General features: G+C 67.1%; 48 protein-coding genes, 1 tRNA gene and 1 pseudogene (1 of these 50 running past the window's edge). 12 read left to right on the top strand and 38 right to left on the bottom strand.

Going from position 1 to position 57,671, the window contains the following annotated elements; translation table 11 throughout:
* From G3545_RS07660 to G3545_RS07635, 6 genes are all read right to left on the bottom strand, one after another.
* A protein-coding gene (locus G3545_RS07660) for a zinc-binding dehydrogenase (RefSeq protein WP_170011364.1) crosses the window boundary here: on the bottom strand, positions 1-753 show its 5' portion. Its footprint begins 270 nt before the window's first position; only the first 753 of its 1,023 coding nucleotides appear in the window; the start codon lies at positions 751-753; its stop codon lies off the left edge, out of view.
* 87 nt (positions 754-840) lie between these two features.
* Positions 841-1,593, bottom strand: coding sequence for an SDR family NAD(P)-dependent oxidoreductase (locus G3545_RS07655; protein WP_170011362.1), 753 nt, complete (start codon positions 1,591-1,593; stop codon positions 841-843).
* A gap of 154 nt (positions 1,594-1,747) precedes the next feature.
* The gene (locus G3545_RS07650) at positions 1,748-3,025 is read right to left on the bottom strand and encodes a beta-ketoacyl-ACP synthase (RefSeq protein ID WP_170011360.1); all 1,278 of its coding nucleotides are present in this window, start codon (positions 3,023-3,025) and stop codon (positions 1,748-1,750) included.
* Between the two features lie 74 nt (positions 3,026-3,099).
* A complete protein-coding gene (locus tag G3545_RS07645; RefSeq protein WP_170011358.1) occupies positions 3,100-4,290 on the bottom strand; it encodes a beta-ketoacyl-ACP synthase in 1,191 nt (396 codons plus the stop codon).
* On the bottom strand, positions 4,283-4,801 hold the full coding sequence (locus G3545_RS07640; RefSeq protein ID WP_170011356.1) for a 3-hydroxyacyl-ACP dehydratase FabZ family protein: 519 nt from the start codon (positions 4,799-4,801) through the stop codon (positions 4,283-4,285). The genes G3545_RS07645 and G3545_RS07640 overlap by 8 nt, the downstream gene beginning before the upstream one ends.
* 38 nt (positions 4,802-4,839) lie before the next feature.
* Positions 4,840-5,121, bottom strand: a complete 282-nt coding sequence (locus G3545_RS07635) for an acyl carrier protein (protein WP_170011354.1) — start codon at positions 5,119-5,121, stop codon at positions 4,840-4,842.
* A 411-nt stretch (positions 5,122-5,532) separates the two neighbouring features.
* Between G3545_RS07635 and G3545_RS07630 the strand changes: the two genes are divergently transcribed.
* Together G3545_RS07630 and pbpC are read left to right on the top strand one after the other, a co-directional pair.
* A complete protein-coding gene (locus tag G3545_RS07630) occupies positions 5,533-10,821 on the top strand; it encodes an alpha-2-macroglobulin (RefSeq protein WP_170011352.1) in 5,289 nt (1,762 codons plus the stop codon).
* Entirely contained in the window at positions 10,818-12,872 is a 2,055-nt protein-coding gene (gene pbpC, locus G3545_RS07625) for a penicillin-binding protein 1C (protein ID WP_170011350.1), read from the top strand. The genes G3545_RS07630 and pbpC overlap by 4 nt, the downstream gene beginning before the upstream one ends.
* A 198-nt stretch (positions 12,873-13,070) precedes the next feature.
* On the opposite strand, the gene G3545_RS07620 is transcribed toward pbpC, so the two are convergent.
* Complete coding sequence (locus G3545_RS07620; RefSeq protein WP_170011348.1) at positions 13,071-13,277, bottom strand: DUF1127 domain-containing protein; 207 nt, start codon at positions 13,275-13,277, stop codon at positions 13,071-13,073.
* Between the two features lie 430 nt (positions 13,278-13,707).
* Between G3545_RS07620 and G3545_RS07615 the strand changes: the two genes are divergently transcribed.
* Positions 13,708-14,814: a choloylglycine hydrolase family protein gene (locus tag G3545_RS07615; RefSeq protein WP_246702735.1), complete on the top strand. Its 1,107-nt coding sequence runs from the start codon at positions 13,708-13,710 to the stop codon at positions 14,812-14,814.
* A gap of 1,592 nt (positions 14,815-16,406) precedes the next feature.
* A tRNA-Gln gene (locus tag G3545_RS07605) sits at positions 16,407-16,480 on the top strand.
* Positions 16,481-16,563: 83 nt separating this feature from the next.
* Here G3545_RS07605 and G3545_RS07600 read toward each other — a convergent pair.
* On the bottom strand, positions 16,564-18,006 hold the full coding sequence (locus G3545_RS07600) for an arylsulfatase (protein WP_246702734.1): 1,443 nt from the start codon (positions 18,004-18,006) through the stop codon (positions 16,564-16,566).
* A gap of 58 nt (positions 18,007-18,064) precedes the next feature.
* On the bottom strand, positions 18,065-19,255 hold the full coding sequence (locus tag G3545_RS07595; RefSeq protein ID WP_170011339.1) for an AraC family transcriptional regulator: 1,191 nt from the start codon (positions 19,253-19,255) through the stop codon (positions 18,065-18,067).
* A 480-nt stretch (positions 19,256-19,735) separates the two neighbouring features.
* Between G3545_RS07595 and G3545_RS07590 the strand changes: the two genes are divergently transcribed.
* Together G3545_RS07590 and G3545_RS07585 are read left to right on the top strand one after the other, a co-directional pair.
* Positions 19,736-20,653 (top strand): tripartite tricarboxylate transporter substrate binding protein, encoded by a 918-nt coding sequence (locus tag G3545_RS07590; RefSeq protein WP_170011337.1) that lies wholly within the window; start codon positions 19,736-19,738, stop codon positions 20,651-20,653.
* Between the two features lie 102 nt (positions 20,654-20,755).
* Positions 20,756-22,132 carry an MmgE/PrpD family protein gene (locus G3545_RS07585; protein WP_170011335.1) on the top strand — a complete coding sequence of 459 codons (1,377 nt, stop codon included), beginning with the start codon at positions 20,756-20,758 and terminating at the stop codon, positions 22,130-22,132.
* A 58-nt stretch (positions 22,133-22,190) separates the two neighbouring features.
* Here G3545_RS07585 and G3545_RS07580 read toward each other — a convergent pair whose 3' ends face one another.
* From G3545_RS07580 to G3545_RS07530, 12 genes and pseudogenes are all read right to left on the bottom strand, one after another.
* Entirely contained in the window at positions 22,191-23,030 is an 840-nt protein-coding gene (locus G3545_RS07580; RefSeq protein WP_170011333.1) for an amidohydrolase family protein, read from the bottom strand.
* A gap of 45 nt (positions 23,031-23,075) precedes the next feature.
* Positions 23,076-23,906, bottom strand: a complete 831-nt coding sequence (locus G3545_RS07575; RefSeq protein WP_170011331.1) for an amino acid ABC transporter permease — start codon at positions 23,904-23,906, stop codon at positions 23,076-23,078.
* Positions 23,903-24,550 carry an amino acid ABC transporter permease gene (locus G3545_RS07570; RefSeq protein WP_170011329.1) on the bottom strand — a complete coding sequence of 216 codons (648 nt, stop codon included), beginning with the start codon at positions 24,548-24,550 and terminating at the stop codon, positions 23,903-23,905. The genes G3545_RS07575 and G3545_RS07570 overlap by 4 nt, the downstream gene beginning before the upstream one ends.
* Before the next feature lie 58 nt (positions 24,551-24,608).
* On the bottom strand, positions 24,609-25,487 hold the full coding sequence (locus tag G3545_RS07565) for a glutamate ABC transporter substrate-binding protein (RefSeq protein WP_170011327.1): 879 nt from the start codon (positions 25,485-25,487) through the stop codon (positions 24,609-24,611).
* Positions 25,488-25,525: 38 nt separating this feature from the next.
* The gene (locus G3545_RS29640; RefSeq protein ID WP_246702872.1) at positions 25,526-26,275 is read right to left on the bottom strand and encodes an amino acid ABC transporter ATP-binding protein; all 750 of its coding nucleotides are present in this window, start codon (positions 26,273-26,275) and stop codon (positions 25,526-25,528) included.
* Positions 26,276-26,389: 114 nt separating this feature from the next.
* Positions 26,390-27,706, bottom strand: a pseudogene (locus tag G3545_RS29635) (MmgE/PrpD family protein); the annotation flags it as partial.
* Positions 27,703-30,366, bottom strand: a complete 2,664-nt coding sequence (acnA, locus tag G3545_RS07555; RefSeq protein ID WP_170011323.1) for an aconitate hydratase AcnA — start codon at positions 30,364-30,366, stop codon at positions 27,703-27,705. The gene acnA and the pseudogene G3545_RS29635, both read right to left, overlap by 4 nt.
* Before the next feature lie 355 nt (positions 30,367-30,721).
* Positions 30,722-31,648, bottom strand: coding sequence for a GntR family transcriptional regulator (locus G3545_RS07550; protein WP_170011321.1), 927 nt, complete (start codon positions 31,646-31,648; stop codon positions 30,722-30,724).
* A gap of 305 nt (positions 31,649-31,953) precedes the next feature.
* A complete protein-coding gene (locus G3545_RS07545) occupies positions 31,954-32,427 on the bottom strand; it encodes a nuclear transport factor 2 family protein (RefSeq protein WP_170011319.1) in 474 nt (157 codons plus the stop codon).
* A gap of 16 nt (positions 32,428-32,443) precedes the next feature.
* Entirely contained in the window at positions 32,444-32,683 is a 240-nt protein-coding gene (locus G3545_RS07540) for a DUF2188 domain-containing protein (RefSeq protein ID WP_170011317.1), read from the bottom strand.
* Positions 32,684-32,759: 76 nt separating this feature from the next.
* Positions 32,760-33,866 carry an NADH:flavin oxidoreductase/NADH oxidase gene (locus G3545_RS07535; RefSeq protein ID WP_206151397.1) on the bottom strand — a complete coding sequence of 369 codons (1,107 nt, stop codon included), beginning with the start codon at positions 33,864-33,866 and terminating at the stop codon, positions 32,760-32,762.
* 184 nt (positions 33,867-34,050) lie between these two features.
* Positions 34,051-34,509 (bottom strand): DMT family transporter, encoded by a 459-nt coding sequence (locus G3545_RS07530; RefSeq protein ID WP_170011313.1) that lies wholly within the window; start codon positions 34,507-34,509, stop codon positions 34,051-34,053.
* 195 nt (positions 34,510-34,704) lie between these two features.
* Between G3545_RS07530 and hutC the strand changes: the two genes are divergently transcribed.
* Positions 34,705-35,436 carry a histidine utilization repressor gene (gene hutC / locus G3545_RS07525; RefSeq protein WP_170011311.1) on the top strand — a complete coding sequence of 244 codons (732 nt, stop codon included), beginning with the start codon at positions 34,705-34,707 and terminating at the stop codon, positions 35,434-35,436.
* Between the two features lie 135 nt (positions 35,437-35,571).
* Here the strand turns inward: hutC and G3545_RS07520 are convergent, their stop codons facing one another.
* On the bottom strand, positions 35,572-36,414 hold the full coding sequence (locus G3545_RS07520; RefSeq protein WP_170011309.1) for a transporter substrate-binding domain-containing protein: 843 nt from the start codon (positions 36,412-36,414) through the stop codon (positions 35,572-35,574).
* A 249-nt stretch (positions 36,415-36,663) separates the two neighbouring features.
* Complete coding sequence (locus tag G3545_RS07515) at positions 36,664-37,599, bottom strand: NAD(P)-dependent oxidoreductase (RefSeq protein WP_246702733.1); 936 nt, start codon at positions 37,597-37,599, stop codon at positions 36,664-36,666.
* A 174-nt stretch (positions 37,600-37,773) separates the two neighbouring features.
* On the opposite strand from G3545_RS07515, the gene G3545_RS07510 reads away from it, so the two are divergent.
* The gene (locus G3545_RS07510) at positions 37,774-38,238 is read left to right on the top strand and encodes an Lrp/AsnC family transcriptional regulator (protein WP_170011307.1); all 465 of its coding nucleotides are present in this window, start codon (positions 37,774-37,776) and stop codon (positions 38,236-38,238) included.
* Here the strand turns inward: G3545_RS07510 and G3545_RS07505 are convergent.
* The 13 genes from G3545_RS07505 to hutI form a co-directional block, all read right to left on the bottom strand.
* On the bottom strand, positions 38,235-39,029 hold the full coding sequence (locus tag G3545_RS07505; protein ID WP_281411710.1) for an amino acid ABC transporter ATP-binding protein: 795 nt from the start codon (positions 39,027-39,029) through the stop codon (positions 38,235-38,237). The genes G3545_RS07510 and G3545_RS07505 overlap by 4 nt on opposite strands.
* A gap of 12 nt (positions 39,030-39,041) precedes the next feature.
* Positions 39,042-39,713 carry an amino acid ABC transporter permease gene (locus G3545_RS07500; RefSeq protein WP_170011305.1) on the bottom strand — a complete coding sequence of 224 codons (672 nt, stop codon included), beginning with the start codon at positions 39,711-39,713 and terminating at the stop codon, positions 39,042-39,044.
* Entirely contained in the window at positions 39,710-40,369 is a 660-nt protein-coding gene (locus G3545_RS07495) for an amino acid ABC transporter permease (protein ID WP_170011303.1), read from the bottom strand. The genes G3545_RS07500 and G3545_RS07495 overlap by 4 nt, the downstream gene beginning before the upstream one ends.
* 276 nt (positions 40,370-40,645) lie before the next feature.
* Entirely contained in the window at positions 40,646-41,842 is a 1,197-nt protein-coding gene (locus G3545_RS07490) for a hypothetical protein (protein ID WP_170011301.1), read from the bottom strand.
* A 93-nt stretch (positions 41,843-41,935) separates the two neighbouring features.
* Positions 41,936-43,312 (bottom strand): LLM class flavin-dependent oxidoreductase, encoded by a 1,377-nt coding sequence (locus G3545_RS07485; RefSeq protein WP_170011299.1) that lies wholly within the window; start codon positions 43,310-43,312, stop codon positions 41,936-41,938.
* Between the two features lie 131 nt (positions 43,313-43,443).
* On the bottom strand, positions 43,444-44,088 hold the full coding sequence (locus tag G3545_RS07480) for a DUF2076 domain-containing protein (RefSeq protein ID WP_170011297.1): 645 nt from the start codon (positions 44,086-44,088) through the stop codon (positions 43,444-43,446).
* Positions 44,089-44,122: 34 nt separating this feature from the next.
* Positions 44,123-44,845: a Bax inhibitor-1/YccA family protein gene (locus G3545_RS07475; protein ID WP_170011295.1), complete on the bottom strand. Its 723-nt coding sequence runs from the start codon at positions 44,843-44,845 to the stop codon at positions 44,123-44,125.
* A gap of 36 nt (positions 44,846-44,881) precedes the next feature.
* Positions 44,882-45,655 (bottom strand): anti-sigma factor, encoded by a 774-nt coding sequence (locus tag G3545_RS07470; protein ID WP_170011293.1) that lies wholly within the window; start codon positions 45,653-45,655, stop codon positions 44,882-44,884.
* Entirely contained in the window at positions 45,639-46,202 is a 564-nt protein-coding gene (locus G3545_RS07465; RefSeq protein ID WP_170011292.1) for a sigma-70 family RNA polymerase sigma factor, read from the bottom strand. The genes G3545_RS07470 and G3545_RS07465 overlap by 17 nt, the downstream gene beginning before the upstream one ends.
* Before the next feature lie 88 nt (positions 46,203-46,290).
* A complete protein-coding gene (gene hutU / locus G3545_RS07460) occupies positions 46,291-47,958 on the bottom strand; it encodes a urocanate hydratase (RefSeq protein ID WP_170011291.1) in 1,668 nt (555 codons plus the stop codon).
* Complete coding sequence (hutG, locus tag G3545_RS07455) at positions 47,955-48,782, bottom strand: N-formylglutamate deformylase (protein ID WP_170011290.1); 828 nt, start codon at positions 48,780-48,782, stop codon at positions 47,955-47,957. The genes hutU and hutG overlap by 4 nt, the downstream gene beginning before the upstream one ends.
* A 154-nt stretch (positions 48,783-48,936) precedes the next feature.
* Entirely contained in the window at positions 48,937-50,472 is a 1,536-nt protein-coding gene (hutH, locus tag G3545_RS07450) for a histidine ammonia-lyase (protein WP_170011289.1), read from the bottom strand.
* Positions 50,469-51,680: an imidazolonepropionase gene (gene hutI, locus G3545_RS07445; RefSeq protein ID WP_206151396.1), complete on the bottom strand. Its 1,212-nt coding sequence runs from the start codon at positions 51,678-51,680 to the stop codon at positions 50,469-50,471. The genes hutH and hutI overlap by 4 nt, the downstream gene beginning before the upstream one ends.
* Before the next feature lie 101 nt (positions 51,681-51,781).
* Between hutI and G3545_RS07440 the strand changes: the two genes are divergently transcribed.
* Together G3545_RS07440 and G3545_RS07435 are read left to right on the top strand one after the other, a co-directional pair.
* Positions 51,782-53,125: a formimidoylglutamate deiminase gene (locus tag G3545_RS07440; protein WP_170017953.1), complete on the top strand. Its 1,344-nt coding sequence runs from the start codon at positions 51,782-51,784 to the stop codon at positions 53,123-53,125.
* A 461-nt stretch (positions 53,126-53,586) separates the two neighbouring features.
* Positions 53,587-55,029 (top strand): amidohydrolase family protein, encoded by a 1,443-nt coding sequence (locus G3545_RS07435; protein WP_206151395.1) that lies wholly within the window; start codon positions 53,587-53,589, stop codon positions 55,027-55,029.
* A 28-nt stretch (positions 55,030-55,057) separates the two neighbouring features.
* Here G3545_RS07435 and G3545_RS07430 read toward each other — a convergent pair whose 3' ends face one another.
* Positions 55,058-55,318: a hypothetical protein gene (locus G3545_RS07430; RefSeq protein WP_170011287.1), complete on the bottom strand. Its 261-nt coding sequence runs from the start codon at positions 55,316-55,318 to the stop codon at positions 55,058-55,060.
* A 127-nt stretch (positions 55,319-55,445) separates the two neighbouring features.
* Between G3545_RS07430 and G3545_RS07425 the strand changes: the two genes are divergently transcribed.
* Positions 55,446-55,676 carry a hypothetical protein gene (locus tag G3545_RS07425; protein ID WP_206151394.1) on the top strand — a complete coding sequence of 77 codons (231 nt, stop codon included), beginning with the start codon at positions 55,446-55,448 and terminating at the stop codon, positions 55,674-55,676.
* Between the two features lie 83 nt (positions 55,677-55,759).
* Complete coding sequence (locus tag G3545_RS07420) at positions 55,760-55,990, top strand: hypothetical protein (protein ID WP_170011286.1); 231 nt, start codon at positions 55,760-55,762, stop codon at positions 55,988-55,990.
* 174 nt (positions 55,991-56,164) lie between these two features.
* Here the strand turns inward: G3545_RS07420 and G3545_RS07415 are convergent, their stop codons facing one another.
* Positions 56,165-57,595 carry an aldehyde dehydrogenase family protein gene (locus G3545_RS07415; RefSeq protein ID WP_170011284.1) on the bottom strand — a complete coding sequence of 477 codons (1,431 nt, stop codon included), beginning with the start codon at positions 57,593-57,595 and terminating at the stop codon, positions 56,165-56,167.
* Between the last annotated feature and the right edge of the window lie 76 nt (positions 57,596-57,671).

Genomic DNA, 57,671 nt, shown 5'->3' with positions numbered 1-57,671 from the left:
CAGCGAGCCGTTCCAGGTCTCGGCGCCGACATGCTCGAACACCACGTCGACGCCCTTCTTCTTGGTGATCTTGCGCACCTCGTGCTCGAAGCGGTCGGTGCGGTAATTGATGGCGTGGTCGGCCCCTAACGCCAGCGCCTTGGCGCACTTCTCGTCATCGCCCGCGGTGGTGAGCACGGTGCAGCCGATCTCCTTGGCCATGCGGATCGCCACCGTGCCGATGCCGGAGCCGGCCGCATGCACCAGCACGGTCTCGCCCGGCTCGAGCTTCGCATTGTCGAACAGCATGTGCTCGACGGTGGAGAAGGTGACGGGCGCACAGGCCGCATCGGTCCAGGAGATGCCGTCCGGGATCTCGACGCAGAGCCGGTCCTTGATGTTGAGGAGGTCGCGGGCGAAGCCGTCGACATGGAAGCCCATGACGCCGGCCACCTCCTCGCAGAGATTGTCGCGCCCGGCGCGGCAGTTGCGGCACTGGCCGCAGGTCAGCGCGCCATACATCGCGACCTTGGAGCCGGGCTTGAAGCGGGTGACGCCTTCACCGGTCGCCACCACCTCGCCGACCGCCTCGGCGCCCACCACCAGCGGCATCTTGCGCTTGGCGAAGGCCATGCCGCGCCAGCCCCAGACGTCGATATGGTTGAGCGCCAGGGCCTTGATGCGCACCTGCACCTCGCCGGCCGCGGGCGCCTCGGGCTCCGGCAGCTCGGTAAGCGTCAGATTGCGGTCGGAGATGAGTTGCAGCGCGCGCATGGAAGGCTCCGGCGGAAAGGGGTGTCCCTCATGGCCGGACGATACGGAACGAGGGCGTGGGAAAACGTGACCGGCTGGATACCGAAATCAGCGCTGAATGGCTAGTGCGGCGGTGAGACCGCCATCCACCGGTATGGTCGCCCCCGTCACATAGGCGGCGCCGGGGGAGAGCAGGAAGCCGACCACGGCGCCGACATCCTCCGGCCTGGCGAAGCGTGCCGCCGGTATCTGCTTCTCGACATTCGCCCGGTAAGCCGCATAGGGCTCCAGCATGGCGGTGTCGACGAAGCCCGGCGCCACCACGTTCACCGTGATGCCGCGCCGCGCGCTCTCGATGGCGAGCGTGCGGCAATAGCCGGCGAGCGCCGCCTTGGAGCCGGCATAGATGCTGTTGCCGGCATTGGCCACATCCGCCGCGATCGAGCCGATGGCGACGATGCGGCCGGCGCGGGCTCGCGTCATCGGCCGGATCAGCGCACCGGCCAGCTTCACGAACGACCAGTAATTGACCTGCATGAGCTCTTCGGCCCGGGTCTGGTCGACCATGGCGGCGAGCGTGTCGTAGCTCATGCCGGCATTATGGACGAGGCCGTAATAGGCCGGCTCTTCCGCAACCTGCGCGGCCAGCGCATCGACCGCCGCCTTGTCGGCAAGGTCGAGCGCGCGGACCTCGAGCGCGGCATCCGGCTTCTCGGCCCGGATCCCGGCGATCAGCGCTTCGGCCTCGGAGGTCGCGGTGCGCACGGTGAAGACGACATCGAACCCGGCAAGTGCCAAGGCGCGCACGATCGCCGCACCGACGCCGCGCCCGCCGCCGGTGACAAGGACGCGCTGGGTCATGGATGCACCCGGTTCTTACCTCTCCCCGAGGGGGAGAGGTCGGCCCGCAGGGCCGGGTGAGGGGGAAGGGCGGCCAGCATCGGAGAGCGTGCGTCCCCCTCACCCCAACCCTCTCCCCCACGGGGAGAGGGAGCAGAAGCGGCCAATATCCGCGTCACGCCGGCTCGCCCGCGATCACGAGGCAGACATTCTGCCCGCCGAAGCCGAAGGAGTTCGACATCACCCGGCGCACGTCCGCGTCGCGGGCAACGTTCGGCACCACGTCGAGCGGGATGGCCGGGTCCGGCACCTCGTAATTGATGGTCGGCGGGATGCGGCCGTTCTGGATGGTCAGCAGCGAGAACACCGCCTCGATGGCGCCGGCCGCGGTCAGAGTGTGGCCGATCATCGACTTGTTGGACGAGAGCGGAATGCTGGGGAGCCGCTCGCCGAACACCGCGCTCATGCCGGTGTACTCCATGCGGTCATTCTCCGGCGTCGAGGTGCCGTGGGCGTTGATGTAGTCGATCTCGTCCGGATTGACGCCCGCATCCGCCAGTGCCGCGCGCATGCAGCCGATCACCGGCTTGGCGTCCGGGCTGGAGCGGGTGCGATGGAAACTGTCGGCCATCTCGCCGACGCCTTCCAGCACGCCGAGCACCTTGGCGCCGCGCGCGGTGGCGTGCTCCAGGCTTTCCAGCACCAAAGCGCCGGCGCCCTCGGCGATGATGAAGCCGTCGCGATTCTTCGAGAACGGACGCGAGGCCGCCTCCGGCTTCTCGTTGTTGGCGGAAAGCGCCGAGAGCAGCGAGAAGCGGATCAGCGCTTCCGCCGTCACCGAGCCGTCGGTGGCGATCGAGAGGGCGGCGTCGCAATCGCCGCGGCGGATGGCTTCGACCGCGAGCTGGATCGAGGTGTTGCCGGAGGCGCAGGCGGTCGACAGCGAGATCGGCTGGCCGCGCGTGCCGAAGCGGTCGGCGAGATGGTCGGCGATCGAGCCATAGAGGAAACGCTCGTGCCACGCATCATGGCCGCCGGTCTCGGCGGCACGCAGCAGGTCGTCATAGGAGATCGGGCCGTTGGCGGCGGATTCGCGGCCGAGGATGCGGCGCTGCGGCCATTCCAGCTCGATCGGCGGCACGGCGCAGAACAGCGGCCCCGGGAAATCGCCCTTCGAGCCGATGCCGGACTGGGCGATGGCCTCATCGGCGGCAAGCGAGGCCAGTTCCTCGGAGAGGTCCGGCGCGGTGCGCGAGCTCGGCAGATAGTCCACCGTGCCGGCAATGGTGGTCTTCAGCGTGGCGATGGGAAAGCGGGTAATGCGGTGAATGCCGCTCTCGCCGGCCGTCAGCTTCGCCCAATTGTCCTGCTTGCCCTGGCCGAGCGAGGTCATCAGGCCCATGCCGGTGATGACGACGATGGGCCGGCCGGCCTTATCGGTATAGGACGCCATGTGTTCGCCTCCTGATGCCCCCCGGCATGGTCCATAGGCACTGCTAAGCCCCGGTCATAACCGCGGCAGGGAGATCAGTCGACCTTCTCGACCAGCGCGACTCCCTCGCCGCGCCAATGCCCCACGCCGGTCACGATGGCACGGGAAAGTGTGCCCTCGAAAGGCTCTTCCAGAGCTTCCCCAGGGAGAGGTGCGATCAGCTTGCCCTTGGAAACGGCGAGCGCGGCGATGGCCAGCGCCACCGGCATCTGCGCCTCCAGCCCGTGGCCGACGCGGTCGGTCACCGAGCGCACCGGCAGTCCGGCCTTCGCCAGCACGGCGGCTTCGGCGAGAGTCGGCTCCGGCGCGCCGCTGGCGGCGGAGAATACCGCTGTGCCATCGGACGTGCCGGCGATCTTGCCGGCTTCGCTGATCAGCTTCTCCAGCACCGCCTCGACGGCGCCGGGCTGGTTGCGCTTGGCCCGCTCCGACCAGACGCCGGAAAGCTTGGCGATCGGCGTCACGCCGCGGGCCCTGGCATGCTCGGCTGATTCGAGCACCAGGAAAGCGCCGGCCGAGCCGGTCGGCACGCCCTTGGGTTCGGTGAGCACCGGCGCCCAGGGCGCCATCATGGCGAGCCGCTTCAGCGCGAAGAGCAGCAGCATGTCGCGGCGCTCGGCATTATAGGCGCCGCCGACCAGGGCGATCTCGCTGGTGCCGCCGGCAATGCGGGCCCAGCCGATTCGCACCGCGTCGGTACCCGAGCTCTCCTCGCCCATGAAGGTGCGCGAGGAGCCGGTGACGCCATGGACGATGGAGATGTTGCCGGCCAGCAGGTTCGACAATTGGGCGAGGAACAGCGTCGGGCGCAGGTCCGACTGGAGCCGTTCGTTCAGATAGACGTCCGGGTCCGGCTGCTTCTCGATCTCGGTGAGGATGGAGCCGTCGACCGACTGGTCGCGCTCGCCGCCGCCCGCCGCCACCACCATGTCGGTGGTGCCGAGTATGTCCTTGTTGCCGGCGATCCCCGCCGAGGCGAGCGCCAGGCCGGCCGCATAGGTGCCGATGCGCTGCCAGGGCTCCATCTGCCGCTGGTCGCCCTTCTTGGGGATCTGGAGGTCGAAATTGATCTTGGCGAGCGGGTGCACGACATAGGGCGCAAAGCCCGACTGGTCGAGCACCGGCTCGGCGCCGCCTTCCAGCGCCGCCCAATGCGCGTCGAGCCCTTCACCCAGCGACGAGACGAGCCCGATGCCGGTGATCCATACGTCGCGGCGGTCAGGCATGCGCGAGGTTTCCCGAAATGTCCGTTTCGCCGACGCCGAGACCCTTGCCGTCGCAGTTCATCGGCATGCCGATGCGCTCGGCTGTGGAGAGCAGATAGCCGCGCAGCTCCGGGGCGGGGAAGGCCATGGTCTTCAGCGTCAGCTCGGCGTCGCACACCGGCTTGCCGTCGATCCGGCCCTTGGCCGAGAGCTTGGCGTAGCCGGAACCGTCATGCAGCAGCGCGGCGTCGACCTCGATGGTCTGGCCCGGGGTGACGAAGGTGCGCAGCCGACCCTTATCGACCGAGGCGAGGAACGCCATGCGGTCGAAATTGTGGGTGCGCAGCAGGAGCATGCCGCAGCTCTGCGCCATGATCTCGAACAGCAGCACGCCGGGCAGCAGCGGATGCCCCGGGAAGTGGCCTTCGAAGATCGGGCTTTCGAGCGGAACGAGGTTCGCGGTCTTCATGGTGCGCGCCTCGAGGTCGAGGTGGAGCACCTTGTCGATCATCTGGAAATATTCGAGCCGCATTCCCCGTCCTGCCCTGCCACGCTGCCTCGCCGACCGCCTCAGGCGGTCTTGGCGGCGATCAGCTCGTCGATGCGGGCGCAGAGATTCTTGAGCACGAAATACTGCTCGGTCGTCGCCTTGCCCTCGTTGACTTCCTGGGTCCACTGCTCGAGCGGCAGCTTGATCCCGAACGCCTTGTCGATGGCGAAGGCAATATCCAGGAAGTCCAGGCTGTCGATGCCGAGATCGTCGATGGCGTGGCTATCCGGCGTGATGTTCTCGCGCGGGATATCGCACGTCTCGGCGATGATGTTGGCGACGGTGTCGAACGTGGAAGACATGGACTTCCTCTGGTCTCGGCTGGCCCGGGGCCGGCGGTGATGTGGTCAGGGCGCCTCGCCCGCAGCTTATCGCTACGTCCGGGCCCCAAAAGGGATGTCGGCCCGTATACCTAAGCGCGCTGGCCTATTCAATGGCACGTGAACGGCAATGCACGGTGTGTGGCTTATGGGTCGTCGATGGCGTCGCTTCTTAAAGTAGCACGTCATCCTGAGGTGCGAGCGCAGCGAGCCTCGAAGGATGCTCGCACGGAGCGGCTTCGAACGGTATCTCATTCATGCGCCGTTCAAGCCGCGCCGCCTAGAGCCAAGCTTATTGCGTCATCGCGTCCGGCTGACACCGCTCTGCCATACTCCGGTCGTGAACTGACGCTCCGTTATCGGCGACCGGTCGGCGAATTCCCGGGGGCTCCCATGATCCAAGTTCTGTCGCGCGCGGTTCTCAGCGCCGCGCTTTCGTTTGCCCTCGTGACCGGCGCGGCGGCGCAGACGCCGCCAAAGCCGCCGGCGGCCCCTCCACAGGCCGCGGCCCCGCCAGCCGCGGTACAGGCGCCGCTGCCCAAGACCTATTCGCGCTCCGACCTCGTCGAGGCCGCCCGCAAGCTCGAATCCGGGCTGAAGCGCTCGCAGAAGCCGCTGGCCAAACCCGCGCCGCAGCTGCGCAAGGATGCCGACGCCGCGCTCGCCAAGGGCGATGCCCGCACCGCCGCCGACCTCTATTCCAGCCTCGCCATCAATGCCGGCAACGATGCCGGCCTGTGGCTGCGCCTCGCCCGCACCATCACCCTCATCAAGCCGAAGGAAGACGAGGATCAATATACCTTCCTCGATCGCGCCGCCGGCGCCGGCTATCTCGCCTATCGCCGCGCCACCAGTCGCAATGACGAGGCCGACGCGCTGTTCTTCCTCGCCCACCTCTATTCCGACCGTTCGGTGTGGCGCGCCGCGCTCGACACCGAATTGCTGGCATTGTCCTATCGCGAAGTGCCCGCGGAGCGCGCCTGGTATGACAAGCTGCGCGCCGAGAAGGGCTTCCGCATCTATGACTATTCGGTCGATTCGGACGCCGCGAACCCGCGCGTCTGCATCCAGTTCTCCGAGAACCTGGCGCCGGGGCGGATCGACTACGCCTCCTTCATCACCGTGTCCGGCCAGGACAAGCCGGCGGTCACCGTCGACGAGACCCAGCTCTGCGTCGAAGGGCTGAAGCATGGCGAGCGCTATAATGTGCAGGTGCGCGCCGGCATCCCCTCGGTGATTCCGGCCGAGAAGCTGCTGAAGGCCTCCGACCTCTCCATCTATGTGCGCGACCGCAAGCCCGCCGCGCGCTTCACCGGCCGCAATTACGTGCTGCCGCGCTCGGGCCCGCGCGGCATTCCGGTGGTGTCGATCAACACCAGCGCGGTGGCGGTGGAACTCTACCGCATCGGCGACCGCAGCCTGCTGACCTCCGCGATCGACGGCGATTTCCTGCGCAATCTCGAAGGCTATGACCGCACGAAGCTGAAGGAAGGCCGCGCCGAGCTGGTGTTTTCCGGCCAGCTGGAGACCGCGAACACGCTGAACCAGGATGTCGTCACCTCCTTCCCGGTGGACGAGGCAGTGGGCACGCTGGCGCCCGGCGTCTATGCGCTGACCGCCGCACCGACCGGAGATTCCGGGAGCACGGACGACGATTATTCAGCTCGCGCCACGCAATGGTTCGTGGTGTCCGATCTCGGCCTCACCGCGCTTTCCGGCAATGACGGGCTGACCGCCATCGTGCGCTCGCTCGGCACCGCCAGGCCGACCGCCGATGTCGAACTGCGCCTTGTCGCCAAATCCAACGAGGTGCTGGCCACGGTGAAGACCGACGCCACCGGCACCGCGCATTTCGATGCCGGGCTGGTTAAGGGCAAGGACGGCTTCGCCCCGGCGGTGCTGATCGCCCGCGGCGCGGATGGCGACTATGCCTTCCTCGCGCTCAAGGACCAGGCCTTCGACCTCACCGACCGCGGCGTCGGCGGCCGGGCATCGCCTGCAGGGTTGGATGCTTTCGTCACCCCGGAGCGCGGCGTCTACCGCACCGGCGAGACCGTGCATGTCACCGCTTTGGTGCGCGACCCGCAGGCCAAGGCGGTCGCCGGCGTGCCGCTGACCCTGATTCTCAAGCGCCCCGACGGCGTCGAGGATCGCCGCCTGCTGGCGCAGGATGCCGGCGCCGGCGGCCGCGCCGCCGACCTGCCCGTCATGGCCGGCGCGATGTCCGGCACCTGGCGCATCGAGGCCTATTCCGATCCCAAGGGCTCGCCGATCGGCGAGGCCACCTTCCTGGTCGAAGACTATGTGCCCGAACGGCTCGACCTCACCTTGACCGCCGCCAGCCCGACCATCGCCCCGGACAAGCCGGCCGAGATCGCCGCCAATGGCCGCTGGCTGTTCGGCCCGCCGGCCGCCGGCCTCGATATCGAGGCGGAGATTGCGGTCAGCATCGCCAAGGAGCGTCCCGGCCTTCCCGGCTGGCGCTTCGGCCGCACCGATGACGGCTTCGAGACGGTGCGCACCCCGCTGGCCGAGACGCCGCGCACCGATGCCAATGGCAAGGCCAGCCTCAAGGTCACGCTGCCGCAATTGCCGCCCACCCAGCGCCCGCTGCAGGCGGAAGTGATCGTGCGCCTCGCCGAAGGCGGCGGGCGCGCCATCGAGCGTTCCATCAAGCTGCCGGTCGCGGCCACCAGCGCCGGCATTGGCGTGCGCCCGCTGTTCAAGGGCGAAGACCTTGCCCAGGGTTCGCAGGCCGGGTTCGACGTGATGGCGGTGGACGCCGCCGGCAAGCAGATCGCGAAACCCGGCGTGAAGTGGGAGCTGTTCCGCATCGAGAGCAGCTACCAATGGTATCGCACCGACGGCATGTGGAACTATGAGCCGGTGAAGTCCACCCGCAAGGTGGCCGACGGCACGCTGGACCTCGCCGCGGATGGCACGGCGCGCATCACCGTGCCGGTGGAATGGGGCCAATACCGGCTCGAAGTGGCCCAGGGCGACACCTCGACCACGGTGCCGTTCGCCGCCGGCTGGGGCGGCGACGCCACCGCCGAGACGCCGGACCGGCTCGATGTCGCGCTCGACAAGGCGGAATACGCCCCGGGCGAAACGCTCAATGTGAACCTCAATAGCCGTTATGCCGGCTCCGCCACCGTGCTGGTCGTCGGCGACGGTGTGCTGGCCTCGAAGACCGTCGATGTCACTGCGGGCGACACCAAGGTGACGTTCCCGGTCGATGCCAAATGGGGACCCGGCGCCTATGCGCTGGCCTTCCTGCATCGCCCGCTCGATGTCTCCGCCGGCCGCAATCCCGGCCGCGCCATCGGCCTCGCCTGGTTCGGCGTCGACCATGCCGCGCGCACGCTTGCCGTGAAGCTGGAGGCGCCCGAGAAGGTGCGTCCGGAGAATACGCTCTCGGTGCCGGTGACGCTGACCGGGCTGAAGTCGGGCGAGGAGGCGTACATCACCGTCGCCCTCGTCGATGTCGGCATCCTCAACCTCACCGGCTTCGAGGCGCCGGATCCGGACGACCATTATCTCGGCCAGCGGGCGCTCTCCACCGAGGTGCGCGACCTCTATGGCCAGCTCATCGACGGCATGATGGGCTCGCGCGGCCGGCTGCGCTCCGGCGGCGACGCCATGGATGGCGGCATGAAGGCCGACCCGCCGACGCAGCCGCCGCTCGCGCTGTTCTCCGGCGTGGTCAAGGTCGGCGCGGACGGCAAGGCCAATGTAGAGTTCGCGGTGCCGCCGTTCGATGGCACCGGCCGGCTGATGGCGGTGGCGTGGAGCGCCGACAGGGTCGGTCATGCCGAGCAGGACGTGACGATCCGCGACCCCATCGTCATCACCGCGACGCTGCCGCGCTTCCTCGCCAGCAATGATAAATCGACGCTACGGCTCGACTTGAGCAATGTCGAAGCCGAAGCCGGCGACTATGCGCTCGACATCGTGGCGGACGGCCCGGTGGCGGTTGCGGATGCGCCGAAGAGCGTGAAGCTGGAGAAGGGCGGCAAGCAGGCCCTCATCCTCCCGGTCTCCGGCACCGGCATCGGTCCGGCCAAGCTCTCGGTGCGGCTCAGCGGCCCCGGCGGGCTGGCGATCAACCGCGACTACAACATGCGGGTGCGCCCGGCTTACCTCGAGATCGCCCGGCGCACCGTGCGCTCGCTCAAGCCCGGCGAGAGCATCACCGTCAGCGAGGACCTGATGGCCGACCTGGTGCCCGGCACCGGCTCGGTGGTGGTCTCGGCCGGCCCCGATCCGGCGCTCGACGTGCCGGCGCTGGTCACCGCGCTCGACCGCTACCAGTTCACCTGCTCGGAGCAGCTCACCTCGCGCGCCCTGCCGATGCTCTATCTGAGCGAGCTGACCAAGGGCTCGCCGGTGCGGCTCACCAACGATCCCGAGCAGCGCATTCGCGAATCCATCGAGCGCATCAGCGCCCGGCAGGGTTCGGACGGCTCGTTCGGGCTGTGGAGCGCGGGCGGCAACGACCTGTTCCTCGACGCCTATGTCACCGACTTCCTCACCCGGGCCCGCGAGCGCGGCTACAAGGTGCCGGAGCTGACCTTCACCCTGGCGCTCGACCGGCTGAAGAACGCCATCGCCATCTCAGGCAGCGATGACGGCCCGACCGGCGACGGCGCGGCCTATGCCATCTATGTGCTGGCCCGCAACGGCCGCGCGCCGCTCGGCGACCTGCGCTATGTGGCGGATGCCAAGCTCGACGAGGTGAAGAGCCCGTTTGCCCGCGGCCAGATCGCCGCGGCGCTCGCCATGCTCGGCGACAAGGGCAGGGCCGAGAAGGTGTTCAACGCCGCGCTGGAATTCCTGCCGGCCGCGGCGCCGGCGGACACGCTGGGCCGGGCCGATTTCGGCTCGGTGCTGCGCGACGCCGCCGGGGTCGCGACGCTCGCGGCCGAGGCCGGTTTCCCGGATGCCGCCCGCACTGCGCGGGTGCGCCTCGCCAGCGCTGCGGCCAGCGCCGGGCGCACCTCGACGCAGGAGGATGCCTGGCTGCTGCTCGCCGCGCGGGCCGCGCGTACCGGTGAAGGCATCGCGCTCGATGTCGACGGCACGCAGACCACCGGCATCTATCAGCGCAGCCTCAGCCGCGACGAACTCGCCGGCCATCCGCTGACGCTCACCAATCGCGGCACCGCGGCGGTCGATGTCGCGGTCTCGATCAATGGCTCGCCGGCAGCGCCTGAGCCGGCGGCCGAGAAGGGCTTCAAGCTGACGCGTTCCCACTTCACGCTCGACGGCAAGCCGGCCGATCCCGCCAAGGTTAAGCAGAACCAGCGCCTCGTCGTGGTGCTGGAGGCAGAAGAAGAAGAGGCGGCGCCGTCCCAGGTGCTGATGGTCGACTATCTGCCGGCTGGCCTCGAGATCGACAATCCGAACCTTGCGGTCGGCGGCGAGACCAGTTCGCTGGCCTGGCTGGAGGAGACCACCGAGGCCGACCACACCGAGTTCCGCGACGACCGCTTCGTCGCCGCCTTCGACCTCACCGAGGATGCCGAGGAGCCCGGCACGCTGCGCGTCGCCTATATTGTCCGCGCCGTCTCGCCCGGAACCTATGCCCACCCGCCGGCGACGGTGGAGGACATGTACCGTCCCGGCCGCTTCGCGCGGACCGCGGCCGGCTCCATGGAGGTGACGGGAGGGGCCAAGTGAGCGTGCTCGCGCGCCTGTCCGCCGGCCTGCTGCTGGCCGGGGTACTGGTCGGCGGTGGCACCTATGCCTGGGTTTCGGGGGTGCGTCATGACGCACCCCCGGCGCCAGGCATCGCCTTCTCGCCGGAAGTGCAGGACCGCGACGGCCTGCTGCTGCGGGCGTTCCCGCTCGCCGACGGCCGCTGGCGGCTCAAGGCCGAGCCGGCCCGCGTCGATCGGCGTTTCCTCGGCATGCTGGTCGGCTATGAGGACAAGCGCTTCTACCAGCATGGCGGCGTCGATCCGCTCGCCATGGTGCGCGCCGCCTACCAGTTCGCCACCCATGGCCGCATCGTCTCGGGCGCCTCGACGCTGACCATGCAGGTGGCGCGGCTGCTGGAGCCGCGCGAGGAGCGCAGCCTCAAAGCCAAGCTCAAGGAAATGCGCCGCGCCATCGAGCTGGAGGCGCGTCTCTCCAAGGAACAGATCCTCGCGCTCTATCTCGCGTTGGCGCCCTATGGCGGCAATCTCGAAGGCGTGCGCGCCGCCAGCCTCGCTTATTTCGGCAAGGAGCCGAAGCGCCTGACGCTGGCCGAAGCCGCGTTGCTGGTGGCGCTGCCGCAATCACCCGAGCAGCGCCGGCCGGACCGCGCCCCGCAAGCCGCCCGCGTTGCGCGCGACGGCGTCATCGCGCGACTCAATGAGGACGGCCTGTTCGGCGCGCCGGAGGCCGAACTGGCGCGCACTGCCGCGCTCATCGACCGGCGCCTGCCGATGCCGATGTTCGCCGCCCACGCCACCGAGGCCGCGCTGCGCGAGCGCCCGGCGGCGGGCGTGCAGCGCCTCGCCATCGACCGCGGCACGCAGGATCGGCTGGAGGACCTCGCCCGCGAGCGCGCCCGCTCGCTGGGCGATGGCGTGTCGCTGGCGATGATGGTGGTGGACAATGCCTCGGGCGACATCCTCGCCCGCATCAGCGGCGCCGACCCCGCCGACAAGGACCGAGCCGGTGCGGTGGACCTGACGAAAGCGGTGCGCTCGCCGGGCTCGACGCTGAAGCCCTTCATCTATGGCCTCGCATTCGAGGACGGCATCGCCCATCCCGAGACGCTGATCGACGACAAGCCGACCCGTTTCGGCACCTACCGGCCGGAGAATTTCGACCTCGGCTTCCAGGGCACCATCCCGGTGAAGCAGGCGCTGCAATTGTCGCTGAATGTGCCGGCGGTGGCGCTGCTGCAGGGCGTCGGTGCGCAGCGCCTCGCCTCGCGGCTCAGCGAGGCGGGCACGCGCCTGGTGCTGCCGCCCGGCGAGGTGCCAGGGCTGGCGGTTGGGCTGGGTGGTGTCGGGGTGCGGCTGGAGGATCTCGCCTCGCTCTATGCTGCGATTGCCCGCGGCGGCGAGGCCAAAGCGTTGCGGGCGCGGGCCGACGATGTGGCGACGGCGCCGGTCGGCGCGCACCGGCTCATGAGCGAGGTGGCGGCCTGGTATCTGGCGCAGACGCTCGCCGGCACCCCGCCGCCGCACAATGCGCTGGGCGGGCGGATCGCGTTCAAGACCGGGACGTCGTTCGGCTATCGCGACGCCTGGGCGGTGGGCTTTGACGGGCGGCGGACCATGGCGGTGTGGGTGGGGCGGCCGGACGGCCAGCCGGTGCCGGGCATGATCGGGCGCACCGCGGCGGCGCCGCTGCTGTTCGATGCGTTTGCGCGGCTGACGACCCGGCCGGCGCCGTTCGCGCAGCCGCCGCGCGATGCGCTGGTGGCGCGCAATCCCGACCTGCCGCCGCCGCTACGCTATTTCGGCCGGGCAGGGGGCATGAGTGTGGGGACGGGGCCGCGGATCGCGTTTCCACCGGAGGGCGCCAGTCTGGACCAGGACGGCGACGGGCCGCTGGCGCTCAAGGTGAGCGGCGGCCGTGGCGGATTGACGATGCTGGTGAACGGCGTGCCGGCAGGCGAAACCGCCCGCGGCGCGACATTGTTCTGGCAGCCGCCGGGCAAGGGCTTCGTGCAGCTGACGGTCACGGACGCGGATGGGGCGAGCGACAGCGTCACCGTCCGCGTGAGGTAGTTGGCTGGAAGCTCGCCACCCGGAACGACCTCATCCTGAGGTGCCCGGCAACGCCGGGCCTCGAAGGATGCTCGCCTCCGGTGGCCTTCCCCTGCTCCATCATCCTTCGAGGCTCGCTTGCGCTCGCACCTCAGGATGAGGACTCGTAGGGATCATCAGGCGCGGCGCCTTCAGGAGCGCCGCGTCGGACCTATATATTCAGCGACCGGCGACCGCGACGCGGGCAATGTCACCACGGGTGATGCCACGGCGAGCAAGGGCGGCGTCGGACAGGCGCGAGAGCTGCTCGTAGCGGGCAGCGATGCGCTGGCCTTCGGCGATGGCGTCGAAGAAAGCGCCGATGCCGTCGACAACGCGCGTGAACAGGTCGGGCGAAGCGCGGCGGCTGAGCGGCAGGGTGTTCATAGCAAGTCTCCTGTATTCGGTATGCCAGCAATATAGCTAGCTTTGTGCGTCGCAACAGTCGCAATGCTGCATGACAGCACTGTACTGGACGCATGGTAAGCTGGGCGCTCTCACGTGCCGCGCTTTACCATTCCGCAACCATGATGCGGTGAAAGGCATCTATAATGGTATTATATAACCAGCACACACAAGGTTACCCACAAAACGCATGCAAAAGACACGGTCTGGCTATGCGTCAGGAGCGGGGCGATTCGCGACGCATGGCGACGCTCCCGCGACACGTATGGTGCCTGAAGGCCATCCCACTGCGCGGACAGGTCATGGAGCGGAAACCACGCCGATAATTGCCTGAGATAGGTATGCGGTTCTGGTGGTAATGATCCCGGGAATGCATTCGAGAGTTTCGAAACGCGTCCCAGGAGACCTGCCCGTGGCCAAGCCTTCCGCCTTTACAAGGGCTCTTTCCGTCGTCGGCATCGGAGCCATCTTGCTGAGCTGCGCCGCACAGTCGGCGCAGGCCTGCACCGGCATCCGCCTCGTGGCCGCCGACGGCACGGTCGTCAATGCGCGCACGATGGAGTTCGGCATCGACATCCAGTCCGACGCGATGATGGTGCCGCGCGGCTTTGCACGGACCGGAACCACGCCGGACGGCAAGCCAGGGCTGAAATGGACGACGAAATACGCCAGCGTCGGCATGAACGGCGTCGGCCTGCCGATCCTGTTCGACGGGCTGAACGAGAAGGGCCTCGCCGCGGGAATGTTCTATTTCCCGACCTCTGCCGGCTACATGCCCTATAGCCCCGCCGTCGCCGACAAGAGCATCGCGCAATGGGAAGTGGTCTCGTGGGTGCTGGAGAACTTCGCCAGTATCGACGAGGTGAAGGCCCACATCGGCGACATCGTCGTGCCGTCAGTGGTGTTCGGCAGCTGGGGCTTTGCCCCGGAGGCGCACTATGTCGTCCATGACGCTTCGGGCCAGTCCATCGTCATCGAGTATGTCGGCGGCAAGCTGACCGTCAACGACAACCCGCTGGGCGTCATCACCAATTCGCCGGCGTTCGACTGGCACATGACCAATCTGCGCAATTATCTGAACTTCTCGATGACCAATGCGCCGCCGGTGCAGCTCGGCAGTGTCAAGATCGTTCCCACCGGACAGGGCACGGGCATGCTGGGATTGCCCGGCGACTTCACGCCGCCCTCCCGCTTCGTGCGCGCGGTGGCGTTCAGCCAGTCCGTATTGCAGCCCAAGACGGGCAGGGACGCCGTGCTTGAAGCCTTCCACGTCCTCAACCAGTTCGACATACCGAAGGGGGCCGCTCGCGACGCCGAGAAGGATTCCCACGGCAACGTCGTCGCCGACTACACGGTCTGGACCGGCGCCGCGGACCTCAAGGCCCGCCGCTACTATTTCCGGACCTACGAGAACAGCCAGATCAGGATGGTCGACCTGATGTCGATGGCCGTCGACGGCAAGGACATCGTCAAGCTGTCGACCAAGGGCGACGAAGTCATCGTGCCGCTGACCAAATAGCGCATCGCGACACCGCCCTGCGCGCGATCCCGGCGCGCGCCCAGCCGGGCGACGTGCGCGAGATGCGGGAAGAGGGAATTACAAGCCAGACGCTCAGGCAACAGCTTGGCGATCGGCACGGCCGACGAGGCGGCAGCGCTTCCGGGTTCGTCGTGAGGCTGTAGCTGTCAGCGCATCGCCAAGCCAAGATCCTTCAGCGTGTCCTCCATCCGGAAACGGCTGAGGACGGAGCCGTGCATGTTGCCGGATGGACACGCCGGGGCGCCGGCTATGGCCAGACCATCAAATGATGTGAATACGGCTCAGTGGTCGGCTCATATATCCGGCGCGGGGTTCTCTGCCTCGCTCGCAAGTGAGACTAGCCGCTCGGGGCCTGGGGGGCCGGCGCCGGGCGGCTTTTGTCGCTTTGGCGTTCACGGTGGACCGCAGCGGACGGATTTGCGCCACTCGTGTCGGAGAGCCGGGAGACAGAGCGGCCTTCAACTCGGGAAGGCGCCGCCCGGATGGGTATGAGGGATCATTACCGGGCGGCGCCTTCGCCGATGCCGCGAGTACGAGGGCTAGGCGGCTCGCGGCGCAATCAGGTTAGTGTGGGTTGAAACGCCGGGATTCCATCATTTGATGGTTTGCGGGCAGACTTTCTCGACGGTCCCCAGCCTTCGCTGCAGCGCCACGCCAAGCCGAGATCGTTCAGCGCGCCTGCCGGTCAGAATGGCCGCCATAGACCCACGTGCCGCCTCCGTCTGCATCGCGTCGATGTGCTGCGACTTGATTCTCTGAATAGATCGTCTGGATTCTCGCCTGGCGAGTGCCTGGCGCTTCCGTCGGCGCGCCAACTTCGATTGTCGCGTCCATTACTCGGTGTCGCTGGTCTCGCCCGTGGAGGTCGATTGCGTCTCTTGCTTTTTGGACGACCGAGCGCCACCAGAACGCGATACTGGCGCCGCGGTGACGGATGATAATACCGCCGACTTCTTAAGCGTCGGAGGCGTATATGGCTTCTTCCCCGAAATCCCCATCGTCGTCTTGCTTTTATCGAAAATCGACCAATGGTTGCACGGGCTAACGCGCGCACGCAAATTATATTTCCGTAACGTCAGAGCTTTCGCCGCCGTCGCTTCGCCCGGGCATGTCCCAGGGGGCAATGCCGGAGGGAACTCGACGCCGGCACGCTCCTCACTGGAGCCAGTATCCCGGCCCCCTTTGCCGCCCTCGCGAACGCTACCCTGAGGGCCGGTACCTTCTTCTTGCCCTCCAGCACAACAGACGAGGCCTTGCGAGCTGCAGGGTGGGTATTGGACGTCACGTCTGCATCGGGCCAGCTATTCAGCAGAATCTACGCAGCGCGCTCGACATCGTCGATCCTGCGCCGGGCTCCGAGCCCTTCGCATACCCACGCCAGTTCCGTCTCGATTGTCATGGGCGATTGAACGCGGCAGGACGTCGTGGTTGCCGTCACAATCCTGTCGAAAGGGGTAGACCGCGTACGGCCGAAGCGCTATATCCCGCGCGTTCGCCGCCGGCATTTGTAAAAACCGGCCGCCGAGATTGTAAGACCGGGACGAATTCCCCAGCGTTTACAGTCATTTCGGTGGGGGATAGTTTAACGGTAGAACTGCGGACTCTGACTCCGTTAGTCCTGGTTCGAATCCAGGTCCCCCAGCCAATCCGAAAAGACAAGTGAAATCCGGGGCTTAGGCCTGCGGCTGTTACAGGCGAAACGAGTGCCTGTCGCACGGCTTGTCGGTATCAGTCGTCCTCGGCGCCCATCTCATAGATGGCGGCACTTGGCGTCGCGAGCGGCGCGGAGAGCGTCGCCTTCAGCGCCGCCCCATAGAACAGCGGCGGCGCCATGGTGCGCGCGAGCTCGATCACCTTCTGCTGCAGCTCGGCCACCTTGTCGGGATGCTGCGCCGAGAGGTCGGACTTCTCCGACGGGTCGGCGTCGAGATCGAACAGTTCGACCTTCGGCGGCAGCGCGACATGCCAGTAAAGCTTCCACTTGCCCTGGCGCACCGCGCCCTGGGTCGGCTCGACATTATAGACCAGCTCTTCCCGGCCCTTGCCGCCGGCCGAGAGCGCCGGCCACACATCGATGCCGTCGAGCGGCTTCGATTTCTCGAGGCTCGCGCCGGCCAGCCCGGCAAGCGTCGGCAGCATGTCGACCACGTGCACGACGCCCTCGGCCGTCCCTCCCGGCGCAATCCGTCCGGGCCAGTTGGCAAACGCCACCACGCGCGTGCCGCCCTCATAGAGGGTGCCCTTGCCCTCGCGCAGCGGCGTGTTCTGCGGCGGCAGATCGCCCGCCACCGCGCCTTCCCCGGCGAACATCTTGTTGCGCGTTCCGCCATTGTCGCTGTGGAACACGATCAGCGTGTCGTCGCGCATGCCGCGCTGCTTGAGCGCCTCGACCACCCGGCCGATCTCCGTATCCATGGCGGTGATCATCGCCGCATAGGCGCGGCGCGATGGGTCGGAAATGTGGGCGTACATGTCGAGGTAGCGCTGCGGCGCCTGGTACGGCGTGTGCGGCGCGGTGAAGGCGAGATAGAGGAGCAGCGGCATGGCGGGATCGTGCTGCCCGATCCGCGTCGCCGCGTCCGCACCGAACAATTCGGTGTCGTAGCCCTCCTCCACGAGCAGATCGTTGTTGCGATACCAGTCGGTGACGCCATGCGCCTCGTGCTTGAAGTGGTCGATCTCGCCGACCAGCGGGCCGTAGAAATAATCGAAGCCGCGCTGGCGCGGCCAGTATTTGCGATCGGCATGGCCGAGATGCCACTTGCCGATCAGCGCGGTGCGGTAGCCGGCCTGCTTGAGCGCCTGCGGCAGCAGGAACTCGTCGGTGGCGAGGCCGTAGGTGGCGCCCGAGGGGATGACGCCGGTCTGCAGCCCGTAGCGCAGCGGATAGCGGCCGGTCATCAGCGCCGCGCGGGTCGGCGTGCACATGGGCTGGACGTAGAAATGGTCGAGCCGGGCGCCCCCTTCGGCGAGCGCGTCGAGATTGGGCGTCTTGATGTCGGAGCCATGGAAGCCGACATCGGCGAAGCCCACATCGTCGGCGACGATATAGAGGATGTGCGGGCGGGGCGCGGCTTCGGCACGCGCGCCGGAACTGAGCACGGAAAGCCCGGCTATGGCGGCCAGGAAGCCGGCGCTGCCGGCAAGGACGTCACGTCGACTGTGGCTCATGATTGCTGCCGTTCGCGTTCGCTGATGGGCCATGATGTCCGATCGGGCGCACGCGTTGCTAGTCGATCAGCAAGCTGTCCGACGCGGTCAGATATTGCGCCTTGCCGGCTGGATTAGCGAACGCCCCGGCAGTGCTCAATTGCCATTTCGCGCCAGCGCCGTCCTCGATGAGGATGCGGCGGAAGACGAGCGGCGGCACGCCTTCCCAGCGCCGGAACGCCCGCACGAAATGGGCGGGCTGGCTATAGCCGAGCGCCCGCGCGACCGAGCCAACGGGAAGCAGCGGATTGGCGAGATGAAGGCGCGCCTGCGTGTGCCGCCAGCTGTCGACCAGCGCTTCGAAGCTGGTGCCGAGCACGGCAAGGCGCCTTTGCAGGCTGCGCGGCGCCAGCCCGAGGCTGCGGGCCGCCTCGATCAGCGACAGCGTGCCCGCCAGGGCGGCGCGCTCGAATGTACGCAGCAGCGTTTCCACGAGGGCGTCGTCGCTGAGCCAGCCGGCATCCTCGGCGAGAAGGGAAACATCGGCCATCGCGGGCGCCGCTCCGAGGATCCGGTTCGGTCGATCGAGCAAGGCGGGATCGATCGATATCGCGATGCCGGCGCCGTTGCCGAACGACATGCGGGTGCCGAGCTTGTCCTCGTAGGTCCGGACGGCCAATTGCGGGCGGTGCGGCAGGCTCACATGGAGCGCCTCTCCCGCACACCCGGAGATGGCGCGGACCATCGCCACCATGAAGCCGGCTACGCCTTCGTTCAGCACCCGGGCATGATCCGGATCGCTGTCGGCAAAGTTGTGACGCCACACCGCCTGGCCGTTCGCCTCGTCGAGCGTGATGTGAACGCCGCCCTGGAAAGCGGGCATGTTGTGGGCGAGAGCGGCGAGACATTCCCGCAATGTGCGCCCGGTGGACACGGCGAATCCGATCAGGCCGAGTTGCTCCGGATCCGCCGAAGCGGCGAGTTCGAGACCGACCGCCGGCTCACCGGCGCGCCGCGCCGCTTCAAGGAGCAGGCTGGAGACCTGGGCCCGTCTCACGACTTGTGTGGGTTGGAGGTGGTCGCCGACAGCAATCCCGGCGCCCGCCAGCAGCGGCGCCAGGTCGAGACCGTGCCTGCGCGCCACGGACGGCAGCATGTGAACAAGCGACAGCCTTACCGGATGGCGGTCCCACATTGCCAGATCGCTCCCCGAAGCTCGGCCGCGGCGAACTTTAGCAATGTCTGGGCCGGCCGTCCCAGTCGAACCCATCGGTTCAATCCATCGCCTGCCCTCGCTGAGGATAGCGCCACGGCGCCACGGTCGGCATTGCGTCTACCGCTGCAGCTCACGAAGTGTTTGGCTTTATACACGTAGAAAAGCGATACGGAGTCACGTTTGCCTGTCGAAGGCGAGATGCCGAGCCGAATGCCAGTTTTCGCACCAGAGATTGATACTGCCCTTGCCGTGCGTCCGCGGGTCTCAATGTTTTCCTTTGCCGAGCCGTCAGAAGATGGTTTTATACGCTATAAAAGGCCAAGATGAGACATTGGGGGAATGGCCCTGGCCAGCGCCGGCCGCCGCGATCGATCTGACGATGACGAGGGCGATTGAGCCCGTCCGCGGCAATGCCCTGCGGCGAGCTGCTTGCAACGAAAAGCCGAACAACAACAAGACCAACCGGGAGGACAGCAGGTGCGTATATTCAGAAATCTGGCATCGATACTTATTGTTATGGTGGCGATGTTGCCGATGCATGCCCAGTCGGCGGCATTTCCGGACAAGCCCATTCGATTGATCCTGGCGTTTCCGCCGGGCGGGGGCAGCGACGCAGTCGGGCGGCTCGTCGGCGATGCGCTCGGCAAACGCCTCGGCCAGCAGGTTCTCATCGACAATCGCGGCGGCGCCAGCGGCAACATAGCATCCGATCTGGTGGCGCGAGCGAATCCCGACGGCTACACGCTGCTGCTCGGCTTCAGTACCGCGCTGACCGTGAACCCGGGTCTGTTTCCCGATCTGCCGTTCAGCATCAAGAAGGACCTTGTGCCGATCACCGAACTGGCCGACGGGCAGTATCTGCTCGTCACCAATCCCTCGGTGCCGGTGAAGTCCGTGGCGGAATTGATCGCATATGCGAAAGCAAATCCGGGAAAGCTGAACTTCGCCTCGGCTGGAATCGGCAGCCCGCTCCATCTCGCAGGTGAGCTGTTCAAGGCGAAGGCCGGCGTCGACCTCACTCACCTCGCCTACAAGGGCGGCGGCCCGGCCACCGCGGCGGTGCTTGGCGACGAGGCCCAGTTGATGTTCGGCAGCGTGCCCTCGACGCTGCCGCAGATCCAGGCCGGCAAGATGACGGCGCTTGCAACCACCGGGGTGAAGCGCCTGCCGCAGCTTCCCGACGTTCCCACGCTGCAAGAGGCCGGCCTGCCCGACGTCGTGGTGTGGACCTGGTACGGCTTGCTGGCTCCCGCCGGAACCCCGCAGGCCATCATCGACAAGCTGCATGACGAGGCGGTCGCGGCGGTCCGCGAACCGTCGGTGGTGGAAGGATTGAACCGCGTCGGATTGAGTGCGGTCGGCAGCACCCCGCACGCGTTTTCCGAGCTGATCGAAAAGGACACCGCGGTGTGGACCAAGGTCATCAAGGAAGCCGGCATCAAGCCGGAATAGACCGCCCTTCAAACTGAGCGCTCGGGCGTTCGTCGCTTGCCGCTGGCTAGGCGACCGCCCGAGCATGGGACAACGCGGCACGATCAAGGGTGATCCCACGACATGACTATCGCTGAGAAGCTGGGTGCCTATGCGGCATCGCTGAAGTATGAGGACTTGCCGCCCGAGGTCGTCCATCAGGCCAAGCGGATGATCGTCGATACCCTCGGCTGCGCGATCGGCGGCTATGCGAGCGAGCCATCGCGCATCGCCCGCGAATTCGCAGCGACCGTTACCAGCACGGAGCCGGCCACCGTGCTGTGCACCGGCCAGAAGACCAGCCCGGATCTCGCGGCGTTCGCGAACGGCGTCATGATCCGATACCTCGATTTCAACGATGGCTATATCGGCAAGGAAGCCGGACACCCCAGCGACAGCATCGGCGCCTTGATCTCGGCGGCGGAAATCGGCAATGCGACCGGCAGGGATTTCATCACCTCGACGGTCCTCGCCTACGAGATGTTCTGCCGGATGTGCGACCTGATCAACTTCAAGCCGATGGGGTTCGATCATGTGACCATCGGTGCGATGGCGAATGTGCTTGGCGCCTCTCGCCTCATGGGACTGAGCGCCGAACAGACCGCCACCGCCCTGAGCATCACGGTTGCCGCCAACGTCGCACTTTATCAGACGCGCATCGGCAACGTGTCGATGTGGAAAGGCTGCGCCTACGCAAATACCAGCCGCAACGCGCTGTTCACGGTGCAGATGGCCAAGCGAGGCATGACCGGACCGGATCCGGTGTTCGAGGGCAGGGGCGGCTACTTCGTCGCCGTGACGCGCAAGGCGTTTGAACTCCCCGCGTTCGGCGGCAACGGCCAGCCGTTCCGCATCATGGATTGTCTCATCAAGCGATATCCGCTCGGACAATATTCGCAGTCAGTGGTCCATGCCGCGCTCGAGGCCCGCGCGCGCCTGGAAAGCCTCGGCAAGAGCCTGGATACAATCGAGAAGATCCATGTCCGGACCTTGCACACGGCGGTCGAGATGATGGCCGGCGACCGGGACAAGTGGACGCCGGCCAACCGCGAAACGGCAGATCACAGCATGCCGTACACCGCGGCAGTGGCGCTCAAATACGGATCCATCAAGGTCGAGTACTTCGAAGATCCGTATCTGCACGATCCCGAGCTGCTGGCTCTCGTCGCGCGCATTGAATGCTCGGTCTCGGAAGAGGCAAATCGCCGCGAGCCGGAGGCGATGCTCTGTGACTTCGATCTGCTTCTCAAGGATGGCAGCCGCGAGGAATTCCGGGTGGAATACCATCGCGGGCACCCGAAAAATCCGATGTCGGACGCCGAGATCGAGGAGAAATTCCGTACGCTGGTGAGCGATCAGATGCCGGAAAGCCAGGCTGACGACCTGTTGGACTTCATCTGGAACATCGACCAAGTCGACGATATCAGGAAGCTCTTTCCGCTCACCTTGGTCCGCACGTAAGCTCGTCAAGCGGCAGGCGGCCACCAGCCCGATGCGCGAGGCAGCGTCCGCCTGAGCCTCAGGGCGCCCAGCGAAGCCACTGGGCGATACCCTTTCCCATGACAAGTTCGCGTTGGTCCGCCGTCAGCCCGGCCAGCTCGTCGATGAAGAAGTCAACCAACTCGGCATAGGGGCAGGTCAGCCGCGTGAGGTCGCTTCCCCAGAACACGCGTTCTGCGCCAAAGGCACGGATCACCGTGTGGACGATCTCTTGCAGCATGGGGAACGGATAGGTTTCGCTGACATGGCTCGGCAGCGCGGTTGCCTTCACGGCCACATTCGGATGGACGGCCAGCGCACAGAGCCTGTCGACCGACTGCCTGATCGTTCCATCCTGGATGCCGAGGTCCAGTCCCAGATGATCGACGATGATCCGCATCGCCGGATGGGCGCGCGCGATGTCGCCGATCAATGCCGTGGCGGCCGGGGCATAGATGCTCACGGGCAGCGCCAGCGCTTGGGCGCCGCGCCAGATCCAGTCCGCCTCGCCGTTGCGCAGTTGCTGGAGCGCATGCTCCCTGCGGAATGTCAGGCGTATCCCGGACATGCCGGGCACGCTGGCCCAATTGTGCAGCGCTTCGACATCGAGCGGCTTTTCCACTTCCAGCCGACCCATGACGGTGAACCGGTCCGGCAGCCGGCGCGCCGCCTCGAGACAGGTCTCGTTCCATTCGCCTTCCCATGAGGGAGGCACCAGGACCGCCTTGTCCACGCCCGCACCGGTCATGGCCGCGAGCAGTTCCTCAGCCGAGAACGACGCGCGATGCGCGAAGCTGCTCGCGCCCTCGACCCAGGGCCGCTCTTTCGATTCCGGCTCCCAGAGATGCACTTGCGCGTCGATTATGGTCGGCCTGGCCACGGCGCACTCCCGATTTTTCGTCATTTCAGGGGATTCTGGATTTTCCTAGCCACCCGTATGCGGCGGCCTCAAAGGCCCGCGGGCGGCGGTCCGCCGGCTCAGCTCGGTGGCGAGCAACGACAGCAACAGGCAGATCGAGATGTAGATGACGGCGACGCCGGTATAGACCGGGATGGCGTAGTCGCCGCCGAGAAACTCCACGGCCACCCGACCGTTCCGGAGCAATTCCGTGTAGCCGATGATGAAACCGAGAGCCGTTTCCTTGAGCACGGTCACCATCTGGCTCACCAGCGTCGGCAGCATCTGGCGCACCGCCTGCGGGATGAGAATGACCCTGAGCGTCTGGTTGCGGCTGAGGCCGAGCGCGCGCCCCGCCTCGCGCTGGCCGCGCGGCAGCGCGAGCAGGCCGGCACGGATGATGTCGGCGACGATGGCGCTGTTGTAGAGCGCGAGGCCGATCACCAGCGACCAGAAGGTCGGGACATTGATGCCGATTGCCGGCGCGCCGAGATAGACGAAGAAGATCAGCAGCAGCAGCGGTACGCTGCGGAACACTTCGATCCAGGCGCGTATCGGCAGCCGCACCCATGCGTGCTCCGATATCCGCCCCGCTGCCAGCACCATGCCGGCGAGCAGCGAAAGTATCGTGGCAACCGCCGCCGCCTTGAGCGCGGCCACGAGCCCCTCGAGCAGGAGCAGTTGCAGGTCCCGGTTGAGCAGGATCGACCACAGTTCCGCGGAGACCTGCCCGCGCTGCTCCAGCCGGTGGTAAACGGCATAAAATATAGCCGCCAACGCGACGACGATCGCCGCCGTCCACCATTGGACCTTGCGTTGTCCGCGCGGACCTATCGTATCGTAGAGAACATTGCTCATCGCGAGAATGCCGCCTTCCGCTCGAGGAACTCGGCCAGCAGGCTCGCCGGGATGGTGATGAGGAGATACAGCACGGCGACGGCGGCAAGGATGAGCAGCACGGCATGGCTCTCCTTGTTGGCCAGCCGGTTCATCATCGCGAACAGCTCCGCCACGCCGAACGCGCCTGCTATGGCCGAGGTCCGGACCACCGCGATGAAAGTATTGATGAGCGGAGGCACCACGGTGCGCAGCGCCTGCGGCAGGATCACGTTGCCCAGCGTCATCGTGAAATTGAACCCGAGCGCTCGGGCCGCTTCGGCCTGGCCGACCGAGACCGAGTTGATGCCCGAGCGCACGACTTCACAGAAGAACGAGCCGTAATAGATCGACAGCGCAATCCACGCGAAGACGAAATAGGAGAATTGGACGCCCAGCTCGGGCAGGATGAACGCCGCGAAGAAGAACAGCAGCGTAGAAGGCGTGTTGCGGACCACGGCGACATAGATGGCGCCGATGGCGCGGAGCAGCGGCACGGGGGAGACCCTCATCCCCGCGACGATGGTGCCGAGCACAAGCGCCACCGCCCCCGACAACACGGATAGCAGGATCGTGGTCCAGAACCCGGTCCAGAGCAGGCCGATATTGTCGAGGACAGCAGTCATGACGCCGGTGGTGCTCCACTTCGTGAGGGCGGCGCAGAGCGCGCCGCCGATGGATGGCTCAGGCGCAGGGTTCGAGCGGCGGCAGCGGGCGGAAGGTCAACCCGCCCTTGCCGACGGTGTCGGCCCAGGCCTTCTCATAGACGCCGTCGCCCGCGGCCTTGGTGAGCTGGTCGTCGATGAACTTGCAGAAGGCAGTGTCGCCGTGCGCGATGCCGATGCCCCAGGTGCCGGCGGCGAAAGGCTGGTTCAGCAACTCGAAGTCCTGCGGATCCTTTGCCACCAGACCGGCAAGGATGTGGGTGTTGGTCACGACCCCGACGACCGAGCCGTTCTTGAGCGCCGACAGGCACTTGGAGATGACGTCGAAGCCGACCATGTCGGCCTGCGGCGAGTACTTCTCGACCGCGGCCTGGCCCTCGCTGCCATTGATGACGCAGGTCTTCTGACCGGCGAGGCTGGTGACGTCCTTGAGGCCCGTGGGATTGCCCTTCCGCACCATGACGTCCTGGCCGTTGGTGACATAGGGCCCGGCGAAGCTGACGACTTTCTTGCGCTTCTCGTTGACCCCGTACGAGGCCACGACCATGTCGACCTTGTTCTGCTGCAGGAAAGGCTCACGGTTGCTGGACGAGGTCTCGATCCATTCGATGTCGCCGGGCTTCAGGCCGAGACCCTCGGTGATGACCTTCACGATCTCGATGTCGAAGCCTTCGAGGTCGCCCCTGAGATTCTTCTGGCTGAGGCCGGGCTGGTCGAACTTCACGCCGACCCTGATCTTGCCGGCCGTGGCCAGCTTCTCCATCGTGGAGCCAGCCGGGAAGCTCGGCTTCGTGTCCGCCGCTGCGCTGGATATCTCGCCGCACAGCGCGGTCCCGACAAGGGCGACACCCAGCAGCGTCATGGCGGCACTTCGTGCGGTAATGCTTCTGCTCTTCATGGCGTTCCTCCTCTTTATTTTTAGTGGTGCAGGAATTTTTAGTGGTGCAGGACTTTCGACAGGAAATTGCGCGCCCGCTCGGTCTTCGGCGCGCTGAAGAACTGTTCCGGTGCGGCCTCCTCGACGATGCGCCCCTCATCCATGAACACGACCCGGTCGGCAGCCTTGCGGGCAAAGCCCATCTCATGGGTGACGACGACCATGGTCATGCCGCTGGCGGCGAGCGCCTGCATGACATCGAGCACTTCATTGATCATTTCCGGGTCGAGCGCCGAGGTCGGCTCGTCGAACAGCATGACCTCGGGCTTCATCGCCAGCGCGCGGGCGATGGCGGCGCGTTGCTGCTGTCCGCCGGAGAGCTGGGCCGGCATTTTGCGCGCCTGATCCTCGACGCCGACCTTCGCCAGCAGCTCGAGCGCGCGCGCCTCCGCCTCCTTGCGCGATACATGGCGCACCAGTGTCGGCGCCAGCATCACATTCTCCAGGATGGTCTTGTGCGCGAACAGATTGAACGACTGGAACACCATCCCGATGTTGGAGCGCAGACGGTTCAGCTCCTTGCCCTCGAGCGGCAGCGGAACGCCGTCGATGCTGATGGTGCCGCTGGTGATGGTCTCCAGCCGGTTGATGGTCCGGCACAGCGTCGACTTGCCCGAACCCGAAGGGCCGATCACCACGACGACCTCGCCGCGATTGATTTCCAGATCGATGTCCTTCAGCGCGTGGGTCGCGCCGAAGTGCTTGTTGACGCCCTGCAGCACGACGAGCGGGGTCTCGGCCGCCCGCACCGAGCCGTGAGCTGCGGGCACGGCGACCCCGGGTGAGGCTTCGCGGTCGAGGCTGGAGCGGGCGAGGTCGACGAGCAATTCGTCGAGGTCCCGGGCCGTCTCCATCGACGACACCCGGTCGGCGATGCGCCGGGCGTCGGCGGGCGTGAAAACATCCTTGGTGGTGTTGGAGTATTTCTCGTACGTCTGGTCCCAGCTCAGCGGATTGGCCGGGGAGCCGACGGCGTGCTCGACATAGGAGGTGTGTTCCACACCATCCGCGAGCGTAACCGTGACCCGTGCCGGCCGCACGGTCGGCCAGACCTTCTCGAACTCTTCGCTGCGGATGAGGACGACCTTGCCGCGCATCGCCCGGACGTCTTCCGCGGCCACCCGCTCCGGCTCATGCTGCGCGACGCCGACAACGCCATCGAGCGCGGCAACCGACATCACGTGCTGCAGATTGATGGTGGAATCGTCGCGGCTGTCGACGATGACGCACGCCGATACGGCGAGCTCGACGGTGATCCTGGCGATCTGCTCGGGCCGCACCGCGTGGGTCTTGATGATATCGAGAAGGGCGTCGACGGCACCGCGTATCGGCCCGCCGCAGGCATGCCGCTTGATGCTGGTGCCCATGATCTCGAAATAGCTGCCGAGATCCTTGGTCAGCAGGGCCGGATCGGAGTTCTTGCCGAAGGCGCTGAGCATGCCGTCGCGGCCTTCGAATATCTGCTGCGGAGCGCGAAAACCATTGCGTGCCATGAGCGCGGAGACGATGCCGTTCCTGGCAGGAAAGCCGGACATGAACGCCTTGGACATATGCGTCCCGTCGGTCGCGCATGCCCATGTGCCCGCCGCCTGCAGGCCGGCGAGCCCGAGCACGTCGATCGTGCGCGCGCCGTCGAGGCGAAGGCTGGCCGCCGCCACGGCCGCCGAGCCGAACACGCCGCACAGAGCGAGCGGCATGAACCCCTGGTCGTGCAGGACACGGGGGTCAAGCGACGCGGCGACGCGGCACTGGACATCGTAGCCGGCGATCAGAGCCAGGAGCGCCTCGCGCGCCGTCATGGTTCCATCCGCGCATGCGAGGATCGCCGGCAGGCAGGTCGAAGCCGGATGGGTCAGGCTGGCGAAATGGGAATCGTCGACCTCGTGGGCATGGCACTGCACCGCGTTGATGAAGGCCGCGGACGCAACGTCGCTTCGCTGCTCCGTACCGAAGACGTAGCTGCTGCCTGCGCCGGCGAGTGAGAGCTGCGTCTGCCTTGCAATGCGTCCGGCCGGCTGGATCGTGCCAAGCACGATGGCTCCGATGGTGTCGAGCACCACGACGCGCGCGCGCTCCATCACCTCTGGCGGCGGATTCAAGCTGCCGACGTCAGCGACATAGTCGGCCAGATCGCGGGTGGGGCCGCTTGCCGGCAGCGAACTCTGTGTAGTGGCGCTCATGGTGACGGCTCCTCGACGTGTCCGTTCGTGGGCGTGGCGCCGGCAAGCGCCCGTTCGATCATCATCGGGATGATGCCGCCGGCCCGCAGCGTCGCGACCTCAAGCCCGGTCTCGACCGCGGCGACGGCTTCGAACCGTTCCACCGCGCCGGACATCCGGTGCACCGAGATTGGCACCGTGCACCGCGCCGTGAGCGTGTCCGCCCCGGCGCCGACTTCGACCAGATCGCCAGGCCGCAGCGCCAGCTTCTCCGGGCCAAATTGGGCGGGAAGTCGCAATGGAAGAATTCCCATGCCGATAAGGTTCGAGCGATGAATACGCTCGAAGCTGAGCGCCAGCACCGCACGCGTGCCGAGCAGTGCCGGGCATTTGGCGGCCCAGTCGCGCGACGATCCGGCGCCGTAGCGCTCGCCGGCGACGATGATGGTCGAGCGGCCGAGCTCGGCATAGCGCCCCGCGGCGACCCACAAGGGCAGTACTTCCCCGGTTGGCGCGAACACCGTATCGCCGGGCGGGATCCCGTCGCTCAGCTGGTTGCGCACCGTGCTGTTGGTGAAGGCCCCGCGCAGCATCGCCTGCCAGTTGCCGCGCCGCGCCGCATAGACGTTGAGATCGTCCGCCCGCTCGCCATGCGCGATCAGCCATTTGCCCGCCAGTCCGCGCCGGGGAATTTGCCCGGCCGGCGAGATGTGATCGGTGGAGATGTCGTCACCAAGGACGATCAGCGGATCGGCCATATAGTGCCCAAGCCGGGTCGGCAGCCGGGCGGCGGCGAACGGTGGCCTGCGGAGATAGGTGGACGCCTCGTCCCACGGGAAGCGGGGCGTGGCCGGCGCTTCCATGGCCTGCCACATCGGACTGGCCTCCGCCTTATCATAGGCGATGGCGATATCGGTGGGTTCGCGAGCGAGCGCGAGGGCGGCATCGATCTCGGCGCTCGACGGCCAGATGTCGGCGAGGCGCACGGGCCTGCCGTCCACCGATACACCGAGCGGGTCGCTCAATATGTCGAGGCTCGCATCGCCGAGCAGTGCGTAGGCCACGACCAGCGGCGGCGAAGCCAGGAACCCGGCCTCGATCTGCCGATGGACGCGACCGGGAAAATTGCGATTGCCCGACAGGATGGCGACCGGCAACACGGGCTCGCGCGTCATCGCCTCGGCCATCATCGGGGCGAGGGGGCCCGAATTGCCGATGCAGGTGGTGCAGCCATAGCCGACAATGCCGAAGCCGAGCGCCTCGAGATCCTCCAGCAAGCCGGCCCGGCGCAGATAGGTCTCCGCGGTCGGCGAGCCCGGCGCCAGCGACGTCTTCACCCAGGCGGAAGGCTTGAGGCCGAGGCGCCTGGCCTTGCGGGCGACAAGGCCCGCCGCCACGACGAGCCGGACATCGGTGGTGTTGGTGCAACTGGTTATGGCGGCGATGGCCACCGGGGTGCGCGGCATGGCGGCCGGAGCCTCGCCAGCGGGCCACATCGGCTTCAGGACGGCCGCGCTCTGCTGTGGGGAGATGCGATCCTGCGGCCGCTGCGGACCGGCGATGCTGGTCGAGACGGTATCGAGATCAATGTCGACGATGGAGGTGAATTGCGGTTCGGCGTGCGGCTCGAACCACAGCCCCTGCGCCTTCGCATAGGCCTCGACCAGGCGGATGCTCTCGGGCGTTCGGCCGATCTCGGCAAGATACTGGATGGTGCGCTCGTCGGCAGGGAAAAACCCCGAGGAGGCGCCGTATTCCGGCGCCATATTGGCCACGACGGCACGCTCGCCGACGCTGAGTGTCGATACGCCCGGCCCGAAATACTCGACGAACTCGCCGGAAACACCGTGCTTGCGCAATTGGTGGGTCACCAGCAGCACGAGGTCGGTTGCCGTCACGCCTTCGCGCAGCCTGCCCGTCAGCCGCACGCCGACGACATTCGGCACGCGCAGCTCGATCGGCATGCCGAGCATCACGCTTTCCGCCTCCAGCCCGCCGACGCCCCAGGCCAGTACGGATAGCGCGTTGACCATCGGCGTGTGGCTGTCGGTGCCGACCAGCGTGTCCGGGATCGCCCACTCGATGCCGTCGACGACCTCGACCTTGGCGACGCTCGTGAGCTGCTCGAGATTGATCGTGTGCATGATCCCGGTGCCCGGCGGATGCACGCGCACCCCGTCGAGGGCCTGGCTCGCCCACTTCATGAAGCGATAACGCTCGCCGTTGCGCTCGACCTCGCGCTGCATGTTGTGGGTGAAGGCATCGGGCACGCCGTAATGGTCGACCCCTACGGAATGATCGACCGACACATCGACCGGCAGCATCGGGCTGAGCCGCCGGGGATCGCCGCCGGCCTCCGCGACGGCGTCGCGCATCGCCGCAATGTCGACGAGTGCGGGCACGCAGGTCGTGTCATGCATCAGGACGCGGCTTGGGACGAAGGAAATCTCCGCATTGCTGGTGCGCTCAGTGAGCCAGCCGAGAATTGCCGCTGCTTCGTCGGCGAGCGGCAGCCCCTGCTGCTCCGCCCGGCGAACCACGTTCTCCAGAAGAATGCGCAGGACATGCGGCAATCGGGGCAACCGCGGACCCGCGACCGAGGCCAGCTGCGCCAGCCTCAGTCGACGCCCCTCAAACGCGAGAAAGGCCGGGCCGGTGTCGGCGGGATCAGACCAGGGCATGGCGACCGCCCGAATACAGTGCGCCGATATCTCCGCGCACCAGTGCCGGTTGCGACGGCACGGGCGCCAAAGCCGCACGGCAGGCGGGGTCGGCAGACGACGGAGAATGCAAGGCGTGCTCCCGGTGACCTTCTAGCGAGGTCCGCCCGATCAATTGAGCATATTTTCACGGAGAAATGCAATTCTAATTCGACGATCCGATGCGCGGCGTCGTCGGGACAGCGGATCCGGCGTGGTGAGCAGCGGGCAAGTTGAAGCGCATTTCGGCATGTGTGCAGGTGCGCCCCGGCGTCACGCCGGGCCGAGCATCGGGCGATCCCAAGGGCTGCAATGGCCGCGTAATCGCTGCGGATGGTCAATCAGGAACGGCGCCGGGGCCATTCGGCGTATCGTCAGCAACAATGTCCGAACTCGCGAGCTTGCCCGCCAGCGCTCCGATAAGGTGCGTCCGCATGAAGTAACTCGCTTCAAGGTTCGCGCCGCGCGCCAGCAGTTCGATAATAGCCAGGTGCTCTTCGCATTGCTTGTAAATGCGCGACCGGTCGATCATCGAGCGATATTCCAGCAGCCGGCGAGTCCGATTCAGGCGCACCAATGCCTGATGCATGAACAAGTTGCCTGACATGCGGATCAGTTCTTCATGGAACTGCGAGTTGATCGTCGCCAGACGATCCGCGGGCAGATTGACGATCTCGCTGCGTAACAGCGATTCCTGAATGCCCTTAAGCTCCTTCAAGGTGTGCCGGTCGAGCTGGAACGTATCTTCCATAAAAGCCGCGGGCTCTATGATCGATCGAAATCTATAGATCTGGGTTAAGGCCTCCGGGGTCTTGGCGACTGGCAGGAAACGCCACCCATAACCCTGCTTGCGTTCCATCCATCCTTCGTCAATCGCGCGATTCAGCAGCGCCGCGAGCTCGGATTGCGTCAGACCGTAGCGTTTGCGCAAGTATTGCTCGGTTACTTCGGCCGGGATGCTATCCTTGAGCCAGTCCTCGGCGACGCTGTGGTACGCATCGAGCTTCTCGGCGGCCTTATTGCGTTCCACCACCTTCGGCATCTCGGGGATCGGCTGGCGCACGAAGAAGCCGCGGTTCTGCTGCAGCAGCAATATGCCTTGCTTCTCCAGGCGCAGCAGGGCCTCCCGAACCGGCGAGCGCGACACGCCGAAAAGATCGGCGAGTTTCGGGGTGCTCAGGTGTTCGTTCGCATCGATCTTGCCCATGAGGATCATATCGATGATCTCGCGGGCGAGCCGGTCAGCGAGGCGACTGCCAGTCATGACTTGGCTTGCTCCTTGGCCCGGTTCGACGTCACACACCGAACCGACGAACCACTGCTTGTACCTGATCGATCTACACCACATTAGCTCGGCGAGGTCGACCCTGCGCAAATTTGGTCTTTATAACCATGAAAGCCATGTAAGCTGATCGGGAGCGGGCTTGAGGCCAAGTGCGAAGGCCAAGTCTTCGGCCTGAACGCAGTGCCTACCCTGAAGCCTGACTCAAAATAGACGACCTCATCCTGAGGTGCCGCCCAGGCGGCCTCGAAGGATGCTGAAACAGGGCGCATCAGTCCTGATGCACGCTACTGATCGTCGTCCCGGTTCGTGAACGCAATGAAGCGCACGATCTGCCATTGGCCATCGGGCTGGCGGTGGAAGACGTCCATGCCTTCCTCCGTGCTGGTCGCGGTCTTGCCGTCACGGTTGACGTTCAGCGTCCAGGTGAGGCGGACCACGGCCTGGTCGCCGGAGATCCGCACCTCGTGGATGTCGGCGGCGTAGCTGAGCCTGCGGTCGGTCTTGCCGATCGCGGCGCGGAGCCGGTCGCAGATCGCGTTCTTGTCGCCGCTCAGCGTGCCGGGAACGGTGGACTGCACATCGTCGCTGAACAGGGTGCAGGCGCCATCGACATCGCCGGAATTGAACGCCGCGGCCCAACCATGGAGGCGCGCGCGTATGGCGGCTTCGTCGGCGGCGGGATCGGCGAGGGCGCCATCCGCGAAGACGGCGCCCGAGAGCAGCAGGCCGGCCAGGAGAGCGGCGATCGTCGGTCTCATGGGCCTCGGCTCTCCCTCAGTCCTTCACCTCGGTTTCCGGACGATCGTTGCCGCGCGCGGTTTCCTCGTGCCAGGTGCCGGAGCGGTCCTCATATTCGATCGGCGTGGTGTCGCCGGATATGGTCTGCTCGCGCGCCGCGCGGTCGGCGGCGGCGTGGGCGGCCTCGTGTGACGGGAAGGTTTCCGAGAAGACGTCGCCGACCTTGTAGGCCCAGCCGCCATCATGCTCGACAATCACATATACGACCTTGGTCATTGCATTCTCCGCATCGTGGGTTTGTCGAGCTTAACGGCTTCGTGGCGTTCGCGTTCGTCAAATAGCACGCCCAGTGTCACGTGGCCTCGAACAGGCCCCTGGCCCGACGCGGCTCGGAGCGCAGATACTGGCTCGGCGCACGCACCTTGCCGCCCAGCTCGGCGGCGGCATGCCAGGGCCAGCGCGGATCGTAGAGGATCGCCCGCGCCAGCGCGATGAGATCGGCATCGCCGGTGGCGACGATCGCCTCGGCGTGCTCGTAGCTGCTGATCATCCCCACCGCGATCACCGGCACGCGCACCACGGTCTTGACGGCGCGGGCCAGCGGCACCTGATAGCCCGGCGCTACCGGGATCTGCTGGGCCGGGGAGAGGCCGCCGCTGGAGACATGGATGGCATCGCAGCCGAGCGCCTGCAGCCGCTCGGCAAAGGCAATGGTCTGCTCGATGTCCCAGCCGCCTTCCACCCAGTCCATGCCCGACACCCGTATCGTCACCGGCTTGCCGGACGGGAATGCGCCGCGCACCGCCTCGAACACTTCAAGCGGGAAGCGCATCCGGTTCTCCAGCGAGCCGCCATATTCATCCTCGCGCTGGTTGGAGAGCGGGGAGAGGAATTCGTGCAGCAGATAGCCATGGGCGCCATGGATCTGCACCGCGTCCAACCCGAGCCGCGCGGCGCGGGTGGCTGCCGCGGCGAAGGCGTCGCGCACCCGCGCCAGCCCGTCGCGATCGAGCGCCAGCGGCGCCACCTGGCCGTCGCTGAACGGCACGGCGGAAGGCGCCACGGTCTGCCAGCCATTGGCGGTGCCCGGCGGGATCTGCGCGCCGCCCTTCCACGGCACCTCGCTGGATGCCTTGCGGCCGGCATGGGCAAGCTGGATCGCGATCGGCATGTCCGACCAGCGCCGCACGCCCTCCAGGGTCCGGGCAAGGGCGGCCTCGGTTTCGTCATTGTACAGCCCGACATCGCCATAGGTGATGCGGCCTTCCGGCAGCACGGCGGTCGCCTCGATGGTCAGCAGCGCCGCGCCGGACAGCGCGAGATGGCCGAGATGGATGAGGTGCCAGTCGGTCATGCAGCCGTCTTCGGCGGAGTACTGGCACATCGGCGCGATCACGATCCGGTTGGCGAGATCGAGATTCTGGACGCGGAACGGCGTGAACAGAGCGGACTGGGCCACGATAAACTCTCCTGGGGGCGGGACGGGCGGCGCCCTCGATATTTGCCTCATTGAGCGCCGGCACAACCCACCGAAAGTAGGGCCGGCGCGCAGAATGGCACGCAGGCAACACTGGACGTAGCGTCAGACAGGGCAGGCGCCAGGGCGTGCTCGCCGCGTCAGCTCCTCTATCCAGCCGTCACACTCAATGACGGGCGATCAGCACCACGCCGATCACCAGGAATGCCGCGCCGAGCAGGCGGGTCGGGCTTGCGGCGTGCTGGGCCACCCCGAGCAGGCCGAAATGGTCGAAGGCGAGCGAGCCGATCATCTGGCCAACCACGACCAGGGCAAGCACGGTCGCGCCCCCCAGCCGAGGCACCATCAATATGGCCGTGCCGATGAACACCGCGCCGAAGATGCCGCCGGTCCAGGAGATCCAGGAGGTGCGCGCGATCATGCTCGGCGACAGCAACGACCCGCCGGAGATGATGATCGCCGCCAGCATCGCCAGCGTGCCGACGAAATAGCTGACGAACCCGGCCCACCAAGGCGAGCCCAGCTCAATGCGGAGGTTGGAGTTGAGGATCTGCTGGAAGGCGATGCTGACGCCGGCGCCTACGGCAACGAGATACAGCACGAAACTGACGGACGATCCTGGCACGCACGCTCCTCGTCATGGCTTGGCGCGCCATCGCGATCCGCGGCGATCATAAGAGCGATTCCCGCGGAGTCATCAGGCCGCCGGTCATGCTCGGCAGGCAAGGGGCCACGGCTAACCAAATTGTGTCTATACATATTCCGTGACACACTTCGGCAGACCAACAATTCGGAGAGCGGATCCAGCGTGGCAACGTCCGTGAAACTGCAGACCTCGGTCCAGCCCGGCGTGTCGCTGCATTACCGCATCCGTTCCGACCTCGAGGCCAAGATCCTTTCCGGCCATTGGCATCCCGGCCATCGCATCCCCTATGAGCACGAGCTGATGGCGCAGTATGGCTGCGCGCGGATGACGGTGAACCGGGCGATCGCCTCGCTCGCCAGCGCCGGCCTGATCGAGCGCCGGCGGCGGGCGGGCTCGTTCGTGGCGCAGCCGCGCATGCAGTCGGCGGTGCTGGAGATTCCCGACATCGCGGTCGAGGTGGCGCGCCGCGGCGCCGACTATCGCTATGAATTGCTGAGCTCCAGCCGACGGCTGGTCACGTCGGCCGACCGGCCGCAAGCCGGCTTCCGGGAGGGCGACGAGGTGCTGGAGCTGCGCTGCCGCCATCTCGCCGACGGCACGCCGCTGGCGGTGGAGGACCGGCTCATCGGCCTCGCCACGGTGCCGGAGGCGGCGGAGGTGGATTTCGCCAGCGTGCCGCCGGGTTCCTGGCTGCTCGGCCATGTGCCGTGGACGGCGGCCGAGCATCGCATCAGCGCGGTGAATGCCGGCGCCCGCGACGCCAAGGCGCTGGGTGCGGGGAAGGGCGCGGCGTGCCTGTGCCTGGAGCGGCGGACCTCGCGCACCGATCGCACCATCACCTTCGTGCGGCAATTGTTCCGCGGCGAGCGCTACGACCTCGTGGCCCGGTTCGCCCCGAAAGGGTGAACGCGGAGGTCACCACATTCCCACCGTCATGGCCGGCCTTGTGCCGGCCATGACGGACTCCGATGCACTGTCCGGAATCGAGATCCCCGGCACAAGGCCGGGGATGACGGTTGTTGTTGCAGGTCCGCAGCAGAATCAGAAGCTGGCTTCGGTCACCAGGTCGGGGGTCTTCATCTCGGTGCCGAACCACTTCTTCTGCAAGGCGGCGAGGCGGCCATCGTGCTTGGTCTTGATGATGGCGGCGTCGATGGCGTCCATCAGCGATTTGGCGTCCGCGGACTTCGAGCCGATATAGCCGAAATACACCGGCGCGCCGAAGGGCGGCTCCACCACTTCGAACACGTCCGGCTTCTGCTTGGCGAGGAAGGCGATGTTCGGCAGCGAGTTGGCCACCGCGACGATGCGGCCGGCGCCGAGATCGGCATAGGATTGGCTGAAGTCGACATATTCCTGGATGGTCGGCGGCGTCGGCAGCGTCTTGGCGAACTCCTGGAGCTGCGCCAGCTGGGCGGTGGCCTTGCCGCTGCCGACCTTCTTGCCGGCGATGTCGGCGGGCTTGGTGATGGAGGCGTCGCCTTTCTTCTTCAGGATTGCGACGGTGGCGTCGGCGATCGGCGAGGAGAAGCGGTAGCGCTCCATGCGCGCCTTGGTGATGGTGGCGGGGCCGGCGACCATGTCGAACTTGCCGGCCTCGAGGCCCGGCAGCACGCTCGGCCACGGCAGGTCGAGGAAGGTGACCTTTACGCCGAGCTCCTTGCCGATCTCCGCGAACAGCTCCTTGTTGAGGCCGGCCTGCTTGCCGTCCTCGACGAAGTCGAACGGCGCGAACTGCAGCTCGGTGCCGACGGTGAGCTCGCCCTTGGCCTTTACCTTGGCGAGCAGGTCTTCGGCATGGGCGGCGCCGGACAGCGCGAGCGTGGCGGCAAGGCCGAGCGCGGCAGCGCGCAGGACGGCGACACGCCGGGTGACGATGTGCATTGGTCTCTCCTGTTCCCCGTTCCGATGCTTTCCGGAGGGGGACCGGAGCATCCTTTTGAAACGCCGATTAAGTATAGACATAAGCCTTTTATCGACGCAACGCGACGCGTGCCCCTTCTTTAAGCGAGGTCAGGAAGCGGACGCCGGCGTATTTCGGATCGGGGCAGGCAACAACTACGCAAGACTTGCCTGAAGGCGGCTCATCGCTTCGGCAAGCACCCCATCCGCATGCCGCGCTCCACCAGCGCGTCAATGTCCAGAGCGTGATTGCGGGCGCGCGTTCGGCCGTGGCTGCGCGGTCGCACCGCGAATACGGGCGGTGTCGGCCTCTATCGCCCGCACCACACTCGCCATGTCCGCGCGGGGATCGCCGAGTTCGACAGCGCGGCCGTAGAGTGTGCTGCTCAGGTCCAGCAGCGGGGTGGCCATCGCCGCCTTGCGGGCCGCGTCGGCGATGAGCCGGGTGCTGGCGAAGGCATCGCTCACCGCGGCCTGCACGGAGAAATCCCGCTGGATCAGCTTGGGCAGCTTGACGCGGGTCAGGTCGCTGGCCAGCGGGCCGGCATCGATCGCCTGCTTGAATTTATCGAGCGGCAGCCCGTTCTCGCTGGCGAAATGGACGGCTTCCGCCAGTCCCGCCAGCATGGTGTTGAGATAGAGATTGACGGCGAGCTTCATGCGCAGCGCGTTGCCCACCGGTCCACAATCGATGACCTCCCGGCACATGTGGCGAAGCATCGGGCTCACGCGGGCGACGTCGGCGGGACCGCCACCCGCCATGCAGACAAGCTGGGCGTCCTCGGCCGGCTTGCGGGATCCCGAGACCGGCGCTTCAACATAGAGGCCGCCGGCATCGCCAATGTCCCGGGCGAGCGCACAGGAATAGTCGGGCGACACCGAACTCATGCTGACTATGGTGCGGCCGCGGATGTTCGAGGCGAAATCGCTCGTGCCGCGCCCGAGGACCTCGTCGATCGCCTCGCTGTTCACCAGCATGATGATCGTGACCTCGACCGCGCGCAGGACCTCGCCCGCGGTGGCGGCGGTTGTCACATTGCTCGCCTCGAGCGCACGGTATTTTTCCGGTGACCTGTTCCAGACGCGCAGCCTGGCGCCTGCGGCGGCGAGATTGCGCGCCATCGGCAATCCCATGACGCCCAAACCGATGAAGCCGATCTCGTTCAACGCGGCATCCTCTCGACCATTGACGTCAGTCGAATTTATGCCGCGGGGTACGCAATTTGCGCCCAAACTTGCCCCATTAAGCGCCAAGTTTGGTATCCTAAGCTAGAGGCGGGGAAAAGCTTGGCATTTTATGCCAGCGCCTCGCAGCTTCGCCGCAAGGGTTCGTGAGCCGACATGCCGAGAGCCATTGACGAGATCGACCGGCGGATACTTCGCGCCCTGCAGCACAACAGCCGCATCAACAATATCGAGCTTGCTGAGAAGGTCGGGCTCTCACCCTCGCCATGTCTGCGACGCGTGAGGATGCTGGAGGAGAGCGGCGCGATCGATCGCTATGTGGCGATCCTCAACCCGGCGGCGCTGGGTTTCGGAATGACCATATTCGCGCGGGTCTGGCTGGCCGGCCAGGACACCGAAACCGTGGATCACTTCACCTCCGAGGTGCGCAAGCTGCCGGAAGTGGTGGAGTGCCATTTGATGGCCGGGGATTGCGACTTCCTGCTTCGCATCGTGGCCAAGGACATCGACGCCTATCGGCAGTTCCAGACGCGGCATTTGTCCAACATCCGCGGCGTGCAGAGCGTCAAGACCGAGATCCCCATGCAGCAGATCAAGTCGTCGACCGAGCTGCCGCTTTAGGCGGTCTGCCAGAACACGTTGCGCTCGAAATAGTTCTGCAGGAACTGGCGCAGCCGCGGGTTCTCGTCGCGGCGGAACACCTGCTCCGGCGAGCCCGACACCGCGATCACGCCGCGATCGATGAACACCACCTTGTCGGCGACCTGCGCGGCAAAGCCCATCTCGTGAGTGACGACGGCCATGGTCATGCCTTCGCGGGCGAGGTCGCGCATCACCTGCAGCACCTCGCCGACCAGTTCGGGATCGAGCGCCGAGGTCGGCTCGTCGAACAGCATGATGTGCGGTTCCATGGCGAGCGCGCGGGCGATGCCGACGCGCTGCTGCTGGCCCCCGGACAACTGGCTCGGATAGACGTCGGCCCGCGCGGCGAGGCCCACCTTCTCCAGCATGGCCCGGGCGCGCTTGGCCGCATCCTCGCGGGGAATGCCGCGGGCAAGGCGCAGCGGCGCGGCGACATTCTCCAGCGCCGTCATGTGCGGCCACAGATTGAACTGCTGGAACACGAAGCCGATATTGCGGCGGACCCGCGCGATCTCGGCATCCGAGGCGGGCACGCGCTTGCCGCCTTCCAGCGAGAAGCCGAGCAACTCGCGCTCGATATAGATCTCGCCCTCGCTATAGGCCTCCAGGAAGGCGATGCAGCGCAGCAGCGTCGACTTGCCGGAGCCGGACGGCCCGATGATGCAGGTGACCTCGGACTTGCTGATGCTGAGATCGATGCCCTTCAGCACCTCATGGGTGCCGAAGCGCTTCCACACCTTGCGGACATCGATGATCGGATTGGTGCTCATGATCTGGTCCGGTCAGTGCTGGAGGCGCAGGGTGAAGCGGCCGACACGCTTTTCGAGCCGCCGCGCCAGCGAGGTGACGATCTCCAGGAACGCCCAGTAGACCAGCGCGAGGAACAACAGTGTCTCGGCAAAGGCGAAGGTGGTGGAGCCGATCGACTGCACCACCGAGGTCAACTCGTTCACGGTGATGACCGAGAGCACGGCGGTCTCCTTCGACAGCAGCACCGTCATGTTGGCGAGCGCCGGCAGGATGATGACCAGCATTTGCGGCAATTGGACGTGGCGGATGATGTCGAGCTTCGAGATGCCCATCATCTCCGCGGCCTCGATCTGGCCGGGCGGCACCGAGAGGAAGCCGGCGCGGAAGATCTCGGAGAAATAGGCGCCGCCATAGAGCGCCAGCCCGGCAATGCCGGCGGTCAGCGGCGTCAGATCGAGCCCGAAGGAAGGACCGCCATAATAGATGATGAAGAGCTGGATCAGGAACGGCGTGCCGCGCATCAGCGCCACATAGAAGGTAAGCGGCGCGGCGACGAAGCGGTTGGTGAAGAGCTGCAGCACCGCCACCACCAGCCCGATGACCAGGCCGAATGCCGTGCCGATCACCCAGATCAGGATGGTCAGCGCCATGCCGTCGAGTATGTCGCGCCAATTGTCGAGCAGGATGGCGGGATGGAAGGTCATGCCGCCTTCTCCACGTCGAAGCGCCGCTCCACAGCCGTGCCGAGCAGTGAGATCACGCCATTGATGATGAAATAGATGATGCCCGCCGTGGCGTAGATCTCCAGCGGCTGGAAGGTCGAGGTCGCGATGTTCTGGGCCAGCCGGGTCAGCTCCAGCACGCCGACCACCGAGATCAGCGAGGAGGCCTTCACCATCATCGTGGTCTCGTTGACCAGCGAAGGCAGCGTCAGGCGCACCGCCAGCGGCACCTGGATGCGGGTGAGGATCTGCGCATGCGACAGGCCCACCATGCGCGCCGCCTCGATCAGCCCGGGCGGGATGCCGAGGAAGCCGCCGCGCAGGATCTCGGCATTATAGGCCCCGGTGCACAACGCCAGCGTGCCGACCGCGGCGAGCGAGGAGGGCACGTTCACCCCGATCAGCGGCAGGCAGTAATAGGCGATGAGCAATTGCACCAGTAGCGGCACCCCGCGAAAGAAGCTGACGTAAAAAGCGGTAATCCGGCGCATCACCGGCGAGCGCGACAGGCCGGCCGCGCACATCAGCGTGCCGATGCAGAAGCCGATGGCAACCGAGGAGAGCGAATAGACCACCGTCCAGATCGATGCTTCCAGCAGCATCGGCAGCGATTTGAGGACGATGGCGGTGTTGAACATGCGTTTCCCTATGCCCGCCGCCAGCGTTGCAATTTGCCCGCCAAGCCCGTCGCTGCATGGGGCGCGGTGGCAGGGCGGCTCTCTAGCATGGGTGAATATGTATAGACAATATTGGTGCGGCCTCGCATCTGTGCCCACCCAACAACCTCATCCCGAGGTGCGAGCATAGCGAGCCTCGAAGGATGTTGAAGCGGAAGACGATCATCGGGGGGCATCCTTCGAGGCCCGGCTGACGCCGGGCACCTCACGATGAGGTGGTTCTTGCGGTCCTCGCGCTCACGGCGTCGCCGGGACGCCGAGCTGGTCGAGCGAGAAGCTGATGCCGCGCACCGAGCCCTTGCCGCTCACGATGGTGTCGATGCGGGCAGTGATGATGCCGGCGTAGCCCGATGGCCGTACCTGCGCCTTGAAGATGTCGCCGAATGCCTTGAGGCGGGACGCCTCGTCCGTCGGCCGGTTGGGCGCGTCGTCGGGGAAGAGCTCGGCATAGCGGGCGATGGCGCGGTTCACGCTGCCAACGCCGCTATTGGCCATGCGGTCGAAGACGAGGAGCCGTCCGCGCTCGCTGGCGAAGCCTGCGGTTCGCGCCAGCGCCGTCGCCTGCGCATAGGCGTCGAGCACGCTCCCCTGATAGGCGATCCAGAACTCTGGGATTTCCGCGAGCCGCCTGCTCACGCGCCGCACGTCGGCTTCATTGATGCCGCCACCGCCCAGCAGCGTGCGGGCCGCCGTGGCATCGTCGCCGAACAGGTGTTCGATGGCGCCGGGGCTGCCATCAAGCCGCTTCAGCACCGGCGTCAGCCACCCCGGTGCCATGGCGCCGACACATCCGACCGCCAGCGAGCGCCCGCCGCTGATGCCGCCGGGGACGATCGCCAGGCGACGCGCACAGTCCGTGGTGCCGGTTTCGAACAGCCCGACCACCGCCACCGCCCGGTCGAGTTCGGGGAGGGCGTTCGAATTGACCCCAGCCGCGGGATTGTCGACGGCGCGGGCGGCACGGCCGGACAGCAGCAGATCGGCACTGGGCTCGCTCGTCGACGGTGCGGTGGCCGGCGCATCGGTGCGGCGCAGGCCCATCCTGGTCCCTTCGTCGTCCTTGCCGATCAAGGCGAGGCTGTACGTGGCGCCGTCAACCGCCCACAATTCGCCGGTGCCGGCTTTCAGCCCCTCGCCTTGCCAGGCCACGACGTAGCGCACATTCACCGGCACGTTGAGCCGGGCATCCGCATTGCGCCGCGCCTGGCCGACCAGCAGCGCCCGATTGGCGTTCGCGGGATCCGCGACGATGACGTCGACGACCGTATCGAGCGCCGGATCGAGCTTGACGGTGACCGTGGTCGTGGTCGTGAAATAGGGGGCCAGATAGGGTCCGAGCCGTTTGGCGGCGAAGGTCAGGATCGCGTCGGTCTGCGACACGACCAGCGCGATCGCCGCCAGCGCGCCGCCCACCCATGCAAGCCATTGCTTCATCGCCTGCCCCCCAGGACGATCCGCGCGCCGACCGCTCGCTATGCGCGCACTATGGCATCGCGCAGGCTGGGAAGATACTCGGCGTGAGCCGCGCTATGACGCCGCCTCGCGCGGCGCCTGGCTTTGGCGGCGGGCCTGCGCATAACGGTTCTCCGGCATGGACAATCCCATGTTCGCCCGGAGCGTCGTGCCCTCATATTCCTCGCGGAACAGCCCGCGGCGGCGCAGCTCCGGCACGACCAGCTCGACGAAATCCTCCAGTGCGGAGGGCAGCGTCGGGAACATCAGGATGAAGCCGTCGGCGGCGCGGGCCTCGAACCACTCCTCCATGAAGTCGGCGACCTGGGCCGGCGTGCCGGTGATGCCGTTTCCAGTGTGCTTCTCGCCGAACAGCCGGATCAGCTCGCCCACCGTGTGGCCCTTCATGACGAAGTCGGTCAGTTCGTCGAACAGCGCCTTGGAGCCCTTCGGCGCGGCGGGCAGGCGATCCCTGGGGAATGGCTGGTCGAGCGGCACGCCGGAGAGGTCGGCCTCCAGGAATTCGGCGAGCATCTGCCGGCCGACATCGGGGTGCAACTGGTCGAGCAGGAAGTCGACCTTGGCGCGCGCCTCGGCCTCGGTGCGCCCGACATTGATGACGACGCCCGGCATCACCTTCAACTCGTCCGGCTGGCGGCCGAACTTCGCCATGCGCCCTTTCAGCGTGGCGTAAAAGTCGCGGCTACGCTGGAGATTGGAAGCGAGCGAGAACACCATCTCGGCGGTCTCGGCCGCAAGCTCGATGCCAGCCTCCGAGCCGCCGGCCTGCGCGATCACCGGCCGGCCCTGCGGCGAGGCGGCGATGTTGAGCGGGCCGCGCACCTGGAAATGCGGGCCCTTGTGGTTCAGCGTGTGCAGCTTGTCCTTGTCGTAATAGACGCCGCTCTCGCGATCGAGCAGCAGCGCGTCACGCTCGAAGCTGTCCCACAGCCCGAACACCACATCGACGAATTCCTTGCCGCGCTCATAGCGCAGAGCGTGCGGGTCGAGCCCCTCGCGGTTGAAATTGTAGCCGGTCTCGTCATGGTCCGAGGTGACGACGTTCCAGCAGCCGCGCCCGCCGCTGAGGTGGTCGATCGAGGCGAAGATGCGCGCGAGATTGTAGGGCTCGTAATAGGAGGTCGAGGCGGTGGCGACCAGGCCGAGCCGCGAGGTGGTGGCGGCCAGCGCCGCCAGCAGGGTAAGCGGCTCGAAGCGGTTCATCTTGGTCGGCAGCCGGCACAGCGCTTCGGGGTCGCCGACGGCGCTGGCGGGGGAATCCGCCATGAACATGAAGTCGAATTTCGCGGCTTCCGAGATCTGCGCCACCTTCAGGAGATGGGCGAAATCATTGGCGCCGTTGACGTCGCTCGCAGGATGCAGCCAGCCCGCCGGATTATAGCCGAAGGTGTAGACGAAAGTGCCGAGCTTCAGCTTGTCCTGACGCGCCATGTAACGTCCTCCTCAGTGCGAGGACGATCTTATTTGTCTAGACTTAATTGTCGAGCGCCGGCGCGCGGCGCCCACAATTGCCGGGCGGAGGGCCGGCCCGTGCCGGCCCTCCGCCTCGTGATGAAGATCGATCAGTTCTCTTCGTCGCCGCCGAACCAGCCGTCGAAGAAGCCGCCTTCCTCCTCGGCCGCCGCCGGTTCCTGCGGCTGCTGCGCTGGGGCGGGCTCTGCCGCCGCCGGTTCTGCCGCCTTGGCTTCGCCTCCGCCGAACATGCCGCCCAGCGCATTGCCGAGCATTACGCCGCCGGCAACGCCCATCGCGGTCTGCGCGGCGCCGGCGAGGAAGCCGCCGCCACGGCCCGGCTGGGCCATCGCGCCCGGCGCCATCTGCATGCCGCCCGCAGGGCCGCCCATCTGCGGCGCGCCCATCGGCACGTCACGTGCCAGGGGGGTGCGGCCGGAGGTCGGCACTGAGGAACGCCGCGGCGCGCTCTGGCCGCCGCCGAACATTCCCGACAGGAAGCCGCCGCCGGCGGCCGGACGCTCGTCCGCCTCCTGCTGCTGCTGTTCGAGCTGCTGGATGCGCGCCTGCGCCTGCTGCAGCGCGTAGTCCTGCATCACAATCGTCTGGGCCATGAAATAGGGCGCTCCCGGCTGCTGGGAGATGCGCTCGCGAATGAAGCCCTCGGCCTGCGCATCGCGCGCAGCCGCCTGGCGCTCCACCTCGCCGAGGCGCGAGAACAGCCCCTCAATGGCCTGGCGATCCTGGTTTTCCATTCTCATAGTGCTCCGATTGTCGCGTGGGATAGGCTCATTCCCGCTCGCCGGTGAAATTCAGCAGCAGCTGGAAGATGTTGATGAAGTTCAGATAGAGCGAGAAGGCGCCGAACACGGCGAGCTTCTGCTGGGATTCGGCGTCGAAATTGTCGGCGTACTGTTCCTTGATGGACTGGGTGTCCCAGGCGGTCAGGCCGACAAAGACCAGGATGCCGACCACCGAGACGATGAACTGCAGCATGGTCGAGCCGAGGAAGATGTTGACCACGCTGGCGATCACCACGCCGATCAGGCCCATCATCAGGAACGAGCCGAACTGCGAGAGGTCGCGCTTGGTGGTGTAGCCATAGAGGCTGGTCGCACCGAACATCGTGGCCGCGATGAAGAAGGTGCGGGCGATGCTGGTGCCGGTGAAGACCAGGAAGATGGAGGCCATGGACAGCCCCATCACCGCGCAGAACGCCCAGAACATCGCCTGCGCCCCGCTCGCCGACATGGACTGCATGCGGAACGAGAAGAGCAGCACGAAGGCCAGCGGCGCCAGCATCACCACCCACTTCAACGGGGTGGAGAAGATCGGCACATAGAGCGCCGGCGTGCTGCCGACGAAAAAGGCGACCGCGCCGGTGAGCACCAGCCCGAGGCCCATATAATTATAGACCCGCAGCATATGCCGGCGCAGGCCCTCGTCGAACTGGGCCTGGTCGAGGTGGCCGGCGACGCTCTTCAAGCCGTAGCCGTAATTCGGCGTGTTCATGTCCGTTCTCCTCCGGGGATGTTCAGTAAAGCGACGTCAATAGAGGGACTTGGCTAGGCCGGTCGCGGCCTTGTCGAGCTCGCGGGAATCCGCCTTCGCCACCAGCGCGTAGGCCACCTCGCCGATCTGCCAGTAGGCGGCGGCGAGCTCGTCGCGCGCGACCAGGGTCGCGGGCACGACGTCGAAGCTGCCGGGGCGCACCGCGAACAGCGAAACCGTGCCGAACTGCGCCGTGCGGATGGCCATCTCCACGCTCGGCCCGAAGGCGGACGGGAAGACCTGCACGTCCGTCACCTCCCAGTTCGCCGGCAAGGCGGGGAGCTGGATCGCGGTGGCCGCCCGGATCTCGGCGGGATCGTAGTCGCGCACCGCGGGCTGCGAGTGCATGGCGGCGCGCACCAGCGTGGTGCGATGGGCCATGACCGCCTCGGAGACGTAGGACGGCGGCAGGCTCGAGGCCACCACCTCGCTGACGCCGAACGGCCCGGAATAGGCATGGGCCAGCCAGCCGGCTCCGACCAGGAAGGCAATCGCGGCGGCCCGGCGGAGCTGCGACACCAGCCGACCGCGCGAGAGCCCGCTCTCCAGCCGGCGGGCGGCATCCGTGGTGGTGGCGTCGCGCAGCGCGGTGGTCTCGGCCAAGGCGAGGCGGAGTTCATCGCGCACCCGCAGGTGCGCCATGACGCGGGTCGCCTCGGCCGGGTGACGGCTCAGATAGGCCTCGACATCGATACGCCGCGCCACGGCGAGCTGATCGTCGACATAGGCCTGCAGATCGTCTTCGGAGACGGGGTCAGGAAGATGGTTCATCCGAACCTCCGACGATTTTCAGGTGGCTGGGACGCGGCGGGGCGTCGGATCGGGAGCGGCCCTCGGCCTCTTCGAGCGCGCGCAGCGTGGCGCGCGCCCGCGCCAGCCGCGACATCAGCGTGCCGGAGGGAATGCCGAGGGCATTGGCGGCCTCGGCGTAGCTCAGGCCCTCGATGGCAACGAGATGCAGCGCTGAACGCTGTTCGTCCGGCAGATCGAGGAAGGCGCGGCGCACGTCGGCGAGCCGCACATGATGTTCCTGCGCCGGGCCTTCCGCGCCGGGCGCCAGTTCGGCAGCGTGGAGCACGCGCTTCGCCTCCGCCCGCTTTGCCCGGCCGCCGTCGATGAAGGCATTGTGGAGGATCGAGAGCAGCCAGACCCGGATGTTGCGCGACGTGTCGAACCCGGCGCGCCGCTCATAGGCGCGGACCAGCGTGTCCTGCACGAGGTCCTCGGCATCATGCTCGTCGCGCGTCAGCGAGCGCGCATAGCGGCGCAGCGCCGACAACTGGCCGATGACATCAAAGCTGGGCTTCTGCGACCTCATGAAACGTATACGGGGCTGGCGACCGCGTTAGTCCAGCCTCGTCGAAGAAATTATTGCGGGTCCTGTCCCGCCCGTCCCGCCCGCGAGATCAGGCCAATATCCCCGGCAGATCGAGCTGGTGCTCGCGCGCGCAGTCGATCGCAACCTGGTAGCCCGCATCGGCGTGGCGCATCACCCCGGTCGCCGGGTCGTTCCACAGCACCCGGGCGATGCGGGCATCGGCGTCGGCGGTGCCGTCGCAGCAGATCACCATGCCCGCATGCTGCGAGAACCCCATGCCGACGCCGCCGCCATGATGCAGCGACACCCAGGTCGCGCCCGAGGCGGTGTTCAGCAGGGCGTTGAGCAGCGGCCAGTCGGAGACGGCGTCGGAGCCGTCCTGCATCGCCTCGGTCTCGCGGTTCGGCGAGGCCACCGAGCCGGAATCGAGATGATCGCGGCCGATCACGATCGGCGCCTTCAGTTCGCCGGTCCGCACCATCTCGTTGAAGGCGAGGCCGAGCCGGTGGCGGTCGCCGAGCCCGACCCAGCAGATGCGCGCTGGCAAGCCTTGGAACTTGATGCGCTCGCGCGCCATGTCGAGCCAGTTGTGCAGATGCGCATTGTCCGGGATCAGCTCCTTCACCTTGGCGTCGGTGCGGGCGATGTCCTCGGGATCGCCGGACAGCGCCGCCCAGCGGAACGGGCCGATGCCGCGGCAGAACAGCGGGCGGATATAGGCCGGCACGAAGCCGGGGAAGTCGAAGGCGTTGGTCACGCCTTCCTCCAGCGCCATCTGGCGGATGTTGTTGCCGTAATCCACGGTGGGGATGCCGGCATGGTGGAAGTCGAGCATCGCCTTCACATGCACCGCCATCGAGGCCTTCGCTGCCTTGGCGACGCCCTTGGGATCGGAGGCGCGGCGATCCTCCCATTCGGCTAGCGTCCAGCCGGCGGGCAGATAGCCGTTCACCGGGTCATGCGCCGAGGTCTGGTCGGTCACCACGTCCGGCTTCACGCCGCGGCGCACCAGTTCCGGCAGCACTTCGGCGGTGTTGCCGAGCAGGCCGACCGAGAGCGGCTTGCCCTGCGCGCAGGACTGTTCGATCAGCCGCAGCGCCTCGTCGAGGTCGGTGGTGTGGGTGTCGAGGTAGCCGGTGCGCAGCCGGAACTCGATGCTCGACGGCCGGCATTCCACCGCGAGGCACGAGGCGCCGGCCATGGTCGCGGCCAGCGGCTGCGCGCCGCCCATGCCGCCGAGCCCGCCGGTGAGGATCCATTTGCCCTTGAGGCTGCCGCGGAAATGCTGGCGGCCCATCTCCACGAAGGTCTCGTAGGTGCCCTGAACGATGCCCTGCGCGCCGATATAGATCCAGGAGCCGGCGGTCATCTGGCCGTACATGGCCAGGCCCTTTCTATCCAGCTCGTTGAAGTGCTCCCAGGTCGCCCAGTGCGGCACCAGGTTGGAATTGGCGATCAGCACCCGCGGCGCATCCTTGTGGGTGCGGAACACCCCGACCGGCTTGCCGGACTGCACCAGCAGCGTCTGGTCGGCCTCCAGCGTCTTGAGCGTGGCGACGATGCGGTCGAAGCTCTCCCAGTCGCGGGCGGCGCGGCCGATGCCGCCATAGACCACCAGCTCGCCCGGCCGCTCGGCGACGTCGGGATCGAGATTGTTCATCAGCATGCGCATCGGCGCCTCGGTGAGCCAGCTCTTGGCCGAAAGCTCCGTGCCGCGGGCGGCGCGGATGACGCGGTTGTTGTCGATGCGGGTCATGAGCTTTTCCCTTCCGAGCGGGCGAAGGCGAGGCAGGCCTTGAAGATGTCGATGAGGGCGGCGCGCAGCGGCGCTGCATATTCGGGATCGTACGGCGTCGGCCAGTCCGGCTCGTTCACCGGGCCGAGCGGCTCGCGCATATAGCCGCGGCAGGCGAGTTCCATCTGCACGGCGTGGATGCCATCCGCCGGTTGGCCGTAATGCCGGGTGATGTAGCCGCCCTTGAAGCGGCCATTGCTGACGCGACTGAGCCCGCTGGCGTCACAGATCGCCTCGATCTGCGCCTGCAAGGCGGGGGCGCAGGTCACGCCGACATTGGTGCCGATGTTGAAGTGCGGCAGCGTTCCCTCGAACAGCCGTGGGACTACCGAGCGGATCGAGTGGCAATCATACAGCACCACCGTGCCGTGGACCGCGCGGGCATGGTCGAGCTCGGCTTTGAGCGCGGCGTGGTAGGGCTCGAACCAGCGCGCCTTGCGCGCGGCGATGTCCGGCGCCCGGCCCTCGATGTAGAGCGGCTCGCCGTCGAAGGTGGTGGTCGGGCAGAGCTCGGTGGTCGCCTGTCCCGGATAGAGCGAGACGCCCGAGGGGTCGCGGTTCACGTCGATGGCGGTACGCGAGACGCTGGTGCGCACCGTGGTGGCGCCGAGATCGGCGGCGAAGTCGTATAGCCGCTCGATCCACCAGTCGCAATCCTTGCGCGCCAGCCAAGGCGAGACGAGGTCGCCGGCGATCTCGTCGGGGATCTCGGTGCCGGTGTGCGGCAGGCTGACGACGAGCGGCGCGGTGCCGCGATGGATGTGGATGAAGGAGGGGAGGGTCATGCCGCTGCTCCTTCTTCCCCACACATCACTCCAACCCTCATCCCCGGGCTTGACCCGGGGATCCAGCCTCCCCGCATGCACCCGGTCCAAGTCTGGATCCCCGGGTCACGCCCGGGGATGAGGGTGGTTAGGGTATGACCACAAGGCATCCCCATCACTCCCCGCTGATGTTCGGCAGCAGGCCGCCCGCCAGGCCGGCCACCGCGCCGGAGCGCACCAGAGCGTTCGCTGCCTCCATGTCGGGGGCGAAATGCCGGTCGTCGTCGAGATGCGGCACCTGCGCCCGCAGCATCCGGCGCACCTGCTCCAGCACCGCGCTCGACGCCAGCGGCGCGTGGAAATCGCAGCCCTGCGCGGCGGCGAGCAACTCGATGCCGACCACGCACACCGCATTCTCCACCATGCCGGCGAGGCGCCGCGCGCCGTGCGCGGCCATCGAGACATGGTCCTCCTGGTTGGCCGAGGTGGGGATGGAATCGACGCTTGCCGGATAGGCCCGCTGCTTGTTCTCCGAGACCAGCGCGGCGGCGGTGACCTGCGGGATCATGAAGCCGGAATTCAGCCCTGGCTTCGGCGTGAGGAAGGCCGGCATGCCCGACAGCGCGGGATCGACCAGCATGGCGATGCGCCGCTCGCTCAGCGAGCCGATCTCGCACACCGCGAGCGCGATCATGTCGGCGGCGAACGCCACCGGCTCGGCGTGGAAATTGCCGCCGGACAGCGCCTCGCCGGTGTCCGGGAAGATCAGCGGATTGTCGGAAACGCCGTTGGCCTCGGTCTCCAGCGTCGCTGCCGCCTGCCGCAGCAGGTCGAGCGCCGCGCCCATCACTTGCGGCTGGCAGCGCAGGCAATAGGGATCCTGCACCCGCTCGTCGCCGATGAGGTGCGAGGCGCGGATCGCCGAGCCGGCCATGAGGCTGCGCAGCGCGTGCGCTGTCTCGATCTGGCCGCGATGCTTGCGCAGCGCATGGATGCGCGGGTCGAACGGCGCGTCTGAGCCGCGGGCGGCGTCGGTGGAAAGCGCGCCGGTCACCAGCGCCGAGCGGAACAGGTTCTCCGCTTCGAACAGGCCGGCCAGCGCATTGGCGGTGGAGAATTGCGTGCCGTTGAGCAGCGCCAGCCCTTCCTTGGGGCCGAGCGCAAGCGGTGTCAGCCCGGCATCCGCCAGCGCGATATCCGCCGGGACCCGCGCCCCATCGACGAAGATCTCGCCGACGCCGATCATGGTCGCCGTCATGTGCGCCAGCGGGGCGAGATCGCCGGATGCGCCGACCGAGCCTTGCGACGGCACCATCGGGGTGAGGCCGCGCTCCAGGAAGGCTTCCAGCATGGCGATGGTGGCGGGCGCGACGCCGGAGGCGCCTTGCGCGAGGCTGGCGAGCTTCAGCGCCATCATCAGCCGCACGATCGGATGCGGCATCGGCTCGCCGACGCCGGCGGCATGCGAGAGCACGATATTGCGCTGGAGCGTGGCGAGGTCCGCGGCGGGGATGCGCACGCTGGCGAGCTTGCCGAAGCCGGTATTGATGCCATAGACCGGCTCGCCCTTGGCGACGATGGCGGCGACCGCTTCCGCCGCCCGCGCGATCGCCGGCCGGCAGGCCGGATCGAGCGCGAGGCCGGCGCCGCGATAGATGGCGCGCCACTGCGCGAGCGATACCGCGCCGGGCGTCAGGACCACAAACTTCATCGACCCCTCCAGACCCGCCGGTGGAGCGGGTTGAATCCCATGCGATAGACCAGCTCGGCTGGGCGCTCGATGTCCCAGATGGCGAGGTCGCAGCTCTTGCCGGCTTCCAGCGTGCCGATCTCATCGAGCCGGCCGAGCGCACGCGCCGCCTCGCGGGTGACACCGGCGAGGCATTCCTCGACGGTCATGCGGAACAGCGTCGCGCCCATGTTCAGCGTCAGCAGCAGCGAGGTGAGGGGGGAGGTCCCGGGATTGCAGTCGGTCGCCAGCGCCATCGGCACGCCATGGGCACGGAACAGCGCCACCGGCGGCACCTTGGTCTCGCGAATGAAGTAATAGGCGCCCGGCAGCAGCACCGCGACGGTGCCGGCCTGCGCCATGGCCGCGGCGCCGTGCTCGTCGGTGTGCTCCAGATGGTCCGCCGACAGCGCGCCGAAGCGGGCGGCCAGGGCGGCGCCATGGAGGTTCGAGAGCTGGTCGGCATGCAGCTTCACCGGCAGCCCGAGCGCTTTCGCCGCCTCGAACACGCGCGCGACCTGCTCCGGCGAGAAGGCAAGGCCCTCGCAGAAGGCATCGACCGCGTCGGCCAGACCCTCGCCGGCGACCGCCGGCAGCATGTCGTCGATGACGCTCGCGATGTAGGCGTCCTTGTCGCCATCGGCTTCCGGCGGCAGCGCGTGGGCGCCGAGGAAGGTGGTCGCCACGGAGACCGGGCGACGGGCGGCCAGCGCCCGCGCGGCGCGCAGGCTTTTCAGCTCGGCGTCGGTCGAAAGCCCGTAGCCCGACTTCACCTCGATGGTGGTGACGCCTTCCGCCAGCAGCGCATCGAGCCGCGGCAGCGCGCTGGCGACGAGGTCCGCTTCGCTTGCCGCCCGCGTCGCCTTCATGGTGGAGACGATGCCGCCCCCGGCATGGGCGATCTCCTCATAGGAGGCGCCGGCGAGCCGCAGCTCGAATTCGTGGGCGCGGTCGCCGCCGAAAATGAGATGGGTGTGGCAGTCGATCAGGCCGGGAGTGATCCAGCGGCCCTCGCAATCGATGATCTCGTCGGCCTCGAGGCCCGTCGCCTCAGGCGCGCTGCCGGCGAAGACGATGCGCCCGTCGCGGGCGGCGATGACGCCGTCCTCGACAATGCCGAGCCCGCTTTTCGAAGGGGCGAGCGTGGCCAGTCTCGCCCCGCGCCACAGCCGGTCGCAACGCATTTGCATGCCTTCGCGCTCGCGCGGCGCATTGGCAGCCGCGGCAATAATGTCTATACATAAAGCGCAGCCGTGAGGCTTGTCCAGAGCAGATGGGAAAGCCCGTGACCATGATGCGCCTGTGGTTCGAACGCGCCTTGCTGCCCACCGGCTGGGCGGACGCGGTGACGGTGGAAATCGCGAACGGCCTTGTCGCCGGGATCGCCGCCGGGACCGATTCCGCGGACGCGGACGAGCGCTACACCGTCGCCATTCCCGGCCTGCCGAACCTGCACAGCCACGCCTTCCAGCGCGCCATGGCCGGCCTCACCGAAGTGCGCGGCCCGGTAGGCGACAGCTTCTGGACCTGGCGCGAGCAGATGTACCGCACGCTCGACCGGCTCGATCCCGACGACATGGAGGCCATCGCCAACATGGCCTATGTCGAGATGCTGGAAGCCGGCTTCACCCGCGTCGGCGAATTCCATTATGTGCATCACGACCGTGACGGCTCGCATTATGCCGATATCGGCGAACTCGCCGGGCGCATGGCCGCCGCCGCCGCCAGCACCGGCATCGGGCTGACGCTGCTGCCGGTGTTCTATGCCCACGGCAATTTCGGCGGCCAGCCGCCCAATAACGGCCAGCGCCGCTTCATCAACGACCCCGAGAGCTTCGCCCGGCTGATGGAAGCGAGCGCCCGCGCCTTGCTCGGCTTGCCGGACGCCGTGCTCGGCCTCGCCCCGCACAGCCTGCGCGCCGCCACGGCCGAGGAGATCGCCGCCATCGTGCCGCTGGCACAGGGTGGCCCGCTGCACATCCATGTCGCCGAACAGACCAGGGAGGTCGATGACTGCCTCGCCTGGTGCGGACGGCGGCCGGTCGAACTGCTGTTCGAGACGACGGAGGTTGGCGAGCGCTGGTGCCTGATCCACGCCACCCACATGACCCATGCCGAGACGGTGCGGCTGGCGCACAGCGGCGCGGTGGCGGGCCTGTGCCCGATCACCGAGGCCAATCTCGGCGACGGCATCTTCCCGGCGGATGCGTTCGTGGGCGCGGGCGGGCGCTACGGCGTCGGCTCGGATTCCAATGTGCTCATCGATGCCGCGAGCGAACTGCGCATGCTGGAATATTCGCAGCGCCTGGCACGCCGTGCCCGCAACGTGATGGCGATGGCGGAAGGGCGCTCGACCGGCACGGCGCTGTTCGATGCCGCGCTCGCCGGTGGCGCGCAGGCGCTCGGCGCCCCCTCGGGCATCGCCGTGGGCAATGCCGCCGACATGGTCAGCCTCGACGCCGAACTGGTCGGCGAGAACGCCGCCGCGCTCGACCGCTGGATCTTCGCGACGCCGCGCCCCGCCATCGATTGCGTCTGGCGGCGCGGCGAACGGCTGGTCGAGCGCGGCGTCCACCGCGACCGTGACCGCGTCACCTGGCGCTTCGCCAAGCTGCTGGACGATCTGGCAGCGTGAAGGGCTGACTCCAATACAGCCATCTCATCCTGAGGTGCCGCCGTAGGCGGCCTCGAAGGATGCTGAAGCAGAGGGATGGCCATCTGCGCGAGCATCCTTCGAGGCTCGGGCGTTGCCCGAGCACCTCAGAGGCTGACCGAAAACTCCAATTTGCCCTCATCCCCGGGCTTGACCCGGGGATCCAGCCCCTCCGCATGCACCCGGTTGAAGTCTGGATCCCCGGGTCAAGCCCGGGGATGAGGGTGGAAAGGGGCTCCTCTCAACGGATACGTCGAATTTCGAGTCAGGCTCTCAGGATGAGGTGGCTGTATTTGAGAAAATGGCGTCCCGGTCCTCGCTCCTCACACCAAGCGTGATTTGACGCAAACGATTGCATGACTACTCTGCCGCCCCGACGGAAGCGCGCCAAAGCGTCCGTCAGGCAAAGGCCGGTGGGCCAACCACCAGGGGCGGAGGAAACCGTGACGTCCAATTCCATCAATCGCCGCAACGTGCTCATCGGCGCGACGGCACTTACCGCCGCCGCTGCGACAGCCGGCCGAGCCGCAGCACAGGCAAATGCCGGCGCTGCCGCGCCGGCGGCTGCGCTCCCCGCCCGCGGCGAGTTCGTCATCCGCGGCGCCAATGTGCTGACCATGGACCCGGCGCTGGGCGACCTCGCCGTGGGCGACGTCTATGTGCGTGATGGCGCCATCATCGCGGTGGCGGCGAATGTCGACGCGCCCAGCGCCGAGGTGATCGATGGCGCCGGCATGATCTGCATGCCCGGCTTCGTCGAGACCCACTGGCATCTGTGGACCAGCTCCTGCCGGCCGGTGGTGCGCGAGGACAATCCCAAGCTCGGCTACTTCCCGGTGACGGCGACGCTCGGCACCTTCTACCAGCCGGAGCATTCCTATCGCGCGGTGAAGCATGGCCTCGCCGAGGCGCTCTATGCGGGCATCACCACCACCCACAATTGGGCGCACAATGTGAGGAGCCCCGCGCACGCCGATGCCGAATTGCGGGCGATGCGCGATGTCGGCATACGCGGCCGCTTCTCCTATGGCACGCCGCAGGGCTATGCCAATGAACTGCCGATGGACAGCCCGGACCTCGCCCGCGTGAAGAAGGAGTGGCTGCCCGACAATCCGCTGCTCACGCTCGGCATCTGCTCGCGCAACATCGGCGGCGGCACCAGTCCCGGCCGCGGTCTCATAACTACCGATATGGCGAAGCGCGACTGGGGCGCGGCCCGCGATCTCGGCCTGCCCATCACCATGCACACCTCGTCCGCCAGCCCGATCAAGCTGCTCGAAGAGGCCGGGCTGCTGGGGTCGGACGTGCAACTGGTGCATGCGCTGCTGACCACGCCGGAGGAGCGCCAGATCCTGGCCGCGCGCGGCACCAGCTACTCGACCGCGCCGCAGGGCGAGTCGCGCCGGGCCTCGAAGGTCGGCGAGATCCAGCTCGGCGAGCTGCTCGATGCCGGCGTCAAGGTCAGCATGTCGATCGACCACATCGCCAATTCCAATTGCGACTGCTTCAGCTGCATGCGCACGCTGTATTCGCTGTACCAGCACCGCATGCCCGACCCGAGCAAGCTCACCACCAGGCGCCTAGTCCAGCTCGCCACCATCGATGGCGCAATCGCCCTTGGCCTCGACAAGCAGGTGGGCAGCCTGACGCCGGGCAAGCGGGCCGACATCATCCTGATCCGCACCAGCGATCCAAACATGGCGCTGATGGGCGATCCCTATGATGCGCTGGTGAACCTTGCCCAGCCCGGCAATGTCGATCTCGTGGTGGTGGACGGCCGCATCCTGCGCCGCGCCGGCGCCTATACCGCGCTCGACTATAAGCAGGTCATTGCCGACTCCGGCCAGACCGCAAGCGAACTGCGCGCACTGGCGAAATGGATGTAGCCGGAGAGCGGTGATTGGTGGAGGCGGATCAGGCTGCGCGATGCGCTTGCAGATAGCGCTCGAGCTGCTCGGTCGCCTCCGCAATGTCTTCCGGCCAGCCGGATTGCGCGGCACGCAGCAGCGTCTGCACCGTGTCGAGCACGCTCGGATCATCGGCAGGGGAGGCCGACGCCTCGATATAGTCGGAGGCCTCGCCGATGGTCTCCAACACGCGGATCTGCCCCTGCGCATCGGCGGGCACCTCGATGGGGCGGGCAAGTGCCGGGCAATAATTGCAGCGTGTGACCATGATGCGGCTTAACGCGTGACGGTGACAATCGTTGCATCGACGTCGACCGGGAACATCGGTCGCGCCGGCCGGAACGCTGCCCGTCCCGGCGCGTTCTCCCCAGCGAAATCAACGGTGGAGCGCAGCTATGACGGTTCGTCTGTTCCCGGTCATGACGGTGGCGGCAACGATGGGGGCCCTGCTGTGGATGCACAATAACCGGCGCATCGAGGAAGAGGGCCGGGTCGGCGGGGCCGCCGGCCCGCGCGAGACGCGCAATGCCGGTCCCGAGGAGATGCAGAGCCCGCCGGCGACCTGGGACAAGGTCGATGAGGCCGGCGACGAGTCCTTCCCCGCCAGCGACCCGCCCGCCTACTGAAAGGCAGCTGCGTAACGCCAGATCGCGCTTGTTCCGCATTTGTTCTCGTGGCATGAATCGCCGCCCAGGCGAGGAGGCGGGGCATGGCGGGCGAGGCAAAACCGGGTTTGAGCGATCCGATCGAGGTGAGCGAGGCGGACATTGACGAGGCGATCGCCGTCTGCGACGGCGACCTGCGCGCCACCATCCGCGCCCTCATGGTCGAGCACATCTTCCTGGAGCGCCTGCTGGCGATCGCCCAGCAGGAGGCGAGCTGGGGCTATGTGCGGGGCCGGGCGACGCGGAAGGGGCGGGTCCGCGGTGCCCTCGCCTGAAGCCGAAGCCGCGCAACCTTTAGGCTCCATCGTGTGCCGTCATCCCGGCCGGAGCGCAGCGGAGAGCCGGGATCGCGTGAAGTCCCGCGCAACACCTTCTTACGATCCCGGATCGGCCTTACGGCCGTCCGGGATGACGAAGCGTGGGGGAGGTAAAAGGATGCGTGGTCGTAGCTACCCCCGCACATAGGCGGTCTTCACCTCGGTGTAGAACTCCTTCGCATACGTACCTTGTTCGCGCTGGCCGAGGCTGGAGCCTTTCCGGCCGCCGAACGGCACGTGATAGTCGACCCCGGCGGTCGGCAGGTTCACCATCACCATGCCGGCCTGCGAATGCCGCTGGAAATGCCGGGCGTGCTTCAGGCTGGTGGTGCAGATGCCCGAGGCGAGGCCGAACGGCGTGTCGTTGGCGACATGTAGCGCCTCGTCATAGTCGCGCACCCGGATCACGGAGGCCACCGGGCCGAAGATCTCCTCGCGATTGATGCGCATCGCCGGCGCCGTGTCCACGAACAAGGCCGGCTGCAGATAGAAGCCGGGCGTCTCGCGGTTCAGCCGCTCGCCGCCCCAGTGCAGGCTGGCGCCCTCGCTGCGGCCGATATCGATATAGGAGATGTCCTGGTCGAGCTGGCTCTGGTCCACCACCGGGCCGATGGTCGAATCGGCCTTCAGGGCATCGCCGACGCGCTGGCGGTTCAGCCGCTCGACGCAGGCCGCGACGAAGCGGTCATGGATGCCCTCGCTCACGATCAGCCGCGAGGAGGCGGTGCAGCGCTGGCCGGTGGCGAAGAAGGCGCCGTCCACCGCGCAATCGGCGGCGATGTCGAGATCGGCATCATCCAGCACCACCAGCGGGTTCTTGCCGCCCATCTCCAATTGGCAGCGGCGCATATGGCGGGCGCAGGCCTCCGCCACGCGCTTGCCGGTGGCGACCGAACCGGTGAAGGAGATGCCGTCGACGAGCGGGCTCTCCAGCATCGCTTGGCCGACCACCGAGCCCGGCCCATAGATAAAGTTCAGCACCCCGGCGGGCAGGCCGGCGCGGGTGAGGATATCGGCGATCTCCCAGCCGCAGCCCGGCACCAGCTCGGCCGGCTTGAACACCACGGTGTTGCCGTAGCAGAGCGCCGGCGCGATCTTCCAGGCGGGAATCGCGATCGGGAAATTCCACGGCGAGATGATGCCGATGACGCCGGTGGGCTCGCGGGTGATCTCGACGCCGACACCGTCCCTGACGGATGGCAGCAGCTCGCCGCCCGCGCGCAGCGCTTCGCCGGCGAAGAAGCCGAATATGTTGCCGGCGCGGGTGACCTCGCCAATGCCTTCCTTCAGCGTCTTGCCTTCCTCGCGGCTGAGCAGGCGGCCCAGCTCCTCGCAGCGGGCGAGAATCTCGTCGGCGGCGCGGCGCAATATGTCGTGGCGGGTCTGCGGGCCGGTGAGCGACCATTTCGGCAAGGCATTGGCCGCCGCCTCGATGGCCTGCTGCGCGAGGGCCTCATTGGCCAGCGCATAGAGCTCGATGACGTCGTTGGTGTCGGAGGGGTTGATATTGGCCTTGGCGTCGGGCGCGTTCACCCATTGCCCGTCGATCAGCAGCGGCTTCATGGTCGGTCTCCCGGGGGTCGTCTTCTGCTTCCGGCATCCTTCGAGGCCCGGCGGGCGCCGGCACCTCGCGATGAGG

Origin of the sequence: Starkeya sp. ORNL1, from assembly GCF_012971745.1 — a bacterium.
Lineage (GTDB): Bacteria > Pseudomonadota > Alphaproteobacteria > Rhizobiales > Xanthobacteraceae > Ancylobacter.
The sequence above is the reverse complement of the archived record's forward strand: the minus strand, read 5'-3'. Positions and strand labels throughout refer to the sequence as shown.

What these genes read in the sequence shown, in the direction of transcription:
- G3545_RS07655 (WP_170011362.1), bottom strand. Translation starts at nt 1,593, where the DNA reads ATGACCCAGCGCGTCCTTGTCACCGGCGGCGGGCGCGGCGTCGGTGCG.
- G3545_RS07650 (WP_170011360.1), bottom strand. Translation starts at nt 3,025, where the DNA reads ATGGCGTCCTATACCGATAAGGCCGGCCGGCCCATCGTCGTCATCACC.
- G3545_RS07645 (WP_170011358.1), bottom strand. Translation starts at nt 4,290, where the DNA reads ATGCCTGACCGCCGCGACGTATGGATCACCGGCATCGGGCTCGTCTCG.
- G3545_RS07640 (WP_170011356.1), bottom strand. Translation starts at nt 4,801, where the DNA reads ATGCGGCTCGAATATTTCCAGATGATCGACAAGGTGCTCCACCTCGAC.
- G3545_RS07635 (WP_170011354.1), bottom strand. Translation starts at nt 5,121, where the DNA reads ATGTCTTCCACGTTCGACACCGTCGCCAACATCATCGCCGAGACGTGC.
- G3545_RS07630 (WP_170011352.1), top strand. Translation starts at nt 5,533, where the DNA reads ATGATCCAAGTTCTGTCGCGCGCGGTTCTCAGCGCCGCGCTTTCGTTT.
- G3545_RS07620 (WP_170011348.1), bottom strand. Translation starts at nt 13,277, where the DNA reads ATGAACACCCTGCCGCTCAGCCGCCGCGCTTCGCCCGACCTGTTCACG.
- G3545_RS07600 (WP_246702734.1), bottom strand. Translation starts at nt 18,006, where the DNA reads ATGAGCCACAGTCGACGTGACGTCCTTGCCGGCAGCGCCGGCTTCCTG.
- G3545_RS07595 (WP_170011339.1), bottom strand. Translation starts at nt 19,255, where the DNA reads ATGGGTTCGACTGGGACGGCCGGCCCAGACATTGCTAAAGTTCGCCGC.
- G3545_RS07590 (WP_170011337.1), top strand. Translation starts at nt 19,736, where the DNA reads ATGCATGCCCAGTCGGCGGCATTTCCGGACAAGCCCATTCGATTGATC.
- G3545_RS07585 (WP_170011335.1), top strand. Translation starts at nt 20,756, where the DNA reads ATGACTATCGCTGAGAAGCTGGGTGCCTATGCGGCATCGCTGAAGTAT.
- G3545_RS07575 (WP_170011331.1), bottom strand. Translation starts at nt 23,906, where the DNA reads ATGAGCAATGTTCTCTACGATACGATAGGTCCGCGCGGACAACGCAAG.
- G3545_RS07570 (WP_170011329.1), bottom strand. Translation starts at nt 24,550, where the DNA reads ATGACTGCTGTCCTCGACAATATCGGCCTGCTCTGGACCGGGTTCTGG.
- G3545_RS07565 (WP_170011327.1), bottom strand. Translation starts at nt 25,487, where the DNA reads ATGAAGAGCAGAAGCATTACCGCACGAAGTGCCGCCATGACGCTGCTG.
- acnA (WP_170011323.1), bottom strand. Translation starts at nt 30,366, where the DNA reads ATGCCCTGGTCTGATCCCGCCGACACCGGCCCGGCCTTTCTCGCGTTT.
- G3545_RS07550 (WP_170011321.1), bottom strand. Translation starts at nt 31,648, where the DNA reads ATGACTGGCAGTCGCCTCGCTGACCGGCTCGCCCGCGAGATCATCGAT.
- G3545_RS07545 (WP_170011319.1), bottom strand. Translation starts at nt 32,427, where the DNA reads ATGAGACCGACGATCGCCGCTCTCCTGGCCGGCCTGCTGCTCTCGGGC.
- G3545_RS07540 (WP_170011317.1), bottom strand. Translation starts at nt 32,683, where the DNA reads ATGACCAAGGTCGTATATGTGATTGTCGAGCATGATGGCGGCTGGGCC.
- G3545_RS07520 (WP_170011309.1), bottom strand. Translation starts at nt 36,414, where the DNA reads ATGCACATCGTCACCCGGCGTGTCGCCGTCCTGCGCGCTGCCGCGCTC.
- G3545_RS07510 (WP_170011307.1), top strand. Translation starts at nt 37,774, where the DNA reads ATGCCGAGAGCCATTGACGAGATCGACCGGCGGATACTTCGCGCCCTG.
- G3545_RS07505 (WP_281411710.1), bottom strand. Translation starts at nt 39,029, where the DNA reads ATGAGCACCAATCCGATCATCGATGTCCGCAAGGTGTGGAAGCGCTTC.
- G3545_RS07500 (WP_170011305.1), bottom strand. Translation starts at nt 39,713, where the DNA reads ATGACCTTCCATCCCGCCATCCTGCTCGACAATTGGCGCGACATACTC.
- G3545_RS07495 (WP_170011303.1), bottom strand. Translation starts at nt 40,369, where the DNA reads ATGTTCAACACCGCCATCGTCCTCAAATCGCTGCCGATGCTGCTGGAA.
- G3545_RS07490 (WP_170011301.1), bottom strand. Translation starts at nt 41,842, where the DNA reads ATGAAGCAATGGCTTGCATGGGTGGGCGGCGCGCTGGCGGCGATCGCG.
- G3545_RS07485 (WP_170011299.1), bottom strand. Translation starts at nt 43,312, where the DNA reads ATGGCGCGTCAGGACAAGCTGAAGCTCGGCACTTTCGTCTACACCTTC.
- G3545_RS07480 (WP_170011297.1), bottom strand. Translation starts at nt 44,088, where the DNA reads ATGGAAAACCAGGATCGCCAGGCCATTGAGGGGCTGTTCTCGCGCCTC.
- G3545_RS07475 (WP_170011295.1), bottom strand. Translation starts at nt 44,845, where the DNA reads ATGAACACGCCGAATTACGGCTACGGCTTGAAGAGCGTCGCCGGCCAC.
- G3545_RS07470 (WP_170011293.1), bottom strand. Translation starts at nt 45,655, where the DNA reads ATGAACCATCTTCCTGACCCCGTCTCCGAAGACGATCTGCAGGCCTAT.
- G3545_RS07465 (WP_170011292.1), bottom strand. Translation starts at nt 46,202, where the DNA reads ATGAGGTCGCAGAAGCCCAGCTTTGATGTCATCGGCCAGTTGTCGGCG.
- hutU (WP_170011291.1), bottom strand. Translation starts at nt 47,958, where the DNA reads ATGACCCGCATCGACAACAACCGCGTCATCCGCGCCGCCCGCGGCACG.
- hutG (WP_170011290.1), bottom strand. Translation starts at nt 48,782, where the DNA reads ATGACCCTCCCCTCCTTCATCCACATCCATCGCGGCACCGCGCCGCTC.
- hutH (WP_170011289.1), bottom strand. Translation starts at nt 50,472, where the DNA reads ATGAAGTTTGTGGTCCTGACGCCCGGCGCGGTATCGCTCGCGCAGTGG.
- hutI (WP_206151396.1), bottom strand. Translation starts at nt 51,680, where the DNA reads ATGCAAATGCGTTGCGACCGGCTGTGGCGCGGGGCGAGACTGGCCACG.
- G3545_RS07440 (WP_170017953.1), top strand. Translation starts at nt 51,782, where the DNA reads ATGATGCGCCTGTGGTTCGAACGCGCCTTGCTGCCCACCGGCTGGGCG.
- G3545_RS07430 (WP_170011287.1), bottom strand. Translation starts at nt 55,318, where the DNA reads ATGGTCACACGCTGCAATTATTGCCCGGCACTTGCCCGCCCCATCGAG.
- G3545_RS07425 (WP_206151394.1), top strand. Translation starts at nt 55,446, where the DNA reads ATGACGGTTCGTCTGTTCCCGGTCATGACGGTGGCGGCAACGATGGGG.
- G3545_RS07420 (WP_170011286.1), top strand. Translation starts at nt 55,760, where the DNA reads ATGGCGGGCGAGGCAAAACCGGGTTTGAGCGATCCGATCGAGGTGAGC.
- G3545_RS07415 (WP_170011284.1), bottom strand. Translation starts at nt 57,595, where the DNA reads ATGAAGCCGCTGCTGATCGACGGGCAATGGGTGAACGCGCCCGACGCC.